Origin of the sequence: Amycolatopsis rubida (assembly GCF_900115345.1) — a bacterium.
Taxonomy (GTDB): Bacteria; Actinomycetota; Actinomycetes; order Mycobacteriales; family Pseudonocardiaceae; genus Amycolatopsis; species Amycolatopsis rubida.
The window spans coordinates 1-55,224 of record NZ_FOWC01000003.1; the positions used below are offsets into that span (position 1 = coordinate 1).

A 55,224-nucleotide genomic window follows, 5' to 3' on the forward strand; every position below is an offset into this window, starting at 1 on the left:
GGTGGGGGCGGGGATTGCGATGGCTTGGCCGGTTGCGTTGAGTGTCTGCTGGGGTGGGGGCGGGGATTGCGATGGCTTGGCCGGTTGCGCTGAGAATCCGCCGCGGCGAGGGCAGGGACCACAACGGCTTGGCGGTTGCTGTGCTCGGGTCCCGCGGTGGAGTTGCTGGCTGCGCTGAGCTTCCGGCGCGGCCCGGCGTTCGCGGGATGACTCGGCGGCGGAGCGGCTTGAGTAACTATGCGTGATCCAGTCGCGGGAAGCGGCGGTTTGCGCGGAGGCGATGTGCGCTCGTGGACCGGGAACGATGCCCGATTGTGCACGGGCGGGCCACCGTGGCAGTGAGCCGGAGTTCCCGAGCGGACCCGTTCCAGGAGGCTCCGGGCGGATCGCCGGCCGCGCACGCGAAAATGCGGGGGACGCCGCCGAAGGCGTCCCCCGCAGCACAGCCCGACCAACCCGGCCGAAGAGATCAGTCCGAAGTGGACTTCAACCCGCCCGGGTCGCCGTCGCCCGCGTCCTCGCCGCGTTCCATCGCGGAGTGGCGTTTGCCGTAGGCGAAGTAGATCACCATGCCGATCACGAACCAGATCGCGAAGCGCAGCCAGGTTTCCGGCTTCAGGAAGGTGATCAGCCAGATCGAGAACACCACGCCGATGATCGGGACCACCGGCATGCCCGGCGTCTTGAACGTGCGCGGCAGTTCCGGGCGCTTGTAGCGCAGCACGATCACCGCGATGCACACGACCACGAAGGCCAGCAGGATGCCGATGTTCGTCAGTTCCGCGGCCTCGCCGATGGGGAGCAGGCCCGCGATCAACGCCGAAGCGCCGCCCAGGATCCACGTGATGCGCGAAGGGACCTTGCGCACCGGATGGGTCTTTGAGAACCACTTCGGCAGCAGGCCGTCGCGGCTCATCGAGTAGCCCACGCGCGTCGCGCCCATCAAGAACGTGAACAGGACCGTCAGGATGCCGATGATGGCGCCCACCGCGATGATCGCGCCCAGCCAGCCGAGGCCGACCTTCGCGAACGCGCTCGAGAAGGCCGCTTCCGGGTTGATGTCGGTGTACTTCACCATGCCGGTCAGGACCAGGCAGGCCAGCACGTACAGCACCATCGAGATCGCCAGCGAGTAGATGATCGCCTTCGGCATGTGCTTCTGCGAGTCCTGAGACTCCTCCGCCGCGGTGGACATGGCGTCGTAGCCGAAGACCGCGAAGAACACCGTTGCCGCGCCGGTGAACGCGCCGCTGAGGCCGAACGGGAAGAAGTTGCTGTAGTTGCCGCTCTGGATGTGGAAGGCGCCGACCACGATCACCAGCAGCACCAGGCCGACCTTCAGGTACACCAGCAGCGTTTCGAAGCGCGCCGCGTTTTTCATGCCCTGGTTGAGAATGAAGGCGATCAGCAGGCAGAGCAGCACCGCGAACAGGTTGACCTTGTACGACCCTGGTTCGACTCCCGCGGGTTCGGTGCCGGGTGCGCCGGACATCCAGTGCGGCAGCGAGACGTGCAGGAAGCCCAGCAAGTCGTTGAAGTAGCCGGAAATCCCGATCGCGACCACGGACACGATCGCGGTGTACTCCAGCAGCAGGTCCCAGCCGATGAACCAGCCGACGATCTCGCCGAGCACGGCGTACCCGTAGGTGTAGGCCGATCCTGCGCGCGGGATGAGGCCGGCGAACTCGGCGTAGGAGAACGCCGCCGCGGCGCTCGCGATGCCCGCGATCAGGAATGAGATCAGCACGGCGGGGCCCGCGGTCTTGTTCGCGACCGCCCCGGCGAGCGAGAAGATGCCCGCGCCGATGATGCCGCCGACGCCGATCGCGGTCAGCTGCCGCAGGCCGAGCGTGCGCTGCAGGCCGCTTTCGCCGATCTGCTCGATGGTTTCGATCGGCTTCCGCCGGAAGATCCCGGACCCGGAGCCCAGGTTAGGGCCGCCGCGCGGAGCTGACATCGATGTCTCCTCAGACTGGTGGTTCGCAGGACCCGGGTTCCGGGCCTTGGCAGGGCACCGTACCCGGAGGCGCCGTGCCTGTCACCGACTCCAGAGTGTGACGATCTTGGCAGCCTGCTTCACCCGGTCGCGGAGTCGCCCTCGATGTCGCTGACCGTGGGCGCCGGCCGGGCGGCCGAGCGGATCGCGCCCGCGCAGAAGAACGTGAGCAGCTCCGCGACCTCGGCCGGATCGTCCAGCTGCGGGCAGTGGCCCCAGTCCTCGCGCACGACGAGCCTGCTGTGCGGCACCAGGGTGTGCAGCTTCCGCCCGGACGCGGCCGTCACCAGCTTGTCCTTGCCGCACGCGACCGCGAGCAGCGGGATCTTGATCTGGTCGAGCCGGTAGGCGTCGGCCAGCTCCGCGACCAGCTGCCGGGCTTCTTCGAGCCGGGACGTGGTGGCCCGGTAGTCGGGAAAGAGCGTGGTGAACCGCCGGACCTGGCCCGCGTCCGCCCGGCGCGAGTCGGCGTAGAGGATCCGCGGCACGAGCTGTTCGGCTACCGCGCGGACCAGGAAACCCGGCACCGGCAACGGAAGCGAGGAGTACAGCCGCAGCGGCAGCGGATTGCGCCCGACCGTGCGCACCAGCCACGAGTCGACGAAACCGGGCGCGGCGATCGACACCACGCCGTGGGTCGGCAGCCGGTGGTTCTGCGCCGCGCGCAGGCTCATCGTGCCGCCGAGCGAGTTGCCCGCGAGCACGACCGGGCCGAGCACGGCCTGCTCGCGCACCACCGCGGCGGTGAACGCGTCGAGCTGGGGCAGCATCGGGCCGGGGCGCAGCGGCTGCGCGTCGCCGAAGCCGGGAAGATCGACGGCGATCGCGGCGATGCCCGCCGCGGCTAGTTCTCCGAGTACCGGACGCCACGTGTCGGCACTGTCGCAATACCCGTGGAGCAACACGAGACGGGGAGCGCGGGGTTTCTCGGCACCCTTGCGGCGCGTCCGCTTCGGTGCGGGCGCCTCCGCGACGGGCGGGCCGACCTCCAGCACGCGCGTGCGGATCCCGGCGAAGCGCCGGAAGGATTCCCGGATCGGCTCCGGTTCGCTGGGGTGCCGACCGTCCCGGCCGGCCGGGACTGGCCGCTGCGTCGCGGTCATGTTCTCCAGGTTAACCGCCCAAGGTCGAGTTCTGGTGGAACTTCGGGGGTCACTATCTGATTGCGAAGCCGGGGTGTTGACGATTCACTGGAGAACAGGTAAAAGCGCTGGCCTGGGCGCATGCGACGACGAAAAGCCCAGGCCAGCGCGGTGCGATCAGGATCAGCGGGTGAAGACGATCTTGCCCGCGGTCTCCCCGGCGGCCATCGCGGCGAATCCCGCGGGGGCCTCCGTGAGCGGGAGCTCGGTGCCGATCTGCGGCTTGATGCCCTTCAGATCGAGGTAGGCGAGCAGATCGGCCAGCTCGTCGCGGGTGCCCATGGTCGAGCCGAGGACCCGCAGCTGCAGGAAGAACACCCGCTGCAGGTCGGCCGACGGGTCGGGGCCGCTGGTCGAACCGGACACCACGACCGCGCCGCCCGGCTTCAGCGATTTCAGCGTGTGGCCCCAGGTGGCCTTGCCGACGGTCTCGAACACCGCGTCCACCCGCTCGGGCAGCCGCGCGCCGGACTCGAACGTCTGGTGCGCGCCGACAGTCTCGGCCAGCGCGCGCTTCTCCTCGCTGCGCCCGGTGACCCACACCCGGAACCCGGCCGCGCGGCCGAGCGCGATGAGCGCGGTCGACACCCCGCCGGACGCGCCCTGCACCAGCATCGTCTGGCCGGGCCGCAGACCCGACTTCACGAACAGCATCCGGTACGCGGTGAGCCACGCGGTGCCCATCGTCGCGCCCTCGGCGAAGCTCAGTCCGGCCGGCTTCGGCACCGCGTTGCGGGCCGGGACCACGACCTGGTCGGCGAACGTGCCCTGGTGCTTTTCGGTGAGCAGGGTGCGCTTCGGGTCGAGCGTGTCGTCGCCCTGCCAGCCCGGCGCGTTGATCACCGAGTGCAGCACGACCTCAGTGCCGTCGTCGAGCGTGCCCGCTCCGTCGCAGCCGAGGATCATCGGGAACTGGTCGGGTTTGATGCCGACACCGCGCAAAGTCCACAGGTCGTGCATGTTCAGGCTGGCGGCTTTGACGTGCACCCGGACCCAGCCTTCGGGCACCTCGGGTTCCGGCCGCTCGCCGACGACCAGCGAATCGAGCGGGGACTCGGCGTTGGGTTCCTGCGCGTATACGGCGAACATGGCAGCAACCTACCTCCCCTGCCCGACCCGGCGCAGGCGAGCGCGCGTAGGCTCACACGCGTGTTCGAGGGCCTGGCCAACTGGTGGGACGGGGTCGAGCTGTGGCTTGCCCAAGCCTGGTTCCCCGTGCAGTTCGTGCTGGTGATGGCGGTGCTCGTGCCGCTCTGCCTGCTCGCCGCGTGGGCCATCGACAAGCTGGTCGAACGCTTCGGCCGCTGGTTCGGCACGGCCCGTGACGACGACGGTCCCGGCCGCTCCTAAGCTGGCACACCATGGTCAACCGTAGGCGGATCACCGCCGCGCTCGTCGGTCTCCTCGTGCTGGTGCTCGGCGGGTGGCTCGTCAAGGAAACCGCCGGCTCCCCGGATTCGCCGGCGCCCGCGTCCTCCTCGGGTGCTCCCGCCGCCGCTTCCGGGAAGGTGCCGGGGGCGGATTCCAAGCTGCCGGTCAAACCGTTGTCCTCGCTGCCTTCGCAGGCGAAAGACACGTGGAACCTGATCCAGAAGGGAGGGCCTTACCCGTATCCGCGCAATGACGACGTCGTCTTCCAGAACCGGGAAAAAGTGCTTCCCGCGGAGAAGAACGGCTATTACCACGAGTACACCGTGAAAACGCCGGGAAGCCCGGACCGAGGGGCGCGCCGGCTGATCACGGGGGCGGGGAAAGAGTTGTACTACACAGCGGATCATTACGCGTCGTTCGTCGTTGTGGATCCCGCACGGTGAGCGGGGAGACGGCGCGGGCCGCGGCGGACGCGGCGTTCGCGCGCGGGGCTTATCCGCATCGGGTCGACGGAACGCGGACGCTGGACAAGCTGTCGGCGCTGGACGCGATCGGCGAGGCGCTTTCTTTCCCGTCTTATTTCGGACGGAATCTGGACGCCTTGTACGACCTGCTCACGGATTTGTCCTGGCTGCCGTCCGGCGAGCACGTGCTGATCTGGACCGGGTCGGACGGATTGAAGGCGGCCGAGCCCAAGGCGTATCTGGCGGTGCGCAGCGTGTTGTCGGACGCGCAGCGCGCGATGGGCTCCGGCGAGCGGCGGCTGACCCTGGTGCTGGTGGATTCCTGACGGCCGTGAGGGGAACCCTGAGGGAATCAGATTCCCTGAGGGTTGCCCTCACCGACAGCGTCAGTCCTGCGGGACCCAGTTCGGCCTGCGCTTCTGGGCGAAAGCCTGGATGCCTTCCTGTCCTTCTTCGCTCGCGAAGAAGCCCGCGGACAAGGCGTTCATGCCGGCGAAGCCTTCGGCCGGGGTCGCCGGACGCGGGCGGGCCAGCAGTTCCTTCGTGGCGGCCAAGGCCTTCGGGCCGCCGAGGGTCAGCGACTTGAGGTAGCCCTCGACCGTCTTGTCCAGGTCCTCGGCAGGGACGCAGGCGTTCAGCAGGCCGATCTCCACCGCGCGCTTCGCGTCGAAGACGTCGCCGGTCAGGAAGAGTTCGTGCGCGGCCCGGGCGTTCAGCCTCGGGAGCACCGTCAGGCTGATGACCGCCGGGACGACGCCGATCCGGACCTCCGAGAAGGCGAACGTCGCTTCCGGGACCGCGACCGCGATGTCGCACGCGGCGACCATGCCGATGCCGCCCGCGCGAGCCGGGCCCGCCAGGCGTGCGACGACCGGTTTCGGGCTCGTCCACAGCTGGTCCAGGATCTGCGGGAACTCGTTCACGCCCTGGTCGGACGAACCGGCGCCACGGGCCTCCTTCAGGTCCATGCCCGCGCAGAAGACCGGACCGGTGTGGGTCAGCCGCACCACGCGCACCGCGTCGTCCTCGCGAGCCTTCGTCAGCGACTCGCTCAGTTCCCGCCGCAGCTGCGCCGACAGCGCGTTGCGGTTGTGCGGGGAGTCCAGGGTGATCGTGGCGATGCCGGCCGCCACCTCGTAGTGCACCAGTTCGTCAGCCATGCCTGACACTTTCGCACACCGCCTGCCGGGGAGCGGGTGTGAAGTTGATGCACGAAAACCCGTGCACGAAAACTCGTGCACCGCTATCTTGGGAGCATGGCAGAGCATCGTCCCGCTGATCTGAAGGCGCTCAAGGCGCTCGCGAACCCGCTGCGGCAGCGGATTCTCGAGGCGCTGGCCTCGTCTGGACCGGCGACGTCGACGACGCTCGCCGAGCGGTTGGGCGTGACCAGCGGCGGCACCAGTTACAACCTGCGGGTCTTGGCGGAGAACGGGTTCGTCGAGGAGCTTCCCGAACGCGCGCGCGGTCGGGAGCGCTGGTGGCGGGTGGCGGACTACGACCTGCGGCTGCCGCCCCCCGCGGAGCGAGACGATCCGGCCAAGGCGGCGATCGGCGAGCTGCACCGGCTCTGGCTTGCGGGCGACACCGAACTCTACGAGCGGTTCGAGCGTGAACGGCCGCGGCTCGGGGAGTGGGCGGACGCGATTCCGTACTCGCGCGGCGCGATCACCGTGACGCTGGACGAGCTGGGGGACTTCTTCGAGGCGTATCTCGCCTTGCTGCGGCGGTATCAGCGGCCGGACGACGAGACGCCGGAAGGGGCGCGCCGGGTCGAGACGCGGATGCTCGTGTTCCCGGCACCGGGGGGGGAAGGAGGCCGCCGGAGACTGAATCCGAGGAGGGCCCTGGGTGCCGAGCGGCCACTCGGCACCCAGGAATAAGGGAAAACGCGCACGATCTCCCGAAGCAAGGAGAACACTTCATGCTGCCCTGGGGCAAATCGCGGCTCGCCGCCGCGGTCCTCGTGCTGGGCTCGGTCCTGCCGGCCGCCCAGCCGGTATCAGCACAATCGTCCGCCGACCTCAGCTTCACTGGCTCGGGCGGAATCACGTTGCACGGCACGGTGTTCCGGCCGGACGGACCGGCGAAGTCCGCGATCGTCCTGCAAGGCGGTTCGGACTGGCGGACGCGGGACAACCTGCGGGTGCAGGCCGAGATGTTCACGCGGCTCGGCGTCACGGCACTCGTCTACGACCGGCGTGCCAGCGGTTATTCCACGATCCAGCGTGATTACGGCGTGCTGGCGGACGATCTGGTCTCGGCTGTCCGCGCGGTGCGGGCGCAGTCGGGAGCCGCGGAGGTCGGCGTCTGGGGACTCAGCGAGGGCGCGTGGGTCGCGCCGCTCGCCGCGACGCGGACGGCGGACATCTCGTATGTGATCACGGTCGGCGGATCCGGCTGGGGCGGCGCGAGGCAAACCTCGTGGTACTGGGGGAATGTCCTTCGCCACCAAGGGATTTCCGGTTCGCTGCGCACGACGTTGCCGGTGCGGGGAACGCGGTTCGTGGTCGGAGCGGGACTGTTCCCCGAGGCCGATTACGACCCGGTGCCGGTGTTGCGGCGGCTGAAACAGCCGATCCTGGCGTTGTGGGGCGATCTCGACATCAACCACGTACCGGTCGAAAGCTCCCGGATTTTCGCGGAAGCGCTGGCGCGGCACCCGAACCACACGATCCGGTTCATCGCCGGCGGCGGGCCGGATCTGTACGCGACCAGCGACGCCGGGTTCGACCGGCTGCCCCGGGTCGTGCCTGGCTATCCGGCGGCGGTCGCGGAGTGGCTGGCGGATCGGCAGGGCGTGCATGTCGAGACCGCGGCCTTCGCGCAGCGGCCGACGGAAGCGCTGCGGCCGTTGTCCTGGTGGGAATCTGTTTGGGCGCAAGGGATCGCGCTCGCCCTGCTGCTCGGCGGCTTCGTGGTCGGCGGCATCGTTGCGCTGGTGCGTCGCCAGGGGACCAGGTCGTCGCGGTGGCTGGCCGGACTGGGGACGGCGACGGTCGCCGGGTTCGCCGGAATGCTCGGCTGGGCGCAGTTGTCCGGGATGAAGGATCTCGGACCGGTGCTCGTCGGACGGCCATTGCCGTGGCTGGCGATGCAAGCGCTCGCGGTCGCGACCGTGGTGGCGTTGGCGGTGACTGTAAGCGGGCTGAGGAAACCGGACCGGCGGCGCGGGGCGGTCGCACCGCTCGTGGCCGGGCTGGTGTTCGTGCCGTGGGCGGTCTACTGGGGACTGTTGCTGCCGTGAACCGGGCGCGGCCACCCGGGCGCAGCGGGTGGCCGCGGTCCGGGTCAGCCGATGGTCGTGGTGGTGAAAACCGGGCTCGGGTTGGGGAAGCACGCCGTCGGCGCGGTCACGTCGCCGATGATGCTGCCGGCAACGGCCTTGAAGGTCAGGCCGGGATCGTCGTAGCTGGTGCCGGACAGTTTCGTCTCGATCTTGCCGGAGTCGCCTGCTTTGAGGTGCGCGGTGACGGTCGGCAGTTCGAAGGTCGAACCGCCGGCGATCGGGCCGGGGAAGCTCAGCGTCGCGACGCCGTCGGCGACGCTGATCGTCGGCGCGGTGTCGCCGAGGCCGGAGCCGCCGGCGAGGTCGGCGCTGACGTAGGTCGAGTTGGCCGGGACGGGGAACTTCAGCGCGAAGGTGTTGATGTTCTTGACCTTGTTGCCGCCCACGTCGCTCGGGACGGTGTTGGGCGCGGGGTCGATGACGACGTCGAACGCACCGCCGGGCGCGACCGTCGCGGGCGCGGTGACGTCGGCGTTCTGGGTCAGCGACACCTGCTGCGGGCCGACCACCGGTGCGTCGGCCTGGCAGTCGAAGGTGATCGCGGTCGCGGCGGACGCCGGGGCCGCGAGGGCGAGCGGAAGGGCGGCGACCGCCGTCAGCGCGGCCAGCCGGTAAAAGTGAGGTGCTTTCATCTGTGTGCTCCTGCCTGCGGGTTTCACGAGGGGAGAGAGAAAGCTGCGCAGCGATTAGAGAGTTACCGGCAGGTTAAGCAACGCGTCAAGAAGTGACCGTTCACGGGAGCGCACCGTGACGGCTAATGTGAATAGTGTTCACCTTGTGGCGGTAGGAGTGGCCTGAACGGCCGTTCGGGCCTACCGACGGTGGTCCGGCAGGGCGAGCCAGGCCAGTTCGGCCCAGCGTTGAGCGGTTCGGTCAGGCGGCGGTCCGCAGCAGCCCGGAGATCGCGGCGGCGTACCGGCCGATCACCACGTCCGCGACGCGCGGGTCGTCCGCGAGCGGCCCGGCGATGAACGCCTTCGGGTCGGCCTCGCGGGCCAGCACCGCGATCCGGTCCGGCAGCAGGCCGGGGGCCAGGAACCACGACGCCACCACGAGATGCCGTGCACCGCGGTCGCGCAGCCGGGCCGCGGCGGCCGGGATGTCCGGCTGGGCGGCGCTGGCGAAGGCCTCGCTCACCGGCAGGCCGAGCCGCTTTTCCCAGCGCGCGGCCACACCGGCGACGACGGCGTTGGCCTCGGGGTTCGAGGAGCCGACAGCGCTCAGCAGCACCCCGGTCCCGCCGCGGCGGCGGGCTCCGGAGAGACGGTCGAGGGCGACGGCTTCGAGGGCCGGATCGGCGCCGAGCACGTCCGACACCCGGATCCGGAACCCGGGGCACTCCGCGGCCACCTCGTCGACCAGCGCGGGCAGGTCGACCCGGGCGTGAAAAGCGCTGCCCAGCAACAACGGCACGACGACCGCGGAGCGGTGCCCCTGTGCGTAAAGCCCGCGCAGGACGTCGGTGACACGCGGCTCCGACAGGTCGAGGAACGACTCGTGCACCTCCAGCCCCGGCGCCTGCGCACGGACGACGTCGACCAGCGCCCGCACCGTCGCGGCGGAGCGGGGATCACGACTGCCGTGCGCGACGGCGACCAGGGGCGGCGTCACGAGAACCGTTCTCCGACGAGCCCGGCGGCGAGCGTGTCGCCGTCCTTCGGATCGATCACCAGGAACGCGCCGGTACGCGGGCTCACGCCGTAGTCGTCCACCGGCAGCGGCTCGGCCAGCCGCAGGCTGACGCTGCCGATGTCGTTGAGCTCCAGGCTTTCCGGAGAGTCCACACTGGACAGTTTCTGCTCGTCGAACCGGGCGTGCAACTCGGTGGCGAGTCCCTGCACGGTCCGGGCGCCGTGCTTGATCAGCACCCGCGCGCCGGTCTTGAGCGGCTTCGACGACAGCCAGCACAGCGTGCCGGTGATCTCGTCAGTGACCTCCGGCGACGCGTCGGCGGCCGCGATCAGGTCGCCGCGGCTGATGTCGATGTCGTCGGCGAGCAGCAGCGTCACCGAGGTTCCGGCGCCTGCTTCTTCCAGCGGACCGTCCGCGGTGTCGATCCGCTCGACCCGGCTGCGGATCCCCTGCGGCTGCACGACAATCTCGTCGCCAGGACGCACCGTTCCGGCGGCGATCTGACCGGCGTAGCCGCGGTAGTCCGGATACTCGGCGGTGCGCGGGCGGATCACGTACTGCACCGGGAACCGCAGCGCCGAATCGTGCGGATCCGGTGCCACCGGCACGGTTTCGAGGTGCTCCAGCAGCGACGGGCCGTCGTACCACGGGGTCTGCTCGGACCGCGTGGCCACGTTGTCGCCGACCAGCGCGGACACCGGGATGCTGACGACCGACGCCGAGTCGTAGCCCAGCGATTCCGCGTGCGCGGTGAACTCCTTGGCGATGACGCCGAAGGTGTTCTCGTCGTAGCCGACGAGGTCGATCTTGTTCACCGCCAGCACCAGCTGCGGCACGCCGAGCAGCGCGAGCACGGCCGCGTGCCGCCGGGTCTGCTCGACCACGCCGTTGCGCGCGTCGACCAGCAGCACCGCGAGCTGCGCGGTGGACGCGCCGGTGACCGTGTTGCGCGTGTACTGCACGTGCCCCGGGGTGTCGGCGAGCACGAACGACCGCTTCGGCGTGGCGAAGTACCGGTACGCGACGTCGATCGTGATGCCCTGCTCGCGCTCCGAGCGCAGGCCGTCGACGAGCAGCGAAAGGTCCGGAGTGGACAGTCCTTTGTCGACAGACGCGCGGGTGACCGCGTCGAGCTGGTCGGCGAGGACGGACTTGGTGTCGTACAGCAGCCGCCCGACCAGCGTGGACTTCCCGTCGTCCACGCTGCCCGCGGTGGCCAGCCTCAGCAGGCTCGACATCAGAAGTAGCCCTCCCGTTTGCGGTCTTCCATGGCCGCCTCGGACATCCGGTCGTCAGCGCGGGTGGCGCCGCGTTCGGTGAGCCGCGAGGCCTGCACCTCGGCGATGACCTCGTCCACGGTGGACGCCGTGGATTCGATCGCGCCGGTGCACGAACCGTCGCCGACGGTCCGGTAGCGCACGCTCAGCTCGCGCACGTCCTCGCCGGGACGCGGCCCGCCCCACGGGCCCTCGCTGAGCCACATGCCGTCGCGCTGGTAGACCGCGCGCTGGTGGGCGTAGTAAATCGAAGGCAGCTCGACCTTTTCCCGCGCGATGTAGTTCCACACGTCCGCCTCGGTCCAGTTGGACAGCGGGAACACGCGCACCTGCTCGCCCGGACGGTGCCGTCCGTTGTAGAGATTCCACAGCTCCGGCCGCTGCCGGCGCGGCTCCCACTGGCCGAAAGCGTTGCGCAGGCTGAAGATCCGCTCCTTCGCGCGCGCCCGCTCCTCGTCCCGGCGGCCGCCGCCGAAGACCGCGTCGAATTTGTTCTCCGCGATCGTCTCCAGCAGCGGCGTGGTCTGCAGCGGGTTGCGCAGGCCGTCGGCGCGTTCCTCGAGCCTGCCGTCGTCGATCCAGTCCTGGACCTTCGCGACGACCAGGCGCAGCCCGTGCTTTTCGACGACGCGGTCGCGGAACCGCAGGACCTCGTCGAAGTTGTGCCCGGTGTCCACGTGCAGCAGCGGGAACGGCACCGGCGCGGGCCAGAAGGCCTTGATCGCCAGGTGCAGCATCAGCGTCGAGTCCTTGCCGCCGGAGAACAGGATCACCGGCCGGTCGAACTCGCCCGCGACCTCGCGGAAGATGTGGACGGCCTCGGACTCCAAGGCGGCCAGGTTGTCGACGGCCGCGTCCGCCGCCGGTTCCAAAGTCGTCATGCGTCCTCTCTCAGCCGTGCAATCCGCACTCGGTCTTCGACTGGCCCGCCCACCGGCCGCTGCGCGGATCCTGACCCGGCTCGACCTTCGCCGTGCACGGGGCGCAGCCGATCGAGAGGTAGCCGATCGACACCAGCGGATTCTCCAGAATCCCGTTCTCGTGCAGGTAGCCGTTGAACTCGTCGTCGGTCCACGCCGCGATCGGGTTGACCTTCACCAGGCCGTTGCGCTCGTCCCAGGTGACGATCGGCGTGTTCGCGCGAGTCGGCGCGTCCACCCGGCGCACGCCGGTGACCCACGCCGAGTACTTGCCGAGCGTCTGCCGCAGCGGCACGACCTTGCGCAGGAAACAGCACTGGCCGGGGTCGCGTTCGTGCAGTTTCGGCCCGTACTCCGCGTCCTGTTCGGCGACGCTCTGCTCGGCCTGTGCGTCGACGATCCGCACGTCCGGGTACACCGTCCGCACCGCGTCGCGCACCCCGAGGGTTTCGGCGAAGTGGTAGCCGGTCTCCAGGAACAGCACGTCCACCGCGGGCTTGACCTTCGTGGCGAGGTCGATCAGCACGGCGTCCTGCATGTTCGACGCCACGATGAAGTCGTCGCCGAAGGTCTCGGCCGTCCAGCGCAGCGCCTCTTCGGCGGTCGCGTCGGCCAGTTCCTTCTCGGCGCGTTCGGCCAGCGCCCGGTAGTCCGCCACCGCGGTCACTGCAGCACCCCTTCGTCCGCCCGCAACGCCCACTGGGGGAAGCGTTCGCCCGGTTCGCGGCCCGCGACGTACGCGCGCACCACGCGTTCCACGTACTCGACCAGTTCGCCCGCGGTGACCTTGTGCCCGCGCAGCTTGCGGCCGAAGCCGGCGTCGAGGCCGAGCCCGCCGCCGAGGTGCACCTGGAAACCCTCGACCTGGTTGCCCTCGGCGTCGGTGACGATCTGGCCCTTGAGCCCGATGTCCGCGGTCTGCACGCGGGCACACGAGTTGGGGCAGCCGTTGAGGTGCACCGTGACCGGCGTTTCCAGCTGGGCGTTGATGTCGGCGAGCGACTTCTCCAGATCCGCGACCAGCTGCTGCGCGCGCACCTTCGTCTCGACGATCGCGAGCTTGCAGAACTCCAGTCCGGTGCACGCCATCACGCTGCGCCGCCACGGCGACGGCTTGGTTTGCAGGCCCAGTTCGGCCAGGTCCGTCTCCAGGGCGGGGACCTTGTCCTCGGGGACGTCGAGCACGACCAGCTTCTGGTGCGGGGTCAGCCGGACCCGCCGCGATCCGGCCCGTTCGGCGGCGTCGGCGACGGCGACCAGCGTGCTGCCCGACACCCGTCCGGCGATCGGCGCGGCGCCGACGTAACAGTTGCCGTCCTTCTGCCGGTGCACGCCGACGTGGTCGATCGGGGTCGCGGGGTTCTCCGGCGGCGGGCCGTCGATCAGCTTCCGCTTGAGGTACCCGGTTTCGAGGACCTCGCGGAATTTCTCCGCGCCCCAGTCCTTGACCAGGAACTTCAGCCGGGCCCGCGAGCGCAGCCGCCGGTAGCCGTAGTCGCGGAAGATCGAGACGACGCCCTCCCACACCTGCGGCACCTCCTCCAGCGGAACCCACGCGCCGAGCCGCTGCGCGAGCATCGGGTTGGTGGAGAGCCCGCCGCCGACCCACAGGTCGAAGCCGGGTCCGTGCTCGGGGTGCTCGACCCCGACGAAGGCGATGTCGTTGATCTCGTGCACGATGTCCGGCAGCCCGGAGATCGCGGTCTTGAACTTGCGCGGCAGGTTGGCGAACCGGGGGTCGCCGATGTAGCGGTCGAGGATCTCGTCGATCGCGGGAGTGGCGTCGAGCACCTCGTTCTCGGCGATGCCGGCCACCGGGGAGCCGAGCACGACGCGCGGGCAGTCGCCGCAGGCCTCGGTCGTGGTCAGGCCCGCGTTCTCCAGCCGGGACCAGATGGAGGGCACGTCCTCGATCTCGATCCAGTGGTACTGGACGTTCTGCCGGTCGCTGATGTCGGCGGTGTCGCGCGCGTGCTCCCGCGAGATCTCGCCGACCACCCGCAGCTGCTCGGTGGTGAGCGCGCCGCCGTCGATGCGGACGCGCATCATGAAGTAGCGGTCGTCCAGCTCCTCGGGCTCCAGCAGCGCGGTGCGGCCGCCGTCGATGCCGGGCTTGCGCTGGGTGTAGAGGCCGAACCAGCGGAACCGGCCGCGGAGGTCGCCGGGATCGATGGAGTCGAAACCCCGGTGCGCGTAGATGTTCTCGATCCGCGAGCGGACGTTGAGCGGGCTGTCGTCCTTCTTCGAGCGCTCGTTCGGGTTCAGCGGCTCCCGGTAGCCGAGCGCCCACTGGCCCTCGCCGCGCTTCTGGCGAGTCCGAGGCGTGCGGCCCTTCGCGGGCGTTTCACGCGGGGGTGCGGACATGGAGATCCTCCGGGCGGGGTGGTCGAGGCGGCTCCGCCGCGGCGTCGGCGCGGGGCGGGCCGGTGGTCCAGGTGGTGGGCTGGGCAGGCTTTGCGCGGGAGTCAGCGAACAGGCCGGCAGAGCGCGCTCGCGACCCGGACAAGGTCGACGTGGCGGCGCGCCACGAGAAGGACACCGGCAGGACTCACCGGCTCAGATTGCCACGCGGGCCGAACGTCGTCCAAGGGCGTCCGGATCGTGGGAGAAGGCTCACCTCAGGGGTGCGTAACCGCCTCGGATGTGCCTAGGCCGGTCGATCTGCCAGGTCTTTCCCGGCTTTCGGACCCTGCCTGAGACGGTGTTGACCGCTTGCCGGCGGAGGTTGCGCCGGGTGGCGCATCGTTCGGCGGCCGAACTTTCCTCCGGGTGGCTCAGGGCAATGCCCGGAACTTGAGCCGCTTTTCCTGCCGGGGGAATGCCGCGAGCGCGCCTGTCCAGGTCGAAGGGCTGACGGGAGGGCTTGTCGTCCGTGAGGGCCCTTGAGGGCATCTAAGGCCGTGAAGGGGCCCCTCGCGGACTCGCGGTCCGGCGTCATCAGCAGTCGCCTCGGCGCTGTCAGCCTCGTCGATCCGCGCAGGCGCGCTCGGCGGCACCCGCAGTTCCAGGTATTGGGCGCGGGGGCACGCGGCGGCCCGCACGCGGCGGGGGAGAATGGACGTCGTGCCTGTTCCCGACACCCACCGTCCTCCTGCCGGACTGCCTGCAACCGCGCTCGCGGGCCTCGGCACCCGTCCGTTCGGCGTGTACGTCCACGTGCCGTTCTGCGCGACCCGCTGCGGTTACTGCGACTTCAACACCTACACCGCGGGCGAACTCGGCTCCGCTGCCTCGCCCCGGTCGTGGCTGGACGCGCTGCGTCGCGAGCTGGAGCTCGGCGCGGAGATCCTCGGCAGCGCACCGCGGGCCGAGACAGTGTTCGTCGGCGGCGGGACCCCGTCCATGCTCGGCGCGGACGGGCTGGCCGAGGTGCTCGACGGCGTCCGCTCGGTGTTCGGGCTCGCGCCGGGCGCGGAGGTGACGACCGAGTCGAATCCGGAGTCCACTTCGCCCGGGTTCTTCGCGGGCATCCGTGCCGCGGGCTACACCCGGGTATCGCTGGGCATGCAGTCCGCGGCCCGCCACGTGCTGAAGGTGCTCGACCGCGTGCACACCCCCGGCCGGCCGGTCGACGCCGCGCGCGAGGCCCGGGCGGCCGGGTTCGAGCACGTCAACCTCGACCTTATTTACGGCACGCCGGGCGAGCGCGTCGAAGATCTGCGTGCGTCGCTCGACGCGGTGCTGTCGGCGGGAGTCGACCACGTGTCGGCGTACGCGCTGATCGTCGAGGACGGGACCGCGCTGGCCCGCCGGGTGCGGCGCGGCGAGGTGCCCGCGCCGGACGACGACACGCTGGCCAGCTACTACGAGATGATCGACTCTGTCCTCGCCGGTGCGGGCCTGACCTGGTACGAGGTGTCGAACTGGGCGGCCGGCGAGGCGGCGCGGTGCCGCCACAACCTCGGCTACTGGCAGGGCGGCGACTGGTGGGGCGCCGGTCCGGGGGCGCACAGCCACGTCGGCGGCGTGCGGTGGTGGAACGTCAAGCATCCGGCGAAGTACTCCAGCCTGCTCGCGGAAGGACGGAGTCCGGAAGCCGGCCGCGAGGTGCTCACTCCGGAGGACCAGCACCTGGAGCGGATCATGCTGGAGCTTCGGATCTCGGACGGACTGGCGTTGTCCGCACTCGACGAGGCCGGAGTCAAGCAGGCCCGGGCGGCCGCCGCGGAGGGCCTGCTCGAAGTGTCCGATGTGGACAGCCGGGGCCGTGCGGTGCTGACGGATCGGGGCCGCCTGCTCGCGGATGCCGTGGTCCGGAGGCTGGCCGGCTGAATTTTCGCCTGCCGGGCATAAATCCGTTCGATCGTTTGTTGGGCTAAGCATACGAGCGAGGGAGACGCGTATGCCGCAGGCGGTCAGGTACGGCGAACACGGCGGGATCGAAGTGCTGCAGCTGGCCGAAGTGCCCCGGCCGGCACCGGAATCCGGGCAGGTGCTCGTGCGGGTCCGGGCCGCGGGGATCAATCCGGGGGAAGCGAAGATCCGGATGGGCGCGCTGGCGGAACGCTGGCCGTCCGCCTTCCCGTCCGGGCAGGGCAGCGACCTGGCCGGAGTGGTGGTCGAGCTGGGTGCGGAGGTCGAAGAAATCCAGGTGGGGGACGAGGTCGTCGGCTTCGTGCACACTCGCTCCAGTCACGCCGAGTACGTGCTCGTCCCGGCGGAGCATCTCGTCCCGAAGCCGGGCGGGCTGTCGTGGGAGGTCGCGGGCGGCTTGTTCGTCGCCGGGACCACCGCCTACGCCGCGGTCCGCGCGGTGTGCCCGCGCGAGGGAGAGACGATCGTCGTGTCCGGGGCTGCTGGCGGGGTCGGCTCGCTGGCCGTGCAGCTGGCGAAGCTCACCGGCGCGACCGTGATCGGCATTGCCGGCGAAGCGAACCACGAGTGGTTGCGCGAGCACGATGTCGTTCCGATCGCATACGGAGAAGGGCTCGAAGAGCGGCTCCGGGAACTGACCGGTGGCGAGGTGCACGCGTTCATCGACACTTATGGCGACGGGTATGTCGAACTCGGGCTGCGGCTCGGCGTCTATCCCGGCCGCATCGACACGGTGGTCGACTTCGACGCCGCCGAGAAGTACCGGGTGAAGACCGAGGGCAACATGGCCGGGGCGAGCGCCGAGGTCATGCGCGACCTCGTTGCCTTGGCGGACAAGGGATTGCTCGACGTCGAGGTCGCCGCGACGTACCCGCTGGCCGAGGTCCAGGCCGCCTACCGCGAGCTGGAACAGGGACACACGCGCGGCAAGATCGTGCTCACTTTCTGACCATCGCCGCCAGCCCGGCCACGAACGCCTCCAGTGCGAATTCGAGCCGGGCCTGACTGGTGTCCGCGGTGAAGAATTCCCCGGCCTGCAACAGGTTCGGGAACGCGCTCGCGGGCAGCGACCGCATGTAGCCCGCCATCTGCCGCTCGCGTTCGCTCATTTTCTCCGGGTCGTAATCGCCGAACGTCCAGCCGCTGGCTTCGTAGGCGAAAGCCTTGGTGTACGTGCTCAGCGCGTCGCTGGCGAACATCGCCTGCCGCAGATCCAGTCCGCCCGCGCGCAGCAGCTGAAGCATGACCTCGCCCTGCCGCAACGAATTCGGCGTCACCGGAATCGGCGTCTGCCACGCGACTTTCGCGATGCCCGGATACGCCACCATTGCCTGGATCTGGTGCCGTACTTGCTCTTTGACCTGTTCGGTCCACCGCCGCGGGTCCGGCTCGGGGCACGGCACCTCGCTCAGTGCCGCGTCGAGCAGGAGTTCGTCGAGTTCCTCTTTGCTGGCCACGTACGCGTACAGCGACGCGGGCCCGGTCTCCAGCTGCTGCGCGACCCGGCGCATCGAGACGGCGTCGATGCCCTCGGCGGCGAGGATTTCGAGCGCGGTTTTCACGATCAGTTCCTGCGACAGCATCTGCTTCGCGGCGCGCCGGCGCGGGCTCGGCGTCCGGCGCCAGGGCGGGGGCGGTGCGGTCATCCCCGAAGCCTAGACGACCCCCGCGCTTGACGCGAACGCCGTTCGTGAGTACAACTGGACCTCGTACGCGAACGACGTTCGTTAAGGAGAGAAACCATGTCGCAGCGCGAAGAAGTCCTGTCCGTCCTTGACCGGCTCGCCGACGCTTGGAACAGCGGAGACGGCGACGCATACGGCGCCTGCTTCACCGAAGACGCCGATTACGTCACCTTCTTCGGGCTCCGCTCCGAGGGCCGTCAGGCGATCGCGGACTCGCACCGGGAGCTGTTCCAGGGGCCGCTGAAAGGCTCGAAACTCACCGGCTTCGGCGAACCGCGCGTGCGGTTCCTGCGGGACGACGTCGCGGTCATCGTGACCGGCGGCGGCTCGTCGCTGACCGGAGGCGAAGACCCGGCGGCGGAGGGCCGGGAAAGCACGCTGACCTATGTCCTGGTGCGGGGCGACGCGGGCTGGCGGATCACCGCGTTCCAGAACACGCGGGTGTCGAAGCCGTGGGAAGCATGAGAACGATCGTCGAGGTCTCCGGAGTCGTCTCCGCCGCGCCCGCGGAGGTGTTCGCGCGGCTGGAAAAGCGGTTGACCGCGGCGGCCTGTTCGATGAAGCTGGAAGTGGACCGCGATCGCCGGTTCCTCGCCGCGCAAGGCGGCTGGTGGTACCGCGGGGAGTACGAGGTCGCCGCCGGCCCGGCCGGTTCCCTCGTCACCCACCGGATCCGGAATGCGGCGACCGGGCAGTGGTGGGCGGTGCTGGCGGCGAACCGGCTCTTCCTCGGGTTCCGGGAGCGGGTCAGGGCCGGTTTCCTGACGGCGCTCCCCGGACTCGCGGACGACGGCACTGGGCGGAACGGGTGAAGGCGCGTACCGTGGAAGCCGCTACTTAGGTAAACCTTACTGAAACAGGGGTGTTCGATGGCCGAAGGTCCGGCGCGCAAGGGGAGGACCGCGGTGCGGCTGGAGGTGCTGCGCAAGGAGCACCTCACTCCGCACATGATCCGGATCGTGGCCGGCGGCGAGGGACTTCGCGATTTCCGCCCGAACGAGTTCACCGACGCGTACGTGAAGGTGATCTTCAAGGTGGACGGAGTGGAGTATCCGGAGCCGTTCGACCTGAACCGGATCCGCGAGGAACTGCCGCGCGAGCACGCGCCGCGGATGCGCACGTACACGGTCCGCTCGTACGACGAGGCCGCGGGCGAACTGGTGCTCGACTTCGTGGTGCACGGCGACGAGGGGCTCGCCGGGCCGTGGGCGCAGCGCGCACAGCCTGGTGACGAGCTGCTGCTGGCCGGTCCGGGCGGGGCGTACGCGCCGCGCCCCGACGCCGGCTGGCACCTGCTGGTGGGCGACGAATCGGCGGTGCCCGCCATCGCCGCCGCGCTGGAGGCGCTGCCGCCCGGAGCGCTGGCGCACGTGTTCTTGCTCGTGGCGGACAAGGCGGAGCACCAGCCGCTCGCGACCAAGGCCGACGCGCAGGTCACGTGGCTGCACCGTTCGGCGTCCGACGATCTGGTGGCGGCGGTGAAGGCGCTGCCGTGGCCGGACGAGAACGTGCACGCGTTCGTCCATGGCGAGGCCGGTTTCGTGCGGGAGCTGCGGCGGTACCTCTTCGACGAGCGCGGTGTCGCGCGGGACGCGGTGTCGCTGTCCGGATACTGGCGCGAAGGCAAGAACGACGAGGCCTGGCGCGAGGAAAAGGCAGCGGAGCGGAACACGGCGAGCCCGGCGTAAGGTCGCCGCCATGGCGACCGAGGTGAAGGTGGAGGCCGATCCGGCCGACGCGGGTTTCGACGGGGCACGGCTGCGGCGGATCGACCGGCATTTCGCCCGGTACGTCGACGACGGTTTGCTGCCGGGCTACCTCGCGGTGGTGAGCAGGCACGGCCGGATCGTGCACGTCGCGTCGCACGGCGCGCGGGACGTCGAGGCAGGCGCCCCGGTCGAGACCGGCACGATCTGGCGGATCTTCTCGATGACGAAGCCGGTCACCTCGGTGGCGGCGATGACGTTCGTCGAGGAGGGCCTGATCGACCTCACCGACCCGATTTCCCGGTGGCTGCCGGAATTCGCCGAGCCGAGGGTGTACGCGAAAGGTTCGGCGCTGGCTCCGGTCACCGAGCCGGCGACCGAACCGATCCGGCTGTGGCACCTGCTTTCGCACACCGCGGGTCTCACCTACGGCTTCCACCACACGCACCCGGTCGACGCGCTCTACCGCGCGGGCGGGTACGAATGGGGCACGCCGCCGGGGCTGGACCTGGCGGAATGCACCAGGGCGTGGGCCCGGTTCCCGCTCGTGTTCCAGCCGGGCGCCGAGTGGAACTACTCGGTGGCCAGCGACGTCCTCGGCCGGTTGGTCGAGGTGCTCGCGGGGAAGCCGCTCGACGAGGTGTTCGCCGAGCGGATCTTCGGCCCGCTGGGCATGACCGACACCGGTTTCTGGACCTCGGACACCGACCGGCTGGCGGCGTTGTACCTGTCCGCGCCGGGGACGAAGAAACTGGTCCGCAACGACGCCTTCGGCGCAGTGGGCACGTCGCGCCCGGCGTGCCTTTCGGGCGGCGGCGGCCTGGTCTCGACGGCGGCGGACTACCACCGGTTCACGCAGATGCTGTTGCGCCGCGGCGAACTCGACGGCGTGCGGGTGCTGAGCCCGCGCACGGTGGACCTGATGACGGCCAATCACCTGCCGGGGCATGTGGACCTGGAGTCCTACGGCCGCCCGCTGTTCGCGGAAATGCCTTTCGACGGGTACGGCTTCGGGCTGGGCTTCTCGGTCCTGATCGACTCGGTGAAGGCGAAAACGCTGGCCACGCCTGGCGAGTACGCGTGGGGCGGGGCCGCGTCGACGGCTTTCTGGGTGGATCCGGACGAGGACCTGACGGTGGCGTTCTACACGCAGCTGCTGCCGTCGTCGACTCATCCGATCCGGCAGCAGCTGCGGCAGCTGGTGTACCAGGCGATGCTGGACTGATCCTTAAAGCGCGGCCACGATGCCGTTCCCGGCTGGCGATTGTCCGTTGCCAGCCGGGTTTCCGTCTTTGCTTCATCGAAAATCCCCAGGTACTTCCTTGTCCGGTTGAACCACAGCCGCGCGATCGGCTTCCGGTTGTTGTCGTCCAGCAGGATGCTGAAGCAGCTCTTGTTGTCCCTGGCCACGACTCGCGCCGGAGCGACCTCTCCGCACACGATCGCCCGGACGCCCTCTTCTTCGACGGCGGCCGAAGCCCCGGCAGCAGGGGCTGGCTCCGCTTCCGAGGCGGCGCCGCTCGTGATGCTGATGGAGGCGTCCGGCCCGCCCCAAGCGTTCTTGAGCCGGTCGTTCAGGAACTGGCGGGCCGCCTTCTCGGCCAAACTGGTCGCGGACTCGCCGGGTGAAAGAGCCCTCGTATAGCCGCGTGGTGAGAAAACGGGCCCATTCGTCTTCGGGCTGCTTGAATTGAGCCGCCAGGATGCGCTTGAGCTGGCCTGCGGTGCTGATCACCGATTCGAGGTTGAAGGACTCTTTGGTCAGCTTCGCCAGTTCGGGCAGCAGCGTCTCGCCGATGCCGGCGAAGTCGAGCACCAGGAACGGCTTCGCGTCCATCCGGTTGGGTGCGTCCAGATCGGTGTAGACCTCGCCGTTCGTCAGGATCGCGTAGTCGGTCTTCTCGCCCTTTTTGATCCCGACGTCCGCGGTGAACTCCGGGATCACCTCGGCCGGGTTGAACACGTCGTAGCCAAGGACCGCGCTGATGAACGGCATCACGAAGGCGTTCTTGGTCGCCTCCTCCGTTTCGATGCTGTCCTTGTCCCCAGCCGTCTCGGCAGCGCTGTTGCCGAAGTAGTGAAACTGATTTTTTTAGGGCAACAGGTCAGGTTGGTTCCGAGGCAGTTAATTCCCGTCCTTCTGCTGTATCTCGTCGATGGCGGGAACTGGCGAAGTCAGGCGGTCAGCTTAGGAATCACCTGCGCCCCGTACGCGGCCATCGTGTCCTCCCGCTCGTCGTGCATCAGATACAGCGCGAACTGGTCCACCCCCAGTTCCGCCAGTTCCTCCAGTCGCGCGATGTGCGCCGAGGCCGGGCCGAGCAGGCAGAACCGGTCGACGATCTCGTCCGGCACGAACGCGGTCGACGGGTTCCCGGCGCGGCCGTGGTGGGAGTAGTCGTAGCCTTCGCGCTCGCGGATGTAGTCGGTCAGTTCGTGCGGCACCGGGCCGGACGAGCCGTACCGGGCCACCAGGTCGGCGACGTGATTGCCGACCATTCCGCCGAACCAGCGGAGCTGTTCCCGTTGGTGCGCCAGGTCTTCGCCGACGTACGCCGGGGCCGCGACGCAGATCGTGATCCCGCCTGGATCGCGGCCCGCGGCGCGGGCGGCGTCCCGGACCGCGCCGATCGTCCAGCGGGCGATGGCCGGGTCGGCGCACTGCAGGATGAAGCCGTCCGCGTGTTCGCCGACGGTCTGCAACGCCTTCGGGCCGTACCCGGCCATCCACATCTCCAGCCGGCCGCCGCGGATCCACGGGATGCGGACCGCGGTGTCGTTCATCGTGACCTCGCGGCCTTCGGCGAGATCCTTCACCACGCGCATGCATTCGCGCACCGTGGCCAAAGTGGACGGCGGACGGCCCACCACCCGGTGCGCGGAGTCGCCGCGGCCGATTCCGCACACCGTGCGGTTGCCGAACATGTCGTTGAGCGTCGCGAAGGTCGACGCCATCACCGACCAGTCCCGCGTGCCCGGGCTGGTCACCATCGGGCCCACGACCAGCGCGGACGTCGCTTCGAGGATCCGCGAGTAGATCACGAACGGTTCCTGCCACAGCACGCACGAGTCGAACGTCCAGCCGTACCGGAACCCGGCGTCCTCGGCGGCCTTCATCATCCGCACGACCTCCGCCGCGGGCGGGTCGGTCTGCAGCACGATCCCGAAATCCATCCGGCCTTCTTCCCCTCCGCCGCCCTCAACCGAGCGGCTTCGCCGCGCTGTGTTCTTTCCGGCTCAATTCAGATACTGATTGAGTTCGCGAGACAGGAACTTTCCGTGCCCGGGACTGCCGTGGAATCCGTCCGGCGACACCACGACGCGACCCCGCGACAGAACGGTGTGGACCTTCCCGGTGAGCGAAAACCCTTCGTACGCCGAGTAGTCCACGTTCATGTGGTGCGTTTCCGCGGAAAGCGTCTGCCGCGCCGAAGGGTCGTACACCACGATGTCCGCGTCCGAGCCCGCCGCGATCACGCCCTTGCGCGGGTACAGCCCGAACATCCGCGCGGGCGTCGCCGAGCACGTCTCGACCCAGCGGCCCAGTGAGATCTCGCCCGCGACCACACCCTGGTGCAGCAGTTCCATCCGGTGTTCGACGCCCGGTATCCCGTTCGGGATCGCCCGGAAGTCGCCGCGCCCGAGTTCTTTCTGGTCCTTGAAACAGAACGGGCAATGGTCGGTGGACACCACGGACAGGTCGTTCGTGCGCAGCCCGCGCCACAGGTCCGCCTGGTGCGATTTCTCCCGCAGCGGCGGCGAAGCCACGAACTTGGCGCCCTCGAAATCAGGTTTCGCCAGGTCCTCAATGGACAAATACAGATACTGCGGGCAGGTCTCGGCGAAGACGTTCTGCCCGTTGTCCCGCGCCTCGGCGACCGCGGCGAGCGCCGGTGCGGCCGACAAATGCACGATGTACAACGGGGATCCGGTCACCTGGGCGAGCCGGATCGCCCGCGAGGTCGCCTCGCCTTCCAGTTCGGGCGGCCGGGTCAGGCCGTGCTGCACCGGGTCGGTGCGCCCGGCGGCGACCGCCTGCGCGGCCAGTTCGTCGATCGCGATGCCGTTTTCCGCGTGCATCATGATCGTCGCGCCGATCTCGCGCGCCTGCTGCATGGCGCGCAGGATTTCCCCGTCGGTGGAATAGAAAACGCCGGGGTAGGCCATGAACATCTTGAAACTGCCGACCCCGCCGTCGACGCACGCCCGCATTTCCTTGAGCGAGGAATCGTTGACGTCCGACACGATCATGTGGAAGCCGTAGTCGATCGCGCAGCTGCCGTCCGCTTTGGCCTGCCACTTGTCCAGTGTGGACAGCAGAGAGGTTCCCTTGGCCTGCACGGCGAAGTCGATGATCGTCGTCGTGCCGCCCCACGCGGCGGCGATGGTGCCGGTCTCGAAGGAATCGACCGAATGCGTGCCGCCGAAGGGCATTTCCATGTGCGTGTGCGCGTCGATTCCGCCGGGCAGCACGTACTTGCCGGTCGCGTCGATCGTTTCGTCGCCGGTCAGCGTGCCGGGCGCGCCTACCGCCGCGATGGTTTCGCCGTCCACCAGCACGTCGGCGGTGATCGCGCCGGACGGCGAAACGACTTGCCCGCCTTGAATGAGGGTGGTCATCAGGCCTCCGCGAGCGGGCCGTAGCTGTCCGGGCGGCGGTCGCGATAGAACTGCCACAGGTCGCGGACCTCGGCGAGCCTGCCCATGTCGAGGTCGCGGACCACGATCTCCTCCTCGGTGTCCGACGCCGCCTCGCCGACGAGCTGGCCGCGTGGGTCCACAAAGTACGATTGACCGTAGAAGTCGTTGTCGCCCAGTGGCTCCACGCCGACCCGGTTGATCGTGCCCACGTAGTACTCGTTCGCCACCGCGGCCGCGGGCTGCTCCAGCCGCCACAGGTATTCCGACAGTCCGCGGCTCGTCGCCGACGGGTTGAACACGATCTGCGCCCCGGCCAGCCCGAGCGCGCGCCAGCCTTCGGGGAAGTGCCGTTCGTAGCAGATGTACACGCCGATCCGGCCGACCGCGGTGTCGAAGACCGGATAACCGAGATTGCCCGGCTTGAAGTAGAACTTCTCCCAGAAGCCCTTCACCTGCGGAATGTGGTTCTTGCGGTGCATTCCGAGGTATGTCCCGTCGGCGTCGATCACCGCCGCGGTGTTGTAGTAGACGCCCGGCTGTTCCTGTTCGTACATCGGCACCACGAGCACCACGCCGTGCCGTTCGGCGACCTCCTGCATGAGCTTCGTGGTGGGGCCGTCCGGGATCGCCTCGGTGTAGGAATAGAAATCCGCGTCCTGCACCTGGCAGAAATACGGGCCGTAGAACAGTTCCTGAAGGCACACCACCTGCGCGCCTTGCGAAGCCGCCTTGCCGATGGCGTCGACCGCGTTCGCGATCATCGACTCCTTGTCACCCGTCCACCGCTGCTGGATCAAGCCGGCTCGGACCGTGTCAGACACTGGTTTCCTCCTCGTTCCGGTGCGCGTTCAAGGGAAGGCTGAACAGGATGTAGGCGACGAACGCGCCGACAAAACCCATTGCCCAGTTGTAGTCGTACAAAGGTTTCAGGAACGGAATGAGCCCGTCCGCCGGGAACGGCCCGCCGTAGGCCCCGCCGACCGCGAGCACCGCGCCGATCAGGGTCGCGGCGAGCGCGCGCCAGTGCCAGCCGGCGGTGAACCAGTACTGCCCGCTCGGCAGGTACAGATCGGCCAGCTTGAGCCGGGTGCGCTTGACCACCCAGTACCCGGCGACCAGCACCCCGGCGACCGCGCCGAGCAGGCCGCCGTAGAAGCCGAGCCAGGCGAAAATGTAGATGTCCGGGTCGGAGTAGAGCCGCCACGGCTGGATCAGGACGCCGATCACGCCGGTGATCAGGCCGCCGAGCGCGAAGGTGATCCGCTTCGGGAAGGCGTTCGAGAAATCGTAGGACGGGCTGACGACGTTCGCGGCCAGGTTGGCCGAGATCGTCGCCAGCACCAGCGCGATCAGCGCGACGACGACCACGACCGGGCTGGCGAACTTGTCCGCCAGCTGCGCCGGGTCCCAGATGTCCTGCCCGTAGAGCACGTGCCCGCCGGACGTGGTGAGGATGGCGACGACGGCGATGAACGTCATCGTGGTCGGCAGTCCGAGGATCTGCCCGCGCATCTGCTTGCGCTGGCTGCCGCCGAAGCGGGTGAAGTCCGGCATGTTCAGCGACAGCGTCGACCAGAACGCGATCATCGCCATCAGCGACGGCGCGAACACCTTCCAGAACCCCGGCCCCCAGCCGAGCTTCCCGCTGTCGTGCAGGATCGGGCCGAGTCCGCCCGCCTTCACCAGCACGTAGCCGAGCAGGATCAGGAAGCCGACCGACACCAGCGGCGCGGTCCAGTTCTCGAACTTGCGGACCGCCTCCATGCCGCGCCAGATGATCAGCATCTGCAGCAGCCAGAACACCGCGAACGACAGCCACATCGTCCAGTGCTGCCCGGCGATCACCGCCGAATCGCGCCAGCCGGACCCGGCGAGCCGCCCGACGATCACGTAGATCGCCTCGCCGCCCACCCAGGTCTGGATGCCGAACCAGCCGCAGGCGATGAACGCGCGCAGCAGCGCGGCGAGGTTCGCCCCGCGCAGGCCGTAGAACGCGCGGGCGAACACGGGGAACGGAATGCCGTATTTGGTGCCCGCGTGGCTGTTGAGCAGCATCGGCGCGAGCACGACCAGGTTGCCGACGGTGATCGTGATCAGCGCCTGCAGCCAGTTCATGCCGAGCGCGATGAGCGACGCGGCCAGTGCGTACGAAGGGATGTTGTGCGCCATCCCCATCCAGAGCGCGAAATAGTTGTAGGTCGTCCAGGTCCGCTTCTCGACCGGGACCGGGGCCAGTTCGTCGTTGAAGAACCGGCTGCCTCGCAGCGCCCGCACGTCGCCGAGGTCCACCCGGCTGTGCTCACGTGTCGTCGGCTCCATTGCGGAATCCTGCGCGCCGGGCGGGGGCCGGGGGCAGAGACAGACTGTTCACTGTTCGGCCGCCCTCGGCGCAGTCTGTCGATTGCGCCGAACCGCGCCGGGGTGCATGACCTACGTCACAACCTGCTCGTCATCCCGGGGCAAAACGGCGGAAACATCTCCACCGGATCTCCACATCTCACCCGGATGGCCTCCACGGCGATTGCTTAAAGTCGGCGGCATGGACAACGGGGGAAGACGGGTGCTGGTCGTCGAGGACGACCTCACCATCGCCGCGTCGATCGATGCCCGGCTGAGCGCGGAAGGGTTTTCCGTGACGGTCGCGCACGACGGCCCCGCGGCAGTCGACGCGGAGGCGGCGACCAGTCCCGACCTGGTGGTTCTCGACGTGATGCTGCCCGGTTTCGACGGACTCGAGGTGTGCCGCCGGATCCAGGCGCGAAGGCCGGTGCCGGTGCTCATGCTCACCGCCCGCGCCGACGAGACCGACCTGCTGGTGGGGCTCGGCGTCGGCGCGGACGACTACCTCACGAAGCCGTTCTCGATGCGCGTGCTGTCCGCGCGGATCCAGGCGTTGCTGCGGCGGGTGGAGCGCTCGTCGGCCGCGGCGGAGGAGCGGATCGTGCTGGGAGATCTGGAGATCGACATCGCGGAACGCCGGGTTCGCCGAGGGGGCGAACCCGCCCAGCTGACGCCGATCGAATTCGATCTCCTGGTGCATTTCGCGCGCCGTCCGCGCGCGGTGCAGCCGCGGGAACGGCTGCTGAGCGAGGTGTGGGACTGGGACGTGCAGGCGACCGGAGCCGGTACCCGGGCGGTGGACAGCCACATCAAGGCGTTGCGGCGGAAGCTCGGGGCCGATTTGATCCGGACGGTGCACGGGGTCGGGTACGCGCTGGAGGTTCCCGCGTGAAGCCGTTCGTCGCGAAGGCCGTGGATTTCCTGCCGAGACCGCTGGACGGGATCCGGTCGATCAAGCTGAAACTGGCGATCCTGATGGTCGCCTCCGGCGGGATCGCGTTCGCGTTCTTCCGCTACCAGATCGGCTGGCTGCCGCCGCGGACGACGGTGACCGCGGTGGCGATCGCGCTGCTGACGTCGCAGATCCTGGCGCACGGCATGACCAGGCCGCTGCGCGAGATGACGGCGGCCGCGCGGGCGATGGCGAAAGGCGACTACACACGCCGGATCCGCGCCACCGCCCGCGACGAGGTCGGCTCGCTGGCCGCGGCGTTCAACCAGATGGCCGCCGACCTGTCCACCGCGGACCGGCAGCGCCGGGAGCTGATCGCGAACGTCTCGCACGAGCTCCGGACGCCGATCACCGCGCTGAACGCCGTGCTGGAGAACCTGGTGGACGGCGTCGCTTCGCCGGATCCCGCGACGCTGCGCACGGCATTGCACCAGACCGAACGCCTGGGGAGGCTGGTCACCGAACTGCTGGATCTGTCGCAGATCGACGCCGGAACGCTGCCGCTGGACCGATCGCCGGTCGACCTCGAAGACCTGCTCGCCGAGGTCGCCGCGGAGGCGGAAGCCATGGCCGCGGCGGCGGGCCGGGGAGTCCGGTTCGCGGTCTCGGTGACCCCGTCCGGCGCGATGGTGTCCGCTGACCGGGAACGGATCTACCAGGTGGTGCTGAACCTGCTGGAGAACGCCGCCCGGCACGGCCCCGCCGGGGGAGAGGTGGCGGTGCTGGCGCGGGTCGAGGCCGGGGAGGCGCGGATCGAGGTGCACGACCAGGGACCGGGGATTCCGGAACCCGACCGGGACCGGGTGTTCGAGCGCTTCACCCGGGGAGAACGCGCCGGCGGCGGCGGGACCGGACTGGGGCTGGCGATCGTGCGGTGGGTGGTGGAACTGCACGGCGGGACCGTCGCGGTGGTCGACCCCGAGCCGGTCGAGGCGGTGCCTGGCGGAGGTCCCGCCGCTGGCGGCGGCGGGCCGGGGTGCCGGATCCGGGTGACGCTGCCTGCCTGAGGCCGGGCCGCACTCCCGCAAAAGTCCGTGAAGGGCTCCTTGCGGGACTCAGGTTCCCGCAAGGAGCCCTTCACGGACCTCCGAGGCGCGTCGCCGGACCTGTCGGCAGCGGCGAGAATCCCCGCGCCCGGCCCACGGCGGAGAAATCCTTGGCGAGTTTCCTCACCTGGCCGCCACGCACCTTGCTATTTGCTATCGCGAAGAGAGGTTTCATGTCCGAGCAGGTCCAGAATCATCCCGCGCATGCCGTTCCGCCTTGGGCGGTGCGAGTCGTCCGGCACCCGGGGCCCCGGCCGTTGTTCGAGCGGGCCGAAGCCGCGGTGCCCGTCGAGGCGAAGCTGGCCGCGCTGGCGGTGGCGGTCGCGGGGGCGGTCGTCGTGCCGGTGGACCGGCCCGGGATCGGCTGGATGCTGGCGCTGCTGATCGCGGCCGCGGCGCTCTTGGCGTGCGCGAGGCTGTCCGAGGCGCGAGAAGGAAAAGCGAGGCGTTGGCGACAAGCCGGTTGGGCGCTGCTGGCGATCGCGCTGCTCGCGGTAGGAGCCCTGCGGGCGGCCGAGTGGCTGTTCGTCTTGTGCGGGCTCGCGGCGGCGGCCGCGGCGTCGCTCGCCGTCGTCGGGAAGCGGACTGTGCACGGCGTGACCTACGACGTTCTCGCCGTCCCGCTCGAAGCGTTCCGCGCGGTGCCGTGGCTGCTCCGCCGGAGTCCTCGCCCTGGTCGGCACCAAGGGCGGGTCCTCGGGGCGGCGCTGCTGTCCGGCCTGGTCCTGGTGGTGTTCTTGCCGTTGCTGATCAGCGCGGATCCCCGCTTCGCGCAGTTCGTCGGCGACCTCGTCCCGGACGTGCGGCCCAGTTCGGCTGTCCAAGCCGTGCTGGTGTTCGCTGTGGGCTTCGCGGCGATGGCGGCCGTCTTCCTGATCTCGGCAGATCCCTTGCCAGAACGGGAAAACCGGAAGACCACGGTCGGCGATCGGCTGTCGTGGACGTCCTTGCTGGGCACCTTGTCGGTGCTGTTCACCGCGTACGTCGGCGTGCAAGCGACCGCTCTGTTCGGCGGCACGGACTACGTCCTCCGCACCGACGGCCTCACCTCGGCGGACTACGCACGCGGCGGTTTCTGGCAACTCTGCGCCTGCACAGTGCTGACCCTCGGCATCGTCGCCGCGGCCCTGCGCTGGGCCCCGAAAACCACCCGCGCCGACCGGACGGTGTTGCGGGCGCTGCTCGGCGCGCTGACCGTGCTGAGCCTGGTCGTGGTGCTGTCCGCCTTGAGCCGCATGTGGACCTACCAGCAGGCTTACGGATTCACGGTGCCGCGCTTGCTGGTGGAGGTGTGCGAGATCTGGCTCGGCGTGGTGTTCGTCCTGATCGGAGCGACACTGGGCACGCTCCGCGCGAACTGGCTGCCCCGCGCGGCGATCGCGACCGCCGCGCTGGCGCTGCTGGGACTGGCCGCGGCGAACCCGGAGGCGGCGATCGCGACCGCCAATCTGGATCGGGCGGCGCAGGGCAAGCCGCTCGACGTCCGTTACCTGAGCCGGTTCTCCGCCGACGTGGCCCCGGTGGTCGCGCAGCGCCGTCCCGACGCGGCTTGCCTGCTGCGCCCGATCGCCGGGTCGCTGGCCGGCGACGCCTGGCCCGCCTGGAACTTGAGCCGTTCCCGGGCGCGGGAGATCGTCCGGTCGCAGGCCCCGTGCGCATGACGGGGGGTCAGCTCCGGGGCACGGTCAGCCGCCAGCCGATCAGGGGGTTTTCGTCCTCCGGGAGGTGCTCGGAGCGGCCCACCGCGCAGCGATGCCGGACCAGGTCGCGGCGCGCCGCCGGGGTCAGTTCCGCGTCTCCGGACGGGCTTTCCCCGTCGATGTCCACGTTCGCGTCGACGTTGAACCGGTAGACGTCCGCGGTCAGGTAGCCGGGGCGGACATCGGTCTTCCCTTGCGAATTGTGTCCCCCGGCCGAGCGATCCGTCGCTGGTCGGCCGATGGCGGCGGAGGTACGAATCCGGCGGCGCGCCCGGATCACCGCTCTGTTCGACGGCCGCGATCTCGTGGAAGAACGGGTCGAACCGCGCGACTTCCACCTGCCGCATGCCCAGCGCGGGGAAGAAGCCGATGTACTCCACCACGCTGACGCGCACTTCGTGCTCGGGCAGGTGCAATCGGTGCGCCCACGGCGTTTCGGCTCGGTCCGGGAGACCGGACTGGAAGCCCAGCACCAGGAGATCGCTGATCCGGCCGAGCGCATACGCTTGTTCGGGCAGATCGCCCCAGACGTACTCCGTCCGCTGCCGTTCTCCGCGGACCGCCAGCGGGGCGAGCGGCGACGGCACGCTGGTCGAGCCACGGCGAAAGCAGAACAACGCCGATCCGGTGTGCTGGTGCACCGCGAAGTACCGTTCGCGCAGCGTTGTCGGGGTCATCACGGCGACGTGGCCTACGGAGAACAGCGTCGGCGTCCTACCGGGTTGTCCGCCGCGGCAACCGATTCCGGGACCGCCGGAGCCGAGTGCCGCCGCCGGGCCCTAAAGCGCGAACACCCCGTTCGACTGGCTGTCCGCCGCGCACTTGTTCGGGTACGTCGTCCGGTACGTCACCTGGGTGCCGCGCCAGCTGCCCAGCGCCGTGACGTCCACCGGGGAGTAGATCATCGTGCACTTCTGCCGGTGCGGCGTGATGCGGGCGAAGTCGCCGTCGACCGCCGTGAGCGTCGCGCAGGCGGTGTCGCGGTGGCGGTGCGTGCCGCCGGCGGGGTCGCAGGTCAGGGACACGCTCGTGACGCGCCCGGAAGTCTCGTGCATGGTCAGCTGCATCACGGACTCCGGGACGTGCGGTGCGGCCAGGCCGCCGAAACCGATCAAGGCAGCTGCGACCGGAGCGAAGGAAGAGAACACCATACGAGAGTTATCGGCACCGCGAACCCGATCACTGTGCTCCTCGTCCGGGTAGGGTTTCCTCGCTCGGACGGGTGGCGGCACCGAGGTCGTGCGCGAGTAATGCCACGTACAGCGACAACATCGACTCCGGATCTTCCAGTCGCACTCCCAGCACCTGTTCGATACGGGCGAGTTGCTGGTAGTACGCCGTCCGTGAGGTGTGGGCGGCGACGGCCGCGGCGGACTTGTTGCCGCCGTGTGCGCAATAGTGCCGCAGCGCCGGGACAAGGCGACTGCCGGAAGCAGCGTCGCGTTCGAGGAGCGGGCCCAGCTCTCGCGCGGCGAAGGCGTGTACGCGCTCGTCGTCAGCGAGAAGGTGCAGCAGGCCGCGTAACCGAACATCCTTGAGACGGTGCAACGGTTGCCCGTCGTCCTCGTCGAGTGCGGCAGCAGCGACGTGCGCGGCTTCGACCAAAGTGCGTTGTGCTTCAGCGGGTCCGGTGACCGTCGTGCCTACGCCGAGCGCGGCTGGCGCGGAAGCGCGCGCGTCGTGGATGTCGGTGGCTAGGCGCTGGAGTACGGCGTCGGCGTTGGCTTCCGGCGAGAGAGCGAGAAGGGCGCGTACGGCAGTTTCGTCCGTCGACACCAGCGCGGACACCTTCGCTCGGCGCGTCGCGAGCGCAGTCGCTTCGGCCAGTTCGCGCAACAGTGGCGGCGTGGACAGCGTCGGACGCGTAGTCGCGGTGACACGTGGCCGTACCGCTAGGCCGACCAGCTGTCGTCCAGTCAGTGGCACGGCGAGCGCAGAAGAACGCGCGAGGATCTCAGCGGTTGGCGCGGGAGAATTCAGCAGCTCGGTCAACACCGCGCGGTGCGCTTGCCGTTCGAGAGTGTCGGAGTCGCGCGCGACGAGACGGTGCACCGCGAGCGCGGACGCCGCCCGTTCGGCGACCACCTGGTACCGATGCGGTGGCGGCTCGGCGCAGACCAGCACCAGCCGACCCCAGTCGTGGCCGCGCGCGCCGACGACGGTGACCAGCCAGCCCGCCGCCGAGTGGTAGCCGGTGCGCTCGCCGACCTGCACCACTCGCGACCGGGCCGGCCAGCCGATCAGCAATTCGCCCGGATCCGTGCCCGCCGTGTCGTAGGCGAGGACTTCGTGTTCCAGCGTTTCCAGCACGACCGGCTGTTCGGTCAATCGCGCCACCTCGGCCAGCACCGCGGCAGGCTCGGCGCCAGCGACGGTCAGCGACGTGAACGTTTCGTGCACCCGCTCCGCCGCCCGAAGCTCGGCGAGCTGCGCGTCCACGATCATTCCGTTCACTGCCTCGGTCACCGCGACATAGCGGGTCTCGCGGGACAGCGTCACCAGCGGCAATCCGCGCTGCTCGGCCGCCGCGACGAGGGCCTGCGGCAGCCGGTCGTTCCAGTGCCGCACCAGCTCGACCACCAGGCCCGCGACGCCCACCTCGGCGAGGTCGGCGACGTACCGGGTCAGCGTCGCGTCGTCGTCCGGAAGCGCGACCCCCGTGGTGAGCACGAGTTCTCCGCCGCGCAGCAGATGCGCGATGTCGGCGACCTCGGCCGCGTGCGCCCAGCGCACCCGCCGTTCGAGCCCGGTGCTGCCCGCGACCACGCGCGGGCACCCCTGGCGCAGCACCGGCAACGCGAGCGCCTCGGCGACGGTCGGGTACATCGATCCCCCTTGCTGGCCGGCAGGGCACAGACTGTACGGCGGAAAGGGGTAGTCCGTACACGTTGTCGATAGCGGATCCGGGCGGCTCGCCCGGAGACTCGTGGACACCCGACCGGAAGGAGCGGACGTCGTGACCGACCGCATCAGCCATTGGATCGACGGCAAGCCGGTCGCCGGCACCGGACGCACCGGCGACGTGTACGACCCGGCTACCGGCCAGGTCAGCGCGCAGGTGGACTTCGCCGGACCGGCCGAGGTGGACCAGGCCGTGGCCGCCGCGACCGCCGCGCTGCCGGGCTGGCGGGGCACGTCGCTCGCCGGGCGCACGCGGGTGCTGTTCGCATTCCGTGAGCTGCTTCAGGCGCGTAAACACGAGCTGGCGAAGATCGTGACAAGCGAGCACGGCAAGGTCGAATCGGACGCTGCGGGCGAGGTCGCGCGCGCGATCGAGAACGTCGAATACGCGTGTGGCGCGGCGCAAATGCTCAAGGGCGGGTTCAGCGAGAACGCCTCCACCGGCGTCGATGTCTACTCGATGGCGCAGCCGCTCGGCGTGGTCGGCGTGATCTCGCCGTTCAACTTCCCCGCGATGGTGCCGCTCTGGTTCGTCCCGAACGCGCTGGCGTGCGGCAACACCGTCGTGCTCAAGCCGAGCGAGAAGGACCCGTCCGCGGCGCTGTTCATCGCGGAGCTTCTTGCCGAAGCGGGCCTGCCCTCCGGCGCGTTCAACGTGCTGCAGGGCGACAAAGTCGCGGTCGACGGACTTCTCGCGCACCCGGACGTCAAGGCGATCTCGTTCGTCGGTTCGACCCCGATCGCCCGCTACGTGTACGAAACCGGCACCAGCCACGGAAAGCGCGTCCAGGCGCTCGGCGGGGCGAAGAACCACATGGTGGTGCTGCCCGACGCCGACCTCGACCTGGCCGCGGACGCCGCCGTGTCCGCCGGTTTCGGGTCGGCGGGGGAGCGGTGCATGGCGGTTTCGGTGGTGGTCGCCGTCGAGCCGATCGCGGACGACCTGGTGGCCAAAATCGCGGACCGGATGCGGAAACTGCGCGTCGGGGACGGCCGCAAGCCGTCGTCGGAGATGGGCCCGCTGGTCACCAGGGCACACCACGAACGAGTTTCGTCCTATGTGGACACCGGAGTGGCCGAAGGCGCGGAACTCGTGATGGACGGCCGGGGTGTGGAAGCGGACGGCGCGAACGACGGATTCTGGCTCGGCCCCACGCTTTTCGACCGCGTCACGCCCAGTATGGCGGTGTACACCGACGAAATCTTCGGCCCGGTGCTGTCCGTCGCGCGAACGCCGAGCTTCGACGACGCGCTCGCCCTCGTCAACGCCAACCCGTACGGCAACGGAACCGCCGTCTTCACCGGCGACGGACGGGCGGCGCGCCGCTTCCAGAACGAGGTCGAGGTGGGCATGGTGGGCGTCAACGTGCCCATCCCGGTGCCCGTCGGGTACTACTCCTTCGGCGGCTGGAAGGACTCCCTGTTCGGCGACACGCACGCCTACGGACCGGAGGGATTCCACTTCTTCACGCGGACGAAGGTGGTCACGTCCCGGTGGCCGGACACCTCGCACGCGGGGGTGAACCTGGGGTTCCCGAAGAACTCGTGACCCGGTTTCACCACACGCCGTTCTCGCCGACGATGCTCGCCACGGTGCCGCTGCTCAGCAGGCACACCGCGAGGACCCGTTCGATCGCCAGCCGTTCGCCCCGGACCGGATTGACCTGATGGGTGCGGCCGCCCACGCGGAGCTGCCATTTCTCGACTGTTCCCGGGCCGCGCGGGGTGTGTTTGCACCCGACCGGGTAGTCGTCGGTGATCGGGCCGGTGCCGAAATCGTGCACCGGCCCGGGCACGACCGTCAGCGGCGCGCGGCAGTCGGCGAACTGCCGCCGCCCGAACCGGATCGCCAGCACGAGGACGACCGCGGTGACTGCCACCGCCCCCAGCGCGGACCCGCTGAAGCCGGACTTGGCGATCGCCACGACCGCGATCGCCACCTCGATCGCGACGAACGCCCAGACCGCCCAGAAGAACCAGCCCAGGACCGCTCCGCGCTGGCTCCGGTGCAGTCTTCCGGCGAGGTTGGCGGCGGCGACTTCGCCGGGATCGGCCTTCGCGGTCACGCCGCGACCACGTTGACCAGCAGCTTGCTGCGCGGGGCGAAGACCGCGCCGTGGGTGCGGCCGCCGAGCACCCGGCTCCGCAGATCAGGATCGAGCCGATAACTCTTGCCGTTCACGACGAGGTAGGTGAAGGGGATCCGTTCCGTGATCTCGTACAGGTACATCGGGGGCAGGACGCCGGACGGCCGGTGCTGCACGTGCCCGAAGTCGTGCGTCAAGCCCGTCACCACGTCGGCCTTGCCGCCGCGCCAGTCCGCCAGCCGCCGCCGGATCGCGCGTCCAGGATACACCGCGACGACCAGGAAGACCAGCGACATCACGAACACCGGCGCGTTCTTCGACCAGTAGGACACCAGCGGCTTGCCGAAGTAGGCGTTGAGATTGTTGGTGGCCTGGATCATGGCGGGGCTGATGCCGAACCAGATCGGGGTCAGGACCGCCAGCGCGACGAGGACGAGCAGCACCAGGACGAGCGTCCAGAAGTTGCTGTCCAGCACCATCCGCCGCTGGGACGGATGGAGTCTGCCTTCGCGGTTGGCCTGGTCCGCGGCTGCTCGCACAGCTTCCTGGGTCACTCGCCGGAGCCGCCCTTCGCCTCCTCGGCCTCCTTGGCCTCGCGTTCCTTCTCGGCGGCTTCGGAAGTCTCGGAGTACCGGTCGTACTGTTCGTTCTCCTGCCGCCGGGCCTCGGCGCCGACGCCGACAGTGTCGGCGGGGCTCCACTTCGGCACGCCGCCCTCGGCCTCTTTCCAGCCCTTCGGGCTGAGCGCGGTGCGGCCGTCCTCCGAGTAGGTCTCGCCCCACTCGTTGACCCGCTCCTTCCACTTGTCGTTCAGCGGAGCCTGCACCTTGTCCTTGACCGCTTCCTTCCAGCCGTCGGCCTTGGCCGCGGCGGATTCCGCCTTGCCCGCGTCCTTCAGCTCCCCGGCCTTCTTCTCCAGGTTCACGCCGAGGTCCACGCTCTTGCCGGTGATCTTGCCCGCCGCCTTGCCGACCTTGCGCAGCGCGTTCGCTGCCTGCTCGATCGCCGCCTTCGACTTGCCCGCGCTCTCCGCGAGCTTGTCCAGCTTCTCCACGACCTTCGCGATCCGGGTGCCGATCTTCTCCGCCAGGATCCCGCCCTCGACGACGGTGTCCGCGATGAATGCGGCGACCGTCCCGCCGAAGGTGCACCACGACGACGCGAGGGCGGCGATGCCCTTGACGATCAACTCGCCGACGAACGACGAGATCATGTCGCGGATCAGCCCGCGCTCGGTGCCGACGAGAGCGCCTGCGACATTCATCGCGGTGGACGCGCCGTTGGCCTGCCCGGCCGCATTGCGGAGTTTGTCCGCGTAGTCCTTCGCCCGGCCCTGGTACGCCTGGCCGCCTTGGCCCTGGAAGTTCGGAGCCACCTTGCCCGCGGCCTGCTCGTACTTGTCCGCGCTCTCGGCGAGCTGCTTCGCGATGTTAGACCAGGTCACGGCCTTGGCGGTGACCGCTTCCGGGCTGCCGGCCAGCTGGTCGAGGCCCTCCTTGAGGAAGCTGATGTGCTCGATCAGCCAGCCCACGCCCGCGCTGGCCAGGCTGCCGAGCGGGTCCATCGCCACGCCGAGCAGGTCGAGCCCGTCGGTGACCCCGTCGACGGCGAGGTTGCCCCAGTCGCCGTGCCGGAGGTCGGTCTGCGTCGCGGAGAGATCGTTGACGATGCCCGCGCCGGAGGTCTGGGCGTTGAGGTTGTCCAGCTCGTTCGAGGACGACCCCATGTTCGTGGTCAGGCCGCTCGGCGACTCCGGCTGGGCGACCAGCGGGTTTTCCTGCGTCTCGGTCATTCCGGCAGCTCCTTGCCGAGTCCGTTGATGTGGCCGACCGTCTGTTGCTCGTGCGTGTCGTAGTGGTCGTGCGCCTGTTGCAGCAGGTTCGCGATCTGGTCGCCTTCGCTCCCCAGGTCCTTCACGAACGAGGTCGCCACCGACATCCAGATCTGCAGCGGCATCGCGAAGACCTGGCCGACGATGCCGAACGCGTCGTCTCCGAATGTCTGCCCGGAGTCAGTGGCCTGCGCCGCGGTGTGCACGCCCGCCGCGATGTTCTCGACCTCGCTCTTGTGCTCGCGCAGCGACGGGAGGTCGACGTGCGGTCCGGTCATCAGTTCCTCCCCAAGAACGAGCCGCCGCTGTAGTAGTCGTCGTCATCGGCCGGGTCGGCCGCTGGGCGAGCGGGCCGGGACGGCGGCGCGGGCGGGGCCGCCGGCCGGGCGGGCGGTGCGGCGGAATCGTCCTGCGCGTCGAAGAATTGCGGCTGCGGCGCAGCAGGCGGGGGCGTTTCCTCCGGAACTTCCGGTTCCGGGATCTGTTCTTCGAGGAATTTCATCGCGTCGCTGTTCTCGCCGATCACCGGTGCCATGATCGCGGTCAGCTGCTCCGCCGCCTGGGCCTGGGCGCGCCGGGCGGTGGCCAGTACGGCGGCCGCGAGGGCGGCGCGCGGCATCTCGTCCGCGCGGGAGCCGAACTGGAGTTCCTGCAGCGCACCGGCGGTGTTGACGGTCGCGGTGACCGCGCCGTCCTGGCTCGTCGCGGTCGCCGACACGTGCTTCAGCTGTTCCTGTGCCGCCGCGGCCCGCTGCCGGATTTCGGCGATTTCGGGAGAAAGTGCGTTCATGTCGGCCGCTGCTTTCGGATCGAGTGGTTCATAGTCTTTCCGAGGCAGAAAACCGGGTTCCGGTTCCCCGTGCAAGCGAAGTTCCGAGTTGCCCGGTTCGTCGCTATTAAAAATTGTTTGCCCGCCGTTTACTCCGGGCTGCCCGGACCGGAGGGCGCGCCGGGCACCGCCGGGTCCGTAAACTCGTTGTGAGTAGCAGGAGGACCGCGAAGGAGGTGCCGGTGGCGAACACGGACGAGCGTCGCTTCGAGGTGCTGCGCGCGATCGTCGCCGACTATGTCTCGAACCAGGAGCCGGTCGGGTCGAAGACCATCGTCGAGCGGCACAACCTCGGCGTTTCCAGTGCCACCGTGCGCAACGACATGGCCGCCCTGGAAGAAGAGGGGTACATCGCCCAGCCGCACACCAGCGCGGGCCGGATCCCGACCGACAAGGGGTACCGGCTGTTCGTCGACCGGCTTTCGGAGATCAAGCCGCTGTCGGCCGCCGAGCGGCGCGCGATCATCAGCTTCCTCGACTCCGGCACCGACCTCGACGACGTGCTGCGCCGGTCGGTCCGGCTGCTCGCGCAGCTCACCCGCCAGGTCGCGGTGGTGCAGTACCCGATGCTCACCAACACCGTGGCGCGGCACCTCGAAGTGGTCCCGCTCACGCCCGCACGGCTCATGCTCGTGCTGATCACCGACTCCGGCCGGGTCGACCAGCGCACCGTCGACCTCGGCGACGTGGTCACCGAGGAGACCGTGCTGCGGCTGCGCACGGTGCTCAACGGCGCGCTCGCCGGCCGGCGGCTGGCCGACGCGGCGGCGAACGTGGCGGAGCTGCCCGAGGGCGCCCCGGCGGACCTGCGCGACCACCTCACCCGGATCTGCACCGCACTGGTCGAATCGCTGGTCGAGCACCCGGAAGAGCGGATCGTGCTCGGCGGCACCGGCAACCTCACCCGCAACGTCGCGGACTTCCCCGGATCGCTGCGCCAGGTGCTCGAAGCGCTCGAGGAACAGGTGGTGGTGCTGAAGCTGCTCGCCGCCGCCCGCAACCCCGGTGCGGTCACCGTGCTCATCGGTGAGGAAAATGAGGACGAGCAGATGCGCAGCACCTCGGTCGTGTCCATCGGCTACGGCCGGGACGACATGCTGCTCGGGGGAATGGGCGTCGTCGGGCCGACCAGGATGGACTACCCCGGCACGATCGCGGCGGTCCGTGCGGTCGCCAACTACGTGGGGCAGATCCTGTCCGGCCGCTGACCGGCGGCGAGGGCGGAACACGAAGGAGAAGGCAGAGCAACGTGGCGAGGGACTACTACGGGATCCTCGGGGTGGCCAAGAACGCGAGCGATCAGGAGATCAAGCGCGCGTACCGCAAGCTGGCCCGTGAGCTGCACCCCGACGTGAACCCGTCGGAGGACGCCCAGCACCGCTTCGGCGAGGTGACCACCGCGTACGAGGTGCTCTCCGACCCGCAGAAGCGCAAGATCGTCGACCTCGGCGGCGACCCGATGGACGGGGGCGGCCGCGGCGGCGGGGGCGGCGACCCGTTCGCGGGCTTCGGCGGGCTCGGCGACATCATGGACGCGTTCTTCGGCGCAGCAGGCGGAGGCGGCGGACGGGGCCGCGGGCCGCGCAGCCGCGTGCAGCCCGGCTCCGACGCGCTGATCCGGCTCGGCCTCACCCTTGAGGAGTGCGCGACCGGCGTCGACCGCGAGATCACCGTCGACACCGCGATCGTCTGCGACCTGTGCCGCGGCGCGGGCACCGCCGAGGGCACGAGCACCAAGACCTGCGACACCTGCGGCGGGGCCGGCGAGGTCCAGTCCGTGCAGCGGTCGTTCCTCGGCCAGGTCGTCACGGCCCGTCCGTGCCCGGTGTGCCGCGGCTTCGGCGAGGTCATCCCCGACCCGTGCCGCCAGTGCGGCGGCGACGGCCGGATCCGGTCGCGGCGCGGCGTCACCGCGAAGATCCCGCCCGGCGTCGGCGACGGCATGCGGATCCGGCTGTCCGGCCAGGGCGAGGTCGGCCCCGGCGGCGGCCCGGCGGGCGACCTCTACGTCGAGATCGACGAGGCCCCGCACGAGGTGTTCGTCCGCGAGGGCAACGACCTGCACTGCAACTTCCGCATCCCGATGACCACCGCGGCGCTCGGCGCGACGGTCCCGATCGCCACGCTGGTCGACGGCGACTACGAACTCGACATCGAGCCGGGCACCCAGCCCAGCACCGAACTGGTGCTCACCGGCAAGGGCATGCCGCGGCTGCGCTCGTCCGGCCGCGTCGACGGCCGCGGCGACCTGCACGTGCACATCGACGTCGTGGTGCCCACCAAGCTCGACGAGGCCCAGCGCGACCTGCTCGTCGACCTGGCCCAGCAGCGCGGCGAAGAAGTCCCGACGCTCGCCGCCAACGGCAGCAAGCACGGCGGCCTGTTCTCCAAGCTCCGCGCGAAGAACCGCTGACTGTGCCGGAAACCACACTGCCGGTCTTCCTCGCCCCGGCGGTGCCCGCCGAAGGACGGGCGCTGCTCGACGGCGAGGAAGCCCGGCACGCGGCCACCGTGCGCCGGCTGCGCGTGGGGGAGCAGCTCGTGCTCTCCGACGGCGCCGGCGCGATGGCCCGCTGCGCCGTGGACGCCGTCGAAGCGGGCCGGGCGGCCTCGGTCACGCTCACCGTTCTCGAACGCTGGCAAGAAGAACCGCCCGCGCTGCGCGTTCACGTCGCCCAGGCGCTCGCCAAGGGCGACCGCGGGGAGCTGGCGGTCGAACTGGCCACCGAAGCCGGCGCGGACGCGATCGTGCCCTGGCGCGCCGCCCGCAGCGTCGCCCGCTGGGACGACGGACCCCGCGGCGAGAAAGCCCTCGCCCGCTGGCGCGCCACCGCCCGCTCGGCCGCGAAACAAGCCCGCCGCGCCCACGTGCCCGCCGTCGCCGAACCAGCCGGCACCCGCGAACTCGCGCAGCTGGCCGCCACGATGTCCGCGACCCTCGTCCTCGAATCCGGCGTCACCAGCACACTCACCGACCTCGACCTCCCCGGCGGCGGCGACCTCCTCCTCGTCGTCGGCCCCGAAGGCGGCATCACCGACGACGAACTCGCGATCCTCGAAGAAGCCGGAGCCACCACCGTCCGCCTCGGCCCGACCGTCCTGCGCACCTCCACGGCAGCCGCCGTCGCGCTGGGCGCGCTAGGCGTCCTCACCGGCCGCTGGCACTGACCGGCACCCGCAGAACCCGGCAGAACCCCCTAAACATCCGCACCAGGTGATGGCGCGCCGCACCCCCGCCAGCTACTCTGCTCCGCAGGCGTGCGAACACGAGGGTTTCGGCCCGCCCGCAGGCGGGCATTACCCTTGAGTACGCGAACCCATACCCCGCCGGGCACCTCCCCCCTCGGTCCGGCGGAGCCGCGGCGGCGGTGGAGCGACCCCCAGGCTCCACCGCGCCGCGGCGTCTTCGCATCGCTGGCGCGATTCTCGCCGCCGCTGGTTTCGCTATTGCTCCCGGGGGCCGAGCCCCCGGACCCCCGCGGTGCGGTGGTTGCGTGTCGTGCGGTGGTTGCGTGTCGTGCGGTGGTGCGTGGTGCGTTTCGTGTGGGTGCTTCGCTTTGTAGGGTGTTGGGATGAGCGATGCGGGTGCGGCGGAGACGTTGTTCGAGCGGATTATCGCTGGGGAGATTCCGGCGGAGGTGGTGTATCAGGACGACGCCACATTCGCGTTCCGGGACATCAATCCGCAGGCGCGGGTGCACGTGCTCGTGGTGCCTCGGAAGAGGTACCGGAACGTGGGGGAGTTGGCGGAGGCGGACCCGGAGTTGCTCTCCCGGGTGTTGGTGACGGCGCGGAAGGTGGCGGAGATCGAGGAGATCTCCGAGAGCGGGTATCGGGTGGTTTTCAACACTGATGCCGACGCTGGGCAGACGGTGTTTCATGTGCACGCCCATGTGCTCGGCGGCGAGCAGCTGGGGTTGTTCGGGAAGCCGCAGGCCGGGGCGCGCTGAAACCGGGCTGCGAGTGAGTGTCGGGGACAAGTAGCATCTATGGGGTCCCTGTACGTTGACTTGCGAAGTGCGCAGAAAGCAGGACCGAGGCCACGTGGCCGGAACTGAGACGGGTGGAGCCGCCCGACCTGACACTGGGGAATCGGCCGAGGCGCAGGTTCGGTTTCCCATCCCGGAGGCGGCTCAGCTGAGCCTGCTGGGGTCCCGGGACGAGAATTTGCGGGTGGCCGAAGAGCTGCTGGCCGCGGACGTGCACGTGCGCGGCACCGAGGTCACGTTGACCGGTGCCGCGGCTGATGTGGCGTTCGCGGAGCGGGTCTTCACCGAGCTGGTGCAGCTCGCCGGCGGCGGGCAGCAGGTCGGGCCCGACACGGTGCGGCGGACGGTGGGGATGCTGTCCAGCGGGGACGCGTCGCCCGCGGAGGTGCTGAGTCTCAACATCGTGTCGCGGCGCGGGAAGACCATCCGGCCCAAGACGCTGAACCAGAAGCGGTACGTGGACGCGATCGACAAGCACACGATCGTTTTCGGCATCGGGCCCGCCGGCACGGGCAAGACGTACCTCGCGATGGCGAAGGCCGTGCAGGCGTTGCAGGCCAAGCAGGTTACCCGGATCGTGCTGACCCGCCCGGCGGTCGAGGCGGGCGAGCGGCTCGGGTACCTGCCGGGGACCCTGAACGAGAAGATCGACCCGTATCTGCGTCCGCTCTACGACGCACTCCACGACATGGTCGAACCGGAGTCGATTCCGCGGCTCATGCAGGCGGGCACGATCGAAATCGCACCGCTGGCCTATATGCGGGGCAGAACCCTGAACGACGCCTTCATCATCCTCGACGAGGCGCAGAACACCACGCCCGAGCAGATGAAGATGTTCCTCACCCGCCTCGGGTTCGGGGCCAAGATCGTCGTCACCGGCGACATCACCCAGATCGACCTCCCCGGCGGGCAGCGCAGCGGGCTCCGCGTCGTGCGCGACATCCTCGGCGGCGTCGAGGACCTGCACTTCGCCGAGCTGACCAGCCAGGACGTCGTCCGGCACAAACTGGTCGGCGACATCGTCGACGCGTACGAGAAGTGGCAGGCCGTGCAGGACGCGCAAGAGCGGCAGACCGGCGGCTGGAAGGGCGCCCGCCGATGAGCATCGAGATCGCCAACGAATCCGGCGTCGACGTCGACGAGGCGTCCATCGTCTCCGCGGCGCGCTACACCCTCGAGAAAATGGAGGTCAGCCCGCTCGCCGAGCTGTCCATCCTGTGCGTCACTCTTGAGGTGATGGAAGACCTCCACGAACGGTGGATGGACCTGCCCGGGCCCACCGACGTCATGGCCTTCCCGATGGACGAACTCGACTCCTCGCGCCGCCCCGACGCGCCCGACTCGTCCCCGGCGCTGCTCGGCGACATCGTGCTCTGCCCGGCTTTCGCGAAAGACCAGGCGAAAACCGCGGGCCACCGGCTGATCGACGAACTGCACCTGCTCACCGTCCACGGCTGCCTCCACCTGCTCGGCTACGACCACGCCGAACCCGCCGAGGAACGCGAGATGTTCGGGCTGCAGAAGCGGATCCTCGGCGAGTTCCAGGCCGCGGTCGCCGCGCACCAGGCCCGCGACGCGCAACGCGACGTCGACGACCGCGTGCTCGGCATCGCCGGCCTCGACACGCCGCAGTCCGGGGAAACGCCCTAGGCTCCGATCATGGGAAACCCCCCGGCACAGGTCGTCATCGCGGTGACACTGGTGCTGCTCGCGGGCGTGTTCGCCGCCGCGGACGCCGCGGTCGGCACAGTGTCGCAAGCCAGAGTCGACGGCCTCGTCCGCACCGGCCGCGTCGGAGCCCGCCAGCTCGCCGCGGTCGTCGCCGAACGCCGCAGGCACATCAACCTGCTGCTCCTGCTGCGGCTGGCCTGCGAACTCACCGCCACGGTGCTGGTCACCGTGGCCTTCGTCGCCTGGTTCGACCGGCTGTGGCTGGCGATCCTGGTGTCCGCGGTCGTCATGGTCGTGGTCAGCTACGTCCTCATCGGCGTCGGCCCGCGCACCATCGGCCGCCAGCACCCGTACCGCGTCGGCACGATCGTCGCCGGACCGGTCCGCGCCCTCGGCACGGTCCTCGGCCCGCTGTCGCGGCTGCTGATCGTGCTCGGCAACGCGATCACCCCCGGCCGCGGCTTCCGCGAAGGCCCGTTCACCTCCGAAGTCGAACTGCGCGAGCTGGTCGACCTCGCCCAGGAACGCGGCGTCGTCGAGGACTCCGAACGCGAGATGATCCACTCGGTGTTCGAACTCGGCGACACCGTCGCCCGCGAGGTCATGGTGCCGCGCACCGAAATCGTGTGGATCGAACGCACCAAAACCGTGCGCCAGGCCCTCGCGCTCGCGCTGCGCACCGGCTTCACCCGCGTCCCGGTGATCGACGATTCGGTCGACGACATCGTCGGCGTGGTCAACATCAAAGACCTCATGCCCGAGTACATGGGCCCGGACGGGCCGAGCACGGTCGTCGACGCGGTGATGAACCCGGCGAGCTTCGTGCCCGACTCCAAACGGCTCGACGAGCTGCTCAAGGAAATGCAGCGCACGCACAACCACATGGCGATCGCGGTGGACGAGTACGGCGGCACCGCCGGCCTGCTCACCATCGAGGACATCCTCGAGGAGATCGTCGGCGAGATCACCGACGAATCCGACGCCGACGAACGCCCCGAGGTCGAGGAACTCGAGGACGGTTCGGTCCGCGTGTCGTCCCGGCTGGGCGTCGACGACCTCGGCGAACTGTTCGGCATCGACCTCGAAGACCACGACGTGGAGACCGTGGGCGGGCTGCTCGCCGAGCGACTGGGTAGGGTCCCGCTGCCGGGGGCCGAAGCCGAGGTCGCCGGACTTCGGCTGTTCGCCGAAGGGGGCAAGGACCGCCGCGGCCGGATGCGCATCACCTCAGTGGTCGTCCGGCCGTCGTCGGCGCGCCCGCGCACCCGCCCGCCCCAGCCCGAAGAGCACGACAGGAGAGTCGAACATGCCTGACCTCGACGCCGAGGACCAGAAGCTGGTCACGCTGGCCCGTTCGGCCCGCGCCCGCACCGGCGCGGACGAAGGCGCCGCGGTCCGCGACACCGACGGCCGCACCTACGCCGCGACCACCGTCGACCAGCCGTCGTTCCAGCTCACCGCACTGCAAGCGGCCGTCGCCGCCGCCCTGTCCAGCGGTGCCGAAGGGCTCGAAGCCGCCGCCGTGGTCACCGCCGACGCGCTGGTCGCCGAGGCGTCCGTGCACGCGGTCCGCGACGTCGCGAAGCTGGCGCCGATCGTCCGGGCCGACCCGTCCGGCACCGTGGTCGAGGTGCAACGCCCGTGACCGAACCGCACCGTTCCGGTTTCGCCTGCTTCGTCGGCCGCCCCAACGCCGGAAAATCGACGCTCACGAACGCGCTCGTCGGCACGAAGGTCGCGATCACCTCCAGCAAACCGCAGACCACCCGGCACGCGATCCGCGGCATCGTGCACCGCGACGACGCGCAGCTGGTGATCATCGACACCCCGGGCCTGCATCGCCCGCGCACGCTGCTCGGCCAGCGGCTCAACGACATCGTGCACGAGACCTGGTCCGAAGTGGACGTCGTCGGGTTCTGCGTGCCCGCCAACGAGAAAGTCGGCCCCGGCGACCGGTTCATCGCCGCCGAGCTGGCGAAGATCGCCCGGCGCACCCCGGTGCTCGGCATCGTCACCAAGACCGACCTCGTGAAGCCGGAGCAGGTCGCCGAGCAGCTGCTCGCGCTGCAAGAGGTGATGGAGTTCGCCGACCTCGTGCCGGTGTCGGCCGTCGACGGTTTCCAGGTGCAGACCGTCGCCGACCTGCTGGTGCGGCGGTTGCCCGAGGGACCGCAGCTGTACCCGGGCGGCGAGCTCACCGACGAGCCCGAGCAGACCCTCGTCGCCGAGCTGATCCGCGAAGCCGCGCTCGAAGGCGTCCGCGACGAACTGCCGCACTCCATCGCGGTGACCGTCGAGGAAATGCTCCCGCGCGAGGACCGCGACGACCTCATCGACATCCACGCGCTGCTGTACGTGGAACGCCCCAGCCAGAAGGGGATCATCCTCGGGCACAAGGGCGAACGGCTGCGCGAGGTCGGCGCGACCGCGCGCAAGCACATCGAACGGCTGCTGGGCACGAAGGTGTATCTCGACCTGCACATCAAGGTGGCCAAGGATTGGCAGCGGGACCCGAAGCAGCTGCGCAGGCTGGGTTTCTGACCGGTTGTGATCCCGCCCGGCGGCGCGGGCAGGTAGCGTCGACCCGAACCGCATCCGATTTGCCCAGGGGGACCGCATGACCGGCCCGTATCCGCCGCAGGGCCCGTACCCTCCGTCGTACGGCTACCCGCCGCAGTATCCGCCGCCGCCCGACAGCAACCTGGTGTGGGCGATCCTGGCGACGGTGTTCTGCTGCCTGCCGCTGGGGATCGTCGCGATCGTCAAGGCCAGCCAGGTGAACACCTTGTGGTACCAGGGATACGCGGCCGAAGCGCACCGCGCGGCGGACGAGGCGCGCAAGTGGGCGATGTGGTCGGCGCTCAGCGTCGCGATCCTGATCGGGCTGTACGTGATCGTCGCGATCGTCGTGCTGCTGGTCGCCGGAAACGTGCTCTGGTGGCATTGAGCACCGTCTACACCGGACAGCCGGCGCGCGGAACCCGCGCGGTGGCAAAGGCTCTCGCCGGTCCGGCGGCCGCGGCGGGCGGAATCGGCCTCGCCTGCGTCGCCGTGTGGTTCGGCGATCCGACCACTCCCGGCGGCCCGCTCCCGGTGTGCCCGACGAAGCTGCTTTTCGGGATCGACTGCCCCGGCTGCGGCGGGCTCCGCATGGCCTACAGCGTGCTGCACGGCGATTTTTCCGCGGCACTGCACTACAACGCGGTGGCCTTGGTGTTCGCCGCGTTCTTCGCGTGGAGCGGTCTCGCCTGGACGATGGGTCGGCTGCGCGGCCGGACGATGCGGTCCTGGCTGCACTGGCGCTGGACGCCGCACGTCGTCGCGGTCGTGTTCGTCCTGTGGTTCGTGGCGCGCAACATTCCGTTCGCGCCGTTCACCGGCCTGTCCGTTTGAGTTAGCCCGGTTTTCGCCGTCCCCGGAACCGGTTCGGCGGCGGGGCCGTCCAACGCCGCACCTGACGCGGACACCTGCTCGGCCTCGCCCTTCCGGACGAGGTACGCTCCCGCGCACTGACGTGTCCACAGCGGACGCGGCCAGGTCAGCTTTGCAGCAACGAGGGGGACACTCGATGACCTATCCCTACGGCCAGCCCGGCGGCCCGCCTCAAGGCGGACCGCCGTTCGGCGCGCCGCCGGGACAGCAGGCACCGGGCTACCCCCACCCCGCGGGCTTCGGCCAGCCGTACAGCGCGGGCCCGGTCCACGCGGACTGGGGCCAGCGCGCCGGCGCCTACCTCGTCGACTTCGCCCCGCTTCTCGCCGGGGTCCTGATCGCCGTGCTCGTGTCGCTGGTCTCCGGTGCCGCGGGCACGATCGTCTACCTCCTCGCGATTCTCGGCACTCTCGCCTGGACCGTCTTCAACCGCTGGATCAACGGCGGTGCCACCGGCCAGTCGCTGGGCAAGCGGATCGCCGGCATCAAACTCGTCAGCGAGGCCACCGGCGAACCGATCGGGGCCGGAATGGCGTTCGTCCGCGACGTCGCGCACGCGCTGGACAGCATGGCGCTCGGACTCGGCTACCTGTGGCCGCTGTGGGACGACAAGGCGCAGACGTTCTCGGACAAGATCCTCAGCACCGTCGTGGTGCGCGCCGGTCCCGAGCCTGCGGGCGCACCGGGTTTCGGACAGGGCGGGTTCGCGCGGCCGGGCGGGTTTCCCGGCCTGCCCGGCGGGTTCGGCCAGCCGGGCGGGTTTCCCGGCCAGAACGGTGGTTTCCCGGGTCAGCCCGGCCCCGCGCCGCAACCGGGATTCGGGCAGCCGTCGCCGAACGCCGCTTTTCCCGCCGCATCGCCCGGATCCGGGGCTCCGCGGCCGGGATTCGGCTGGCCGCCGGTCCCGGGAACGCCGCCGCAGCAAGGATTCGCCCAGCCCGGCGTCCCGCCGCGGCCCGCGTTCGGCCAGCCGGGTCCCACGCCGTTCGACCGGCCCGAGCCGACCCAGGTCGTGCGCCCGCCCGCGACGCAGATGATCAAGCCGGAATCGCCGAAGCCCGGTCCGGCCCAGTCCTGATCCGCACCGGATCACGGTAAGTACGAGGAACTCGGGGGAACCCAGATGACCAATCCCTACGGCCAGCCCCAGCAGCCCTACGGCGGCCAGCCGCAGCAGCCCTACGGCCAGCAGCAGCCGTACCCGCAGTCCGGTGCGACGCCCGCGCAGCCGTACCCGCAGCAGCCCTACGGCCAGCCCGCGCCGTACGGCCAGCCCGGCTTCGGCGGCGCGCCCGGCGGCGACCTGAGCGCCATCAAGGACTACAAGGGCTGGGCGATCGGCTGCATCTTCCTGATGTGGATCCTCGCGATCTTCGCGATCATGAAGTCGAACGAAGTCCAGACGTACAAGATGCAGGGCAACTACGCGATGGCTCAGCAGGCGTCGCAGACGACGAAGACGCTGTGCCTCATCGCCACCATCCTCGGGGCGCTCGGCTGGGTCGTCGCGATCATCCTGATCATCGTCGGCCTCACGGCCGCGTCCGAGGTGCACAGCTACTACTGCACCGGCCGCTATTGCTGAACCAGGGTGTCCCGCCCCGGCATCGACGGCGAAGTGCGACGATGTCGGGGTGGTGAACCTCTACCGCGACACCGGGGTGGTGCTGCGCACGCACAAGCTGGGCGAGGCCGACCGGATCGTCACCCTGCTCACGAGGCGGCACGGCAAGGTCCGGGCCGTCGCGAAGGGCGTGCGGCGCACGTCGTCGCGGTTCGGGGCGCGGCTGGAGCCGTTCGGGCACGTGGACGCGCAGTTCTATCCCGGCCGGTCGCTCGACGTCATCACCCAGGTCGAGACCGTCGACGCGTTCGCCCTGCCGCTGGTGGCCGACTACCAGCGCTACACCGCGGCGTCGGCGATCGCGGAAACCGCGGACCGGCTCTCGGCTGAAGAGGGCGAACCGGTCCTGAAGCTGTACCTGCTGGTCGTGGGCGCGTTGCGGGCGCTGGCCGGCGGGCAGCGGGACGCGTCGCTGGTGCTCGACGCGTTCTTCCTCCGGGCCATGGCCTACGCGGGCTGGGCCCCGGCGATCACCGAATGCGCCCGCTGCGGCCTGCCCGGCCCGCACGCCGCGTTCAACGTCGCCGCGGGCGGCTCGATGTGCCCGGACTGCCGCATCGCCGGTTCGGTGCATCCCGCGCCCGAGGTGCTGACCCTGCTGGACGCGCTGCTGCGGGGGGAGTGGGCGGTCGCGGAATCGTCGCCGGGGATCACCCGCCGGGACGCGTCCGGCCTGGTCGCGGCGCATCTGCAGTGGCACCTGGAACGGCAGCTGCGGTCGCTCCCGCTCGTGGAGCGGCGTGCCCGGGAGGCCGCCGGGCCCGGCCCAGTAGGGTCGGCCGGGTAGGAAGTCCATTCTTCAGGAGGCCGCGAGTGCTGCGCAGGGGACGGGAGACCCGCTCGGCGGGGTACGAGCTGCGGGCTCCGGAGCCGCACCCCTCGGGCGCGAAACCGCCGGAAATCCCGGCCGACCTGGTGCCGAAGCACGTCGCGCTGGTCATGGACGGCAACGGTCGCTGGGCCAACCAGCGCGGCCTGCCGCGGATCGAGGGCCACAAACGCGGCGAGGCCGTGATGATCGACGTCGCGAGCGGCGCGGTCGAACTCGGCGTGAAATGGCTTTCGGTGTACGCCTTCTCGACGGAGAACTGGAAGCGCAGCCCCGAGGAAGTGCGGTTCCTCATGGGCTTCAACCGCGACACCATCCGCCGCCAGGTCGACTACCTCGGCTCGATCGGCGTGCGCATCCGCTGGGCGGGGCGGCGGCCGAAGCTGTGGGCCAGCGTGATCAAGGAACTGCAGATCGCCGAAGAGAAAACCAAGAACAACACCAAGCTCAACATGACCATGTGCGTCAACTACGGCGGCCGTGCGGAACTGGGCGACGCGATGCGCCGGATCGGCCAGGACGTCGCGGCGGGCAAGATCAACCCGGGCAAGATCGACGAGCGCACTGTCGCGAAGTACCTGTACCAGCCGGACATGCCGGACGTGGACCTGTTCCTCCGGCCGTCGGGCGAACAGCGGACGTCGAACTTCCTGCTGTGGCAGTCGGCGTACGCGGAGATGGTCTACCAGGACACGCTGTTCCCGGACTTCGACCGGACCCACCTGTGGCAGGCGTGCCTCGACTTCGCGAAACGCGACCGCCGGTTCGGCGGCGCGGTGGACCAGGCAGGGAGCACGAAATGAGCACCGCGGAAGCCGCCGAGACCGGCGCACTGCTCACCCGGGCGCGCGAAGCACTGGAACGCTACCTGGAAGTCCACGTCGACGACGACGGCGCGATCACGTTCTCCCACGCGGACGTCCCCTGCGTCATCCAGGCGACCCGCCTCGCCGACGGCCTGACGGTGCTCAGCCTGACCTGCGTGGTGGCCTGGGACCTGCCCGACGACCCGGCCATCGCGGTAGCGGTCGCCGAGCGGGCCGGGCAGGGCTTGTTCGGGACGCTGGGCGTCGGCCACACGGAGCGCGGGGTGGACGTGACCCTGCGGTACGCCTTCCCTGCGGAGGGGATGGACCCTTCGCCGCTGGGGACGTTGCTGATGCTGGTGGTTTCCACTGCTTCGCAGTTGCGTACCGAGTTGCCCGGGGTGGAGGCCTGAGCCGGGTTTCGGCCGGGATTGCCTGTTCTGGCCGGCGTTTTCGGCCCGGCTGTTCCGCTTCGCTGCTGCTTTGGCCTCGGTCCGCACAGCCTGGCGGCGGGTTCGCTGCCTGATCGGCTTAACGCTCCCGTGAGTGTCGCTGACGCCTCGCTCCTTGGCGGGCTCTCCTTGGCCAGACCACGTTCCCTGCCCACCTCATCCGGACGGAACTCGCGGGCTCCTCGCTCGCAGGTGTTTCTCCCGTCTCGCGGATCTCCCTAGCCGGGCCGAACTTCGCGCCTGACCAGCGTCGCTGGCAGCCGCCTGCTTGGCTTCGCGCTGGCTTCCCCGTGTTCGCGGTTGCTCTACCGTTTGGCTTGGCTTGGGTTGCGCGTGCTGTGTGTGGTCCTGTCTGTTCGGTGTGCTGCTTTGCTGCCAAGTCTTTCGGTTCGGGCTGCTCCGCTGTTCGTCTGGGTTGGGTTGCGCGTGCTGTGTGTGGGTCCTGTCTGTTCGGTGTGCTGCTTTGCTGCCAAGTCTTTCGGTTCGGGCTGTCCCGCTGTTCGTCTGGGTTGGGTTGCGCGTGCTGTGTGTGGGTCCTGTCTGTCCGGTGTGCTGCTTTGCTGCCAAGTCTTTCGGTTCGGGCCGTCCCGCCGCTCGTCTTGGCTTGGGTTGCGTGCTGCGTGTGGAGTCCTGTCCGCTCGGTCTGCCGCTTCGCCGCCAAGCCCTTCCGTCCAAGCCGCTCCACCACCCGGCGCTCCCTCCCCGCGCCGCCCGCCCGTTTCCGCCCCTTCCTCCCTCCCGATCGGGTGACATTCACGCAAAACCGGCGCGACGGGTCCCCTCGCACCACCGGCGGCTGGGGTTCTGTCGGACCCGGCTGGCATCATCGCCTTCGTGGAAACCCTTTCCAACAACACCGCCGAGGAACGCCCCCGCACGCGCCGGTTCCGGATCAGCTCCATCGAGATCCTGTGTGCCGTCCTGCTGGTCGCGGTCCTCGCGCAAAGCAAGCTCCAAGACCTCTTCGACGTGCCCGCGCTGCGTACCGGATCCACCGTGTTCGTCGCGGTGTGCGTGCAGGCGCTGCCGTTCCTCGTGCTCGGCGTGCTGATCAGCGGTGCGATCGCCGCTTTCGTGCCCGCTCGCGCGCTGGAACGGGTGCTGCCGAAGAAAGCGTCGGCCGCGGTCGGCGTGGCCGGGCTGGCCGGAGTCGCCTTGCCTGGCTGCGAATGCGCGTCGGTTCCCGTCGCGCGCAGGTTGATCGGCCAAGGCGTCGCACCCGCCGCCGCGCTCACCTTCCTGCTCGCCGCGCCCGCGGTGAACCCGGTCGTGCTGGTGGCCACCGCGGTCGCCTTCCCCGGCCGTCCGGAAATGGTGTTCGGGCGGTTCGCCGGCTCGCTCGCCACCGCGATGGTGATGGGCTGGATCTGGGCCCGCTGGGGCAAGCTTTCCTGGATCACCGAACGGGCGCTGCGCCGCTTGCCCGATGTCCAGCCGGGACAGCGATGGCGCGTGTTCGCCGAAACCGCTCGCACCGATCTCGTGGAAGCTGGCGGATTCCTCGTCCTCGGCGCGCTGATTTCCGCCTCGCTCAACGTTCTCGTGCCCGCGAAGTGGTTCGAAGTGCTGTCCGGGCAGATCATCGTCGGCGTGGTGGTGATGGCGGTCCTCGCCGTGGTCCTCGCGTTGTGCAGCGAGGCCGACGCGTTCGTCGCGGCTTCCCTCACCGCCGTTCCCTTGCTGCCGAAGCTGGTGTTCCTGGTGGTCGGCCCGGCCGTCGACGTCAAGCTTTTCGCTTTGCAGACCGGCACTTTCGGCCGTTCCTTCGCCGCGCGGTTCGCCCCGGTCACCTTCGTGGTGGCGATCGCCTGCGGAACTGTCGCGGGCGTGATCTTCCTCGGAGGCGTCCGATGAGGCGCGAAACCCAGAACGTACTGCTGATCCTCCTGGGCGGCGCCCTGGTGAAGATCGCGCTCAACGGCGACTACCTGCGCTACGTAAAACCCGCCCAGCAACCATGGATCATCGCCGGCGGCGCGGTGATGCTGCTGCTGGGCGCGACAGCCATCATCCGGGACATCGCAGCCGCGCGCGCCGCGGCGAAAGCAGCGCACGAACCCGAAGCAGGCGCCGAACATCCAGACGCGCACGGCCATCACCATCACCCCGCGCGCTCGGCCTGGCTGCTCGTCGTCCCGGTGCTGGCGGTGTTCCTCGTCGCCCCGCCCGCACTCGGCGCGGATTCGGTCACCCGCACCGAAGCACGCCTTCCCGCCAGCGCCGCGACCACCTCGGCGGCCGCGTTCCCGCCGCTCCCCGCCGGAGCCGTGGTGCCGATGGCGATGAACGAGGTCGTCACGCGCGCAGGCTGGGATGCCAACGGAACCATGAACGGACGCACCGTCGAGATCTCCGGCTTCGTGGTGCATACCGGAGGCCAAACCCTGTTGGCCCGCTTGGTAATCAGCTGCTGCGCAGCGGACGCGGCCCCCGTCACGGTGCACCTCAAAGGCGGCGGCGCCGACCGCTTCCCGAGCGACACGTGGCTGCGCGTCGCGGGCCAGATCGTCCCGGGCACCGCGACCGAGGCCAACAGCTACACGCCGGATCTGGTCCCGGTGACAGTCGAACGGATCACCGCGCCAAAGGATCCGTATGAATACTGAAAGGAGCGACACCGCCGACATGTCCGCCGCGCCCGCCACGGAACGAGGACCGCCGCCTCGGCCCGGCCCGGTGCACCTGAGTTTCTTCGACCGATCCCGGAGCGTCCTGCTTCGCGTGCTCGCTCAAGCCCGCCGCTTGAGACTGCCCCGAACGGACCCACATCGCGATCGGCCCGAATCGCTCAGAGTTGCGAAACCCAGCGGCCCGACGGTCTCGCAGCGGCTCCGTTTGCCGAAAGCCTGCTCCGAACCCTCGCCGAACCCGCGTCTCCGCCCAGCCCGGACCGGTTCCGCCGCCTGGAGACCGAGCCGACTCCCGTGCCGGACGAGCCTGAACTCTCCAGCCGCCCCTGGAGCAGGTCCTCGCTGACGCGGGCCCGGCTTAGGACTGCAGCCCGGCTGAGCCGAAGCCAGTTCGCTCAAGTGCCCGGAGCATTCCGGCCCCTTGCGCTACAGCCCGCCGCGAGGCTCGGCATCCGGTCAGCGCCCCGGCGCGTCTCCAGCCCGCCGCCGCAGGGCCCGGCAGCCGGCTTGCTCGGCGAGCCGGAGCCCCCAGGCCAACCGCGGCGCGGCGACGACGCGAGCGCGGGCCGTGACGCCAGCGCGAGCCGTGACGCGGCCGAGGATCAGCTCGCGTGCTCGGCGCAGGTGCCGGTGATCTCCACGGTGTGGCTGATGTCGGTGAACCCGTGGTCCGCGGCGATTTTTTCCGCCCAGCGTTCCACCGCGGGACCCTCGACCTCCACCGTGCGCCCGCACACGCGGCACACGAGGTGATGGTGGTGGTGCGACGAGCACCGGCGGTAGATCGCCTCGCCGGAGTCGGTGCGCAAGACGTCGATCTCGCCCGCCTCGGAGAGCGACTGCAGCGTCCGGTAGACGGTGGTCAGGCCGATGCCGTCGCCGCGTTTGCGGAGTTCGTCGTGGAGTTCCTGGGCCGAGCGGAAGTCGTCGACAGTGCTGAGCAGGTCGACCACCGCCGCGCGCTGCTTCGTCGAGCGCCGGCCGGGCACCGGGGCCGGTTTGGGGACCGAGGACATCGTCACTTCCCTTCCTGCACGTGGGCGACCGCGTCGACGACGATGTGCGCCAAGTGGTCGTCCACCAGCCGGTAGACGACCTCGCGGCCGCGCCGCTCGCCCTGGACCACGCCCGCGGTCTTGAGAACGCGGAGGTGCTGGCTGATCAACGGCTGGGCGACGTCGAGTTCGTCCACCAGCTCGTGGACGCACCGGTCCGCCTCCCGCAACTGCAGCACGATAGCGATCCGCACCGGCGCGGCGAGCGCCCGGAGCAGTTCGCCGGCGTCGGCCAGCACTCCGGGAGGCATGACCGCAGGTCCGGAACCGGCGGACCGCTCGCCCGTGCCGCCCGCGTCGACGGGATGCGGCGGGTCCGCGGGCAGTTCTGCCTGCCCGTCGGCGGCTGCCTCGTCCGAGACAGCGGAAGCGCGCTCCGCGGAAGTCTCGGCTTTCTCGGTTGCGGCCGGACCCGGAGCGGCCGGACTGGCTGCCCCGGTCCGGTCCGCGGCAGCGTTGTTCACTGAGGCCTCGGCGTTCCTGGTCGTTGCCGGTCCCGGGGCGCCCGAGCTGGCCGCAGCCGGGCCGGTGTGTTCTGCGAATGCGTCGGTCGTTGCGGAGTGCTGAGCTGCCGGACCCGCGGCGGTCGTCTCGTCCGTGGCCGCGTGGTACG

The 55,224-nt window shown here is 69.9% G+C and carries 60 protein-coding genes; 33 read left to right on the forward strand and 27 right to left on the reverse strand.

What is annotated here, in order from left to right; genetic code table 11:
- Positions 1-469: 469 nt before the first annotated feature.
- From BM362_RS14350 to BM362_RS14360, 3 genes are all read right to left on the reverse strand, one after another.
- Positions 470-1,957 carry an amino acid permease gene (locus BM362_RS14350; protein ID WP_067586262.1) on the reverse strand — a complete coding sequence of 496 codons (1,488 nt, stop codon included), beginning with the start codon at positions 1,955-1,957 and terminating at the stop codon, positions 470-472.
- 119 nt (positions 1,958-2,076) lie between these two features.
- Entirely contained in the window at positions 2,077-3,099 is a 1,023-nt protein-coding gene (locus BM362_RS14355) for an alpha/beta fold hydrolase (RefSeq protein ID WP_093573461.1), read from the reverse strand.
- A gap of 162 nt (positions 3,100-3,261) precedes the next feature.
- Complete coding sequence (locus BM362_RS14360) at positions 3,262-4,227, reverse strand: zinc-binding dehydrogenase (RefSeq protein WP_067586269.1); 966 nt, start codon at positions 4,225-4,227, stop codon at positions 3,262-3,264.
- Positions 4,228-4,287: 60 nt separating this feature from the next.
- Here BM362_RS14360 and BM362_RS14365 point away from each other — a divergent pair, with 60 nt between their 5' ends.
- The 3 genes from BM362_RS14365 to BM362_RS14375 are packed head-to-tail and all read left to right on the forward strand — an operon-like array spanning position 4,288 to position 5,299.
- On the forward strand, positions 4,288-4,488 hold the full coding sequence (locus BM362_RS14365) for a hypothetical protein (protein WP_037813693.1): 201 nt from the start codon (positions 4,288-4,290) through the stop codon (positions 4,486-4,488).
- 11 nt (positions 4,489-4,499) lie between these two features.
- Positions 4,500-4,952: a guanyl-specific ribonuclease gene (locus tag BM362_RS14370; RefSeq protein WP_093573462.1), complete on the forward strand. Its 453-nt coding sequence runs from the start codon at positions 4,500-4,502 to the stop codon at positions 4,950-4,952.
- A complete protein-coding gene (locus tag BM362_RS14375; RefSeq protein ID WP_093573463.1) occupies positions 4,949-5,299 on the forward strand; it encodes a barstar family protein in 351 nt (116 codons plus the stop codon). Before BM362_RS14370 ends, BM362_RS14375 begins: the two co-directional genes overlap by 4 nt.
- A 60-nt stretch (positions 5,300-5,359) precedes the next feature.
- Here BM362_RS14375 and BM362_RS14380 read toward each other — a convergent pair whose 3' ends face one another.
- A complete protein-coding gene (locus BM362_RS14380; RefSeq protein WP_093573464.1) occupies positions 5,360-6,133 on the reverse strand; it encodes an enoyl-CoA hydratase-related protein in 774 nt (257 codons plus the stop codon).
- 96 nt (positions 6,134-6,229) lie between these two features.
- Here BM362_RS14380 and BM362_RS14385 point away from each other — a divergent pair, with 96 nt between their 5' ends.
- Together BM362_RS14385 and BM362_RS14390 are read left to right on the forward strand one after the other, a co-directional pair.
- Positions 6,230-6,856, forward strand: coding sequence for an ArsR/SmtB family transcription factor (locus BM362_RS14385; RefSeq protein WP_093573465.1), 627 nt, complete (start codon positions 6,230-6,232; stop codon positions 6,854-6,856).
- A gap of 41 nt (positions 6,857-6,897) precedes the next feature.
- On the forward strand, positions 6,898-8,220 hold the full coding sequence (locus BM362_RS14390) for an alpha/beta hydrolase family protein (protein WP_093573466.1): 1,323 nt from the start codon (positions 6,898-6,900) through the stop codon (positions 8,218-8,220).
- Positions 8,221-8,264: 44 nt separating this feature from the next.
- Here BM362_RS14390 and BM362_RS14395 read toward each other — a convergent pair whose 3' ends face one another.
- The 7 genes from BM362_RS14395 to BM362_RS50520 all read right to left on the reverse strand — a co-directional run bounded on the left by BM362_RS14395 (position 8,265) and on the right by BM362_RS50520 (position 14,643).
- The gene (locus BM362_RS14395; protein WP_093573467.1) at positions 8,265-8,894 is read right to left on the reverse strand and encodes a cyclase; all 630 of its coding nucleotides are present in this window, start codon (positions 8,892-8,894) and stop codon (positions 8,265-8,267) included.
- A 241-nt stretch (positions 8,895-9,135) separates the two neighbouring features.
- Positions 9,136-9,873 carry a sirohydrochlorin chelatase gene (locus BM362_RS14400; protein ID WP_067586285.1) on the reverse strand — a complete coding sequence of 246 codons (738 nt, stop codon included), beginning with the start codon at positions 9,871-9,873 and terminating at the stop codon, positions 9,136-9,138.
- A complete protein-coding gene (locus BM362_RS14405) occupies positions 9,870-11,132 on the reverse strand; it encodes a sulfate adenylyltransferase subunit 1 (protein ID WP_093573468.1) in 1,263 nt (420 codons plus the stop codon). Before BM362_RS14405 ends, BM362_RS14400 begins: the two co-directional genes overlap by 4 nt.
- On the reverse strand, positions 11,132-12,052 hold the full coding sequence (gene cysD, locus BM362_RS14410) for a sulfate adenylyltransferase subunit CysD (protein ID WP_067586289.1): 921 nt from the start codon (positions 12,050-12,052) through the stop codon (positions 11,132-11,134). Before cysD ends, BM362_RS14405 begins: the two co-directional genes overlap by 1 nt.
- Before the next feature lie 10 nt (positions 12,053-12,062).
- A complete protein-coding gene (locus BM362_RS14415; protein ID WP_093573469.1) occupies positions 12,063-12,758 on the reverse strand; it encodes a phosphoadenylyl-sulfate reductase in 696 nt (231 codons plus the stop codon).
- On the reverse strand, positions 12,755-14,455 hold the full coding sequence (locus tag BM362_RS14420) for a nitrite/sulfite reductase (RefSeq protein ID WP_067586294.1): 1,701 nt from the start codon (positions 14,453-14,455) through the stop codon (positions 12,755-12,757). The genes BM362_RS14415 and BM362_RS14420 overlap by 4 nt, the downstream gene beginning before the upstream one ends.
- 101 nt (positions 14,456-14,556) lie before the next feature.
- Positions 14,557-14,643 carry a putative leader peptide gene (locus tag BM362_RS50520; RefSeq protein WP_369805942.1) on the reverse strand — a complete coding sequence of 29 codons (87 nt, stop codon included), beginning with the start codon at positions 14,641-14,643 and terminating at the stop codon, positions 14,557-14,559.
- A gap of 502 nt (positions 14,644-15,145) precedes the next feature.
- Between BM362_RS50520 and hemW the strand changes: the two genes are divergently transcribed.
- The gene (gene hemW / locus BM362_RS14425) at positions 15,146-16,363 is read left to right on the forward strand and encodes a radical SAM family heme chaperone HemW (RefSeq protein WP_067586297.1); all 1,218 of its coding nucleotides are present in this window, start codon (positions 15,146-15,148) and stop codon (positions 16,361-16,363) included.
- 70 nt (positions 16,364-16,433) lie between these two features.
- Positions 16,434-17,354 carry an NADP-dependent oxidoreductase gene (locus tag BM362_RS14430; protein WP_093573470.1) on the forward strand — a complete coding sequence of 307 codons (921 nt, stop codon included), beginning with the start codon at positions 16,434-16,436 and terminating at the stop codon, positions 17,352-17,354.
- Here BM362_RS14430 and BM362_RS14435 read toward each other — a convergent pair.
- Positions 17,344-18,051: a TetR/AcrR family transcriptional regulator gene (locus BM362_RS14435; RefSeq protein ID WP_093573471.1), complete on the reverse strand. Its 708-nt coding sequence runs from the start codon at positions 18,049-18,051 to the stop codon at positions 17,344-17,346. The two genes, BM362_RS14430 and BM362_RS14435, sit on opposite strands and share 11 nt — an antisense overlap.
- Before the next feature lie 96 nt (positions 18,052-18,147).
- On the opposite strand from BM362_RS14435, the gene BM362_RS14440 reads away from it, so the two are divergent.
- From BM362_RS14440 to BM362_RS14455, 4 genes are read left to right on the forward strand one after another with little or no spacing between them, the layout of a single operon-like run.
- A complete protein-coding gene (locus BM362_RS14440; RefSeq protein WP_067586303.1) occupies positions 18,148-18,555 on the forward strand; it encodes an SgcJ/EcaC family oxidoreductase in 408 nt (135 codons plus the stop codon).
- Positions 18,552-18,902, forward strand: coding sequence for a hypothetical protein (locus BM362_RS14445; RefSeq protein WP_067586306.1), 351 nt, complete (start codon positions 18,552-18,554; stop codon positions 18,900-18,902). Before BM362_RS14440 ends, BM362_RS14445 begins: the two co-directional genes overlap by 4 nt.
- A gap of 57 nt (positions 18,903-18,959) precedes the next feature.
- Positions 18,960-19,778, forward strand: a complete 819-nt coding sequence (locus BM362_RS14450) for a siderophore-interacting protein (RefSeq protein ID WP_067586309.1) — start codon at positions 18,960-18,962, stop codon at positions 19,776-19,778.
- A gap of 10 nt (positions 19,779-19,788) precedes the next feature.
- On the forward strand, positions 19,789-21,021 hold the full coding sequence (locus BM362_RS14455; RefSeq protein ID WP_093573472.1) for a serine hydrolase domain-containing protein: 1,233 nt from the start codon (positions 19,789-19,791) through the stop codon (positions 21,019-21,021).
- Between the two features lie 72 nt (positions 21,022-21,093).
- Here BM362_RS14455 and BM362_RS50525 read toward each other — a convergent pair whose 3' ends face one another.
- From BM362_RS50525 to BM362_RS14480, 5 genes are all read right to left on the reverse strand, one after another.
- Positions 21,094-21,795: a hypothetical protein gene (locus BM362_RS50525; protein ID WP_244287153.1), complete on the reverse strand. Its 702-nt coding sequence runs from the start codon at positions 21,793-21,795 to the stop codon at positions 21,094-21,096.
- A gap of 176 nt (positions 21,796-21,971) precedes the next feature.
- Complete coding sequence (locus tag BM362_RS14465) at positions 21,972-22,970, reverse strand: TIGR03842 family LLM class F420-dependent oxidoreductase (protein ID WP_093573473.1); 999 nt, start codon at positions 22,968-22,970, stop codon at positions 21,972-21,974.
- Between the two features lie 63 nt (positions 22,971-23,033).
- Positions 23,034-24,416, reverse strand: coding sequence for a dihydropyrimidinase (gene hydA / locus BM362_RS14470; RefSeq protein ID WP_093573474.1), 1,383 nt, complete (start codon positions 24,414-24,416; stop codon positions 23,034-23,036).
- Positions 24,416-25,258: a nitrilase-related carbon-nitrogen hydrolase gene (locus tag BM362_RS14475; RefSeq protein ID WP_093573475.1), complete on the reverse strand. Its 843-nt coding sequence runs from the start codon at positions 25,256-25,258 to the stop codon at positions 24,416-24,418. Before BM362_RS14475 ends, hydA begins: the two co-directional genes overlap by 1 nt.
- On the reverse strand, positions 25,251-26,756 hold the full coding sequence (locus BM362_RS14480) for an NCS1 family nucleobase:cation symporter-1 (protein WP_067586324.1): 1,506 nt from the start codon (positions 26,754-26,756) through the stop codon (positions 25,251-25,253). Before BM362_RS14480 ends, BM362_RS14475 begins: the two co-directional genes overlap by 8 nt.
- A 241-nt stretch (positions 26,757-26,997) precedes the next feature.
- Between BM362_RS14480 and BM362_RS14485 the strand changes: the two genes are divergently transcribed.
- The 3 genes from BM362_RS14485 (at position 26,998) to BM362_RS14495 (ending at position 30,436) form a co-directional block, all read left to right on the forward strand.
- A complete protein-coding gene (locus BM362_RS14485) occupies positions 26,998-27,669 on the forward strand; it encodes a response regulator transcription factor (protein ID WP_037813644.1) in 672 nt (223 codons plus the stop codon).
- Positions 27,670-27,689: 20 nt separating this feature from the next.
- Positions 27,690-28,736 (forward strand): HAMP domain-containing sensor histidine kinase, encoded by a 1,047-nt coding sequence (locus tag BM362_RS14490; protein ID WP_093573827.1) that lies wholly within the window; start codon positions 27,690-27,692, stop codon positions 28,734-28,736.
- Between the two features lie 212 nt (positions 28,737-28,948).
- Positions 28,949-30,436, forward strand: a complete 1,488-nt coding sequence (locus BM362_RS14495) for a DUF4153 domain-containing protein (protein WP_093573477.1) — start codon at positions 28,949-28,951, stop codon at positions 30,434-30,436.
- A 7-nt stretch (positions 30,437-30,443) separates the two neighbouring features.
- On the opposite strand, the gene BM362_RS48210 is transcribed toward BM362_RS14495, so the two are convergent.
- The 3 genes from BM362_RS48210 to BM362_RS14510 all read right to left on the reverse strand — a co-directional run bounded on the left by BM362_RS48210 (position 30,444) and on the right by BM362_RS14510 (position 33,301).
- A complete protein-coding gene (locus BM362_RS48210) occupies positions 30,444-30,755 on the reverse strand; it encodes a hypothetical protein (protein WP_208865206.1) in 312 nt (103 codons plus the stop codon).
- 499 nt (positions 30,756-31,254) lie between these two features.
- The gene (locus tag BM362_RS14505) at positions 31,255-31,626 is read right to left on the reverse strand and encodes an SSI family serine proteinase inhibitor (protein WP_067586336.1); all 372 of its coding nucleotides are present in this window, start codon (positions 31,624-31,626) and stop codon (positions 31,255-31,257) included.
- Positions 31,627-31,654: 28 nt separating this feature from the next.
- The gene (locus tag BM362_RS14510) at positions 31,655-33,301 is read right to left on the reverse strand and encodes a PucR family transcriptional regulator (RefSeq protein ID WP_067586339.1); all 1,647 of its coding nucleotides are present in this window, start codon (positions 33,299-33,301) and stop codon (positions 31,655-31,657) included.
- 130 nt (positions 33,302-33,431) lie between these two features.
- Between BM362_RS14510 and BM362_RS14515 the strand changes: the two genes are divergently transcribed.
- Positions 33,432-34,925, forward strand: a complete 1,494-nt coding sequence (locus BM362_RS14515) for a CoA-acylating methylmalonate-semialdehyde dehydrogenase (RefSeq protein ID WP_093573828.1) — start codon at positions 33,432-33,434, stop codon at positions 34,923-34,925.
- Positions 34,926-34,932: 7 nt separating this feature from the next.
- On the opposite strand, the gene BM362_RS14520 is transcribed toward BM362_RS14515, so the two are convergent.
- The 5 genes from BM362_RS14520 to BM362_RS14540 are packed head-to-tail and all read right to left on the reverse strand — an operon-like array spanning position 34,933 to position 38,084.
- Complete coding sequence (locus BM362_RS14520; protein ID WP_093573478.1) at positions 34,933-35,442, reverse strand: hypothetical protein; 510 nt, start codon at positions 35,440-35,442, stop codon at positions 34,933-34,935.
- On the reverse strand, positions 35,439-36,017 hold the full coding sequence (locus tag BM362_RS14525) for a hypothetical protein (RefSeq protein WP_067586345.1): 579 nt from the start codon (positions 36,015-36,017) through the stop codon (positions 35,439-35,441). Before BM362_RS14525 ends, BM362_RS14520 begins: the two co-directional genes overlap by 4 nt.
- Positions 36,014-37,255, reverse strand: a complete 1,242-nt coding sequence (locus tag BM362_RS14530; protein WP_067586348.1) for a hypothetical protein — start codon at positions 37,253-37,255, stop codon at positions 36,014-36,016. The genes BM362_RS14525 and BM362_RS14530 overlap by 4 nt, the downstream gene beginning before the upstream one ends.
- Entirely contained in the window at positions 37,252-37,572 is a 321-nt protein-coding gene (locus BM362_RS14535) for a type VII secretion target (protein WP_067586351.1), read from the reverse strand. The genes BM362_RS14530 and BM362_RS14535 overlap by 4 nt, the downstream gene beginning before the upstream one ends.
- Entirely contained in the window at positions 37,572-38,084 is a 513-nt protein-coding gene (locus tag BM362_RS14540; protein ID WP_093573829.1) for a YbaB/EbfC family nucleoid-associated protein, read from the reverse strand. Before BM362_RS14540 ends, BM362_RS14535 begins: the two co-directional genes overlap by 1 nt.
- A gap of 221 nt (positions 38,085-38,305) precedes the next feature.
- On the opposite strand from BM362_RS14540, the gene hrcA reads away from it, so the two are divergent.
- The 18 genes from hrcA (at position 38,306) to BM362_RS14630 (ending at position 53,532) form a co-directional block, all read left to right on the forward strand.
- Positions 38,306-39,331 carry a heat-inducible transcriptional repressor HrcA gene (gene hrcA, locus BM362_RS14545; RefSeq protein WP_067586354.1) on the forward strand — a complete coding sequence of 342 codons (1,026 nt, stop codon included), beginning with the start codon at positions 38,306-38,308 and terminating at the stop codon, positions 39,329-39,331.
- 41 nt (positions 39,332-39,372) lie between these two features.
- A complete protein-coding gene (gene dnaJ, locus BM362_RS14550; protein WP_067586356.1) occupies positions 39,373-40,536 on the forward strand; it encodes a molecular chaperone DnaJ in 1,164 nt (387 codons plus the stop codon).
- Positions 40,537-40,538: 2 nt separating this feature from the next.
- Positions 40,539-41,291, forward strand: a complete 753-nt coding sequence (locus BM362_RS14555) for a 16S rRNA (uracil(1498)-N(3))-methyltransferase (RefSeq protein ID WP_067586359.1) — start codon at positions 40,539-40,541, stop codon at positions 41,289-41,291.
- Positions 41,292-41,695: 404 nt separating this feature from the next.
- Positions 41,696-42,073: a histidine triad nucleotide-binding protein gene (locus BM362_RS14560; protein WP_067586362.1), complete on the forward strand. Its 378-nt coding sequence runs from the start codon at positions 41,696-41,698 to the stop codon at positions 42,071-42,073.
- Positions 42,074-42,167: 94 nt separating this feature from the next.
- Positions 42,168-43,214, forward strand: a complete 1,047-nt coding sequence (locus BM362_RS14565) for a PhoH family protein (RefSeq protein WP_067586365.1) — start codon at positions 42,168-42,170, stop codon at positions 43,212-43,214.
- Positions 43,211-43,762: an rRNA maturation RNase YbeY gene (gene ybeY, locus BM362_RS14570; RefSeq protein ID WP_067586368.1), complete on the forward strand. Its 552-nt coding sequence runs from the start codon at positions 43,211-43,213 to the stop codon at positions 43,760-43,762. Before BM362_RS14565 ends, ybeY begins: the two co-directional genes overlap by 4 nt.
- A 9-nt stretch (positions 43,763-43,771) precedes the next feature.
- Complete coding sequence (locus BM362_RS14575) at positions 43,772-45,097, forward strand: hemolysin family protein (RefSeq protein ID WP_067586371.1); 1,326 nt, start codon at positions 43,772-43,774, stop codon at positions 45,095-45,097.
- Complete coding sequence (locus BM362_RS14580; protein ID WP_067586374.1) at positions 45,090-45,428, forward strand: cytidine deaminase; 339 nt, start codon at positions 45,090-45,092, stop codon at positions 45,426-45,428. The genes BM362_RS14575 and BM362_RS14580 overlap by 8 nt, the downstream gene beginning before the upstream one ends.
- Positions 45,425-46,324, forward strand: coding sequence for a GTPase Era (gene era, locus BM362_RS14585; protein ID WP_093573479.1), 900 nt, complete (start codon positions 45,425-45,427; stop codon positions 46,322-46,324). The genes BM362_RS14580 and era overlap by 4 nt, the downstream gene beginning before the upstream one ends.
- A gap of 76 nt (positions 46,325-46,400) precedes the next feature.
- Positions 46,401-46,730, forward strand: a complete 330-nt coding sequence (locus BM362_RS14590; RefSeq protein ID WP_067586377.1) for a CD225/dispanin family protein — start codon at positions 46,401-46,403, stop codon at positions 46,728-46,730.
- The gene (locus tag BM362_RS14595; RefSeq protein WP_161269528.1) at positions 46,721-47,176 is read left to right on the forward strand and encodes a DUF2752 domain-containing protein; all 456 of its coding nucleotides are present in this window, start codon (positions 46,721-46,723) and stop codon (positions 47,174-47,176) included. Before BM362_RS14590 ends, BM362_RS14595 begins: the two co-directional genes overlap by 10 nt.
- A 175-nt stretch (positions 47,177-47,351) precedes the next feature.
- Positions 47,352-48,293, forward strand: a complete 942-nt coding sequence (locus BM362_RS14600; protein WP_107309533.1) for an RDD family protein — start codon at positions 47,352-47,354, stop codon at positions 48,291-48,293.
- A 45-nt stretch (positions 48,294-48,338) separates the two neighbouring features.
- Positions 48,339-48,800: a CD225/dispanin family protein gene (locus BM362_RS14605; protein WP_067586390.1), complete on the forward strand. Its 462-nt coding sequence runs from the start codon at positions 48,339-48,341 to the stop codon at positions 48,798-48,800.
- Positions 48,801-48,849: 49 nt separating this feature from the next.
- Positions 48,850-49,626: a DNA repair protein RecO gene (recO, locus tag BM362_RS14610; protein WP_093573480.1), complete on the forward strand. Its 777-nt coding sequence runs from the start codon at positions 48,850-48,852 to the stop codon at positions 49,624-49,626.
- Between the two features lie 26 nt (positions 49,627-49,652).
- Positions 49,653-50,471, forward strand: a complete 819-nt coding sequence (locus BM362_RS14615; RefSeq protein WP_093573481.1) for an isoprenyl transferase — start codon at positions 49,653-49,655, stop codon at positions 50,469-50,471.
- A complete protein-coding gene (locus tag BM362_RS14620; protein WP_067586396.1) occupies positions 50,468-50,887 on the forward strand; it encodes a YbjN domain-containing protein in 420 nt (139 codons plus the stop codon). Before BM362_RS14615 ends, BM362_RS14620 begins: the two co-directional genes overlap by 4 nt.
- Before the next feature lie 873 nt (positions 50,888-51,760).
- Positions 51,761-52,780, forward strand: a complete 1,020-nt coding sequence (locus BM362_RS14625) for a permease (protein WP_067586400.1) — start codon at positions 51,761-51,763, stop codon at positions 52,778-52,780.
- Positions 52,777-53,532, forward strand: a complete 756-nt coding sequence (locus tag BM362_RS14630) for a TIGR03943 family putative permease subunit (RefSeq protein ID WP_093573483.1) — start codon at positions 52,777-52,779, stop codon at positions 53,530-53,532. The genes BM362_RS14625 and BM362_RS14630 overlap by 4 nt, the downstream gene beginning before the upstream one ends.
- Positions 53,533-54,158: 626 nt before the next feature.
- Here BM362_RS14630 and BM362_RS14635 read toward each other — a convergent pair.
- Entirely contained in the window at positions 54,159-54,572 is a 414-nt protein-coding gene (locus BM362_RS14635) for a Fur family transcriptional regulator (protein ID WP_086024912.1), read from the reverse strand.
- A 2-nt stretch (positions 54,573-54,574) separates the two neighbouring features.
- Entirely contained in the window at positions 54,575-54,937 is a 363-nt protein-coding gene (locus BM362_RS14640) for an ArsR/SmtB family transcription factor (RefSeq protein WP_093573830.1), read from the reverse strand.
- Positions 54,938-55,224: the final 287 nt, after the last annotated feature.

Bases quoted from the DNA above. Each gene is read 5' to 3' on its own strand.
- BM362_RS14350 (WP_067586262.1), bottom strand. From the start codon at position 1,957: ATGTCAGCTCCGCGCGGCGGCCCTAACCTGGGCTCCGGGTCCGGGATC.
- BM362_RS14355 (WP_093573461.1), bottom strand. From the start codon at position 3,099: ATGACCGCGACGCAGCGGCCAGTCCCGGCCGGCCGGGACGGTCGGCAC.
- BM362_RS14360 (WP_067586269.1), bottom strand. From the start codon at position 4,227: ATGTTCGCCGTATACGCGCAGGAACCCAACGCCGAGTCCCCGCTCGAT.
- BM362_RS14370 (WP_093573462.1), top strand. From the start codon at position 4,500: ATGGTCAACCGTAGGCGGATCACCGCCGCGCTCGTCGGTCTCCTCGTG.
- BM362_RS14380 (WP_093573464.1), bottom strand. From the start codon at position 6,133: ATGGCTGACGAACTGGTGCACTACGAGGTGGCGGCCGGCATCGCCACG.
- BM362_RS14385 (WP_093573465.1), top strand. From the start codon at position 6,230: ATGGCAGAGCATCGTCCCGCTGATCTGAAGGCGCTCAAGGCGCTCGCG.
- BM362_RS14390 (WP_093573466.1), top strand. From the start codon at position 6,898: ATGCTGCCCTGGGGCAAATCGCGGCTCGCCGCCGCGGTCCTCGTGCTG.
- BM362_RS14395 (WP_093573467.1), bottom strand. From the start codon at position 8,894: ATGAAAGCACCTCACTTTTACCGGCTGGCCGCGCTGACGGCGGTCGCC.
- BM362_RS14405 (WP_093573468.1), bottom strand. From the start codon at position 11,132: ATGTCGAGCCTGCTGAGGCTGGCCACCGCGGGCAGCGTGGACGACGGG.
- cysD (WP_067586289.1), bottom strand. From the start codon at position 12,052: ATGACGACTTTGGAACCGGCGGCGGACGCGGCCGTCGACAACCTGGCC.
- BM362_RS14420 (WP_067586294.1), bottom strand. From the start codon at position 14,455: ATGTCCGCACCCCCGCGTGAAACGCCCGCGAAGGGCCGCACGCCTCGG.
- hemW (WP_067586297.1), top strand. From the start codon at position 15,146: ATGGACGTCGTGCCTGTTCCCGACACCCACCGTCCTCCTGCCGGACTG.
- BM362_RS14430 (WP_093573470.1), top strand. From the start codon at position 16,434: ATGCCGCAGGCGGTCAGGTACGGCGAACACGGCGGGATCGAAGTGCTG.
- BM362_RS14435 (WP_093573471.1), bottom strand. From the start codon at position 18,051: ATGACCGCACCGCCCCCGCCCTGGCGCCGGACGCCGAGCCCGCGCCGG.
- BM362_RS14440 (WP_067586303.1), top strand. From the start codon at position 18,148: ATGTCGCAGCGCGAAGAAGTCCTGTCCGTCCTTGACCGGCTCGCCGAC.
- BM362_RS14445 (WP_067586306.1), top strand. From the start codon at position 18,552: ATGAGAACGATCGTCGAGGTCTCCGGAGTCGTCTCCGCCGCGCCCGCG.
- BM362_RS14450 (WP_067586309.1), top strand. From the start codon at position 18,960: ATGGCCGAAGGTCCGGCGCGCAAGGGGAGGACCGCGGTGCGGCTGGAG.
- BM362_RS14455 (WP_093573472.1), top strand. From the start codon at position 19,789: ATGGCGACCGAGGTGAAGGTGGAGGCCGATCCGGCCGACGCGGGTTTC.
- BM362_RS14465 (WP_093573473.1), bottom strand. From the start codon at position 22,970: ATGGATTTCGGGATCGTGCTGCAGACCGACCCGCCCGCGGCGGAGGTC.
- hydA (WP_093573474.1), bottom strand. From the start codon at position 24,416: ATGACCACCCTCATTCAAGGCGGGCAAGTCGTTTCGCCGTCCGGCGCG.
- BM362_RS14480 (WP_067586324.1), bottom strand. From the start codon at position 26,756: ATGGAGCCGACGACACGTGAGCACAGCCGGGTGGACCTCGGCGACGTG.
- BM362_RS14495 (WP_093573477.1), top strand. From the start codon at position 28,949: ATGTCCGAGCAGGTCCAGAATCATCCCGCGCATGCCGTTCCGCCTTGG.
- BM362_RS14505 (WP_067586336.1), bottom strand. From the start codon at position 31,626: ATGGTGTTCTCTTCCTTCGCTCCGGTCGCAGCTGCCTTGATCGGTTTC.
- BM362_RS14510 (WP_067586339.1), bottom strand. From the start codon at position 33,301: ATGTACCCGACCGTCGCCGAGGCGCTCGCGTTGCCGGTGCTGCGCCAG.
- BM362_RS14530 (WP_067586348.1), bottom strand. From the start codon at position 37,255: ATGACCGAGACGCAGGAAAACCCGCTGGTCGCCCAGCCGGAGTCGCCG.
- BM362_RS14535 (WP_067586351.1), bottom strand. From the start codon at position 37,572: ATGACCGGACCGCACGTCGACCTCCCGTCGCTGCGCGAGCACAAGAGC.
- BM362_RS14540 (WP_093573829.1), bottom strand. From the start codon at position 38,084: ATGAACGCACTTTCTCCCGAAATCGCCGAAATCCGGCAGCGGGCCGCG.
- BM362_RS14560 (WP_067586362.1), top strand. From the start codon at position 41,696: ATGAGCGATGCGGGTGCGGCGGAGACGTTGTTCGAGCGGATTATCGCT.
- ybeY (WP_067586368.1), top strand. From the start codon at position 43,211: ATGAGCATCGAGATCGCCAACGAATCCGGCGTCGACGTCGACGAGGCG.
- BM362_RS14575 (WP_067586371.1), top strand. From the start codon at position 43,772: ATGGGAAACCCCCCGGCACAGGTCGTCATCGCGGTGACACTGGTGCTG.
- BM362_RS14580 (WP_067586374.1), top strand. From the start codon at position 45,090: ATGCCTGACCTCGACGCCGAGGACCAGAAGCTGGTCACGCTGGCCCGT.
- BM362_RS14590 (WP_067586377.1), top strand. From the start codon at position 46,401: ATGACCGGCCCGTATCCGCCGCAGGGCCCGTACCCTCCGTCGTACGGC.
- BM362_RS14600 (WP_107309533.1), top strand. From the start codon at position 47,352: ATGACCTATCCCTACGGCCAGCCCGGCGGCCCGCCTCAAGGCGGACCG.
- BM362_RS14605 (WP_067586390.1), top strand. From the start codon at position 48,339: ATGACCAATCCCTACGGCCAGCCCCAGCAGCCCTACGGCGGCCAGCCG.
- BM362_RS14620 (WP_067586396.1), top strand. From the start codon at position 50,468: ATGAGCACCGCGGAAGCCGCCGAGACCGGCGCACTGCTCACCCGGGCG.
- BM362_RS14630 (WP_093573483.1), top strand. From the start codon at position 52,777: ATGAGGCGCGAAACCCAGAACGTACTGCTGATCCTCCTGGGCGGCGCC.
- BM362_RS14635 (WP_086024912.1), bottom strand. From the start codon at position 54,572: ATGTCCTCGGTCCCCAAACCGGCCCCGGTGCCCGGCCGGCGCTCGACG.